Source organism: Leisingera sp. ANG1 (assembly GCF_000203975.2).
GTDB lineage: Bacteria > Pseudomonadota > Alphaproteobacteria > Rhodobacterales > Rhodobacteraceae > Leisingera.
This window is the reverse complement of record NZ_AFCF02000007.1, coordinates 1-57,671: the sequence shown is the minus strand read 5'-3', so window position 1 is coordinate 57,671 and position 57,671 is coordinate 1. Positions and strand designations below refer to the sequence as shown.

Below are 57,671 nucleotides of genomic sequence, written 5' to 3'. Positions count from 1 at the left end.
TGGATCTTGCCCATGATCGCGTCGCGGACCCACCAGGCCTGGGCGTCGAACATGTTGAAGGTGAACCACTGATCCTGCATGCCCAGATAGAACATCTTGGGGTTATGGGCAAAGACCACGCCTTTGTAGAGGTCGGCGGTGGCCAGGCGATTGGCGGTTTTCAGGCGCAGGTCGTCCGGCAGGAAGTTGAAGAAGTGCTTGTAGCCGGTGCAGAGGATGATCGCATCGACTTCCTTCTGGGTGCCGTCAACGAAGGTGGCAGTGTTGCCGGACACCGATTCCAGCGCCGGAACCTCGTCCCAGTTGTCCGGCCATTTGAAGCCCATCGGTGCTGAGCGGTAGGAGGTGGTGATCGACTTGGCGCCGTATTTCCAGCACTGGGAGCCGATGTCTTCGGCAGAATAGGAAGAGCCCAAAAGCAGGATGTCCTTGCCTGCAAATTCGCGGGCATCACGGAAGTCGTGGGCGTGCAGGACGCGGCCGTTGAAGGTGTCGAAACCAGGGTAGAACGGCACATTCGGGGTTGAGAAGTGGCCCGAGGCGCAGATCACGTGATCGAAGTCTTCCTTGTAGGTGCTGTCCTTGGCGTGGTCATGCACGGTGACGGTGAAATTGCCCTTGTCCTCGTTGTATTCGACCCAGCGGATCGGGGAGTTGAAGCGGATCCACTTGCGCACATCCGCCTTTTTCACCCGGCCTTCGATGTAGTCGAACAGCACGGCGCGCGGCGGGTAGGAGGCGATCTGTTTGCCGAAATGCTCTTCGAATGAATAGTCGGCAAACTCCAGGCCTTCCTTGGGCCCGTTGGACCACAGGTAGCGGTACATAGAGCAGTGCACCGGCTCGCCGTTTTCGTCCAGGCCGGTACGCCAAGTGTAGTTCCACAGGCCGCCCCAGTCGTCCTGCTTTTCAAAACAGACGATTTCCGGGATCTCCTCGCCCTTGTTGGCCGCGGACTGGAAGGCGCGCAGCTGGGCCAGGCCTGAAGGGCCGGCGCCGATGATGGCAATACGTTTCTTGGTCATCTGGTTCTCCCGTTGGTTCGGACCAATATCTTAATTTGGCTCATTTGGTCTGGTCCAATTAGGTCCAAACTTGCACCAATAAGTCAACATTTTTTCACATGCGGAATGTTTTTGGGGGCAATTGGACTGGAAACGCGTTGTTTTCTTGGTAGGATTTCAAATATGAAGACGACCAGTTTTGTGCACCAGTTGACCGCCCGCGCGGCGTTGCCGCGGCTGTCCGTGGGGATGGCAGAATCAGTGAATATCGGGTTCCTTGGCCCGCTTTCGGGTCCTGTGGAGAGCTGGGGGCTGCCCGGATTGAACGGCTGCCGGATCTGGGAGGACGGGCTGAACAAGGCCGGCGGGGTGCTGATCGGCGGCCGCCGCTATCCGATCCGGATCCACTCATACGATTGCGGCTACGACCCTGAACGCGCGCTGGAAGGTGCGGTTGAACTGGTTCAGCAGCACAACGTGAAGCTGATGCTGATGCTGGGCGGTGATACCTTCGCGCCGGTGCGCGACTTCCTGATGCGCAACAAGGTGCTGACGTCCACGCTGCTGCCCAGCGACCTGTCGCCGGACACGCCCTATTTGATTGCGCCAAGCGAGGCGCACCCGATTCAGAATGTGACCGGGGTGTCCTGGCTGGCGGAAAACCGGCCGGAGCTGAAAACGGTGGCCCTGTGCAGCCAGTTCGATCTTCTGGGGCTGCCTTCGCAAGCTGTATACCGGGCGGCGTTCAAGGCGGCGGACAAGGAGATCCTGCACGAGGTGCAGTATGATGCCGGTTCCAGTGATCCGGCGCCGGTGGTGGATCCGATGCTGGAAAGCGGCGCCGATATCCTGTGCTGGTGCTCGTCTTATGCGCCGATGGTGCACGCAATGACCGAATATGCCCATTCCAAAGGCTTCAAAGGGCAGATCATCAGTTGCACCATGGACGGTTATGACCGGCTGGTGGAGCGGACCTCGCCGGACTTCATGGAGGGGGTGGTGTTCCAGTTTCCGGATTTTGATGATCCGATGCTTCGGGAAAAGGCGTTTTTCTTCAACCGGCCGCATGTGTTCTATGAGGAGTACAACCGGCGTTTCCCGGGCAGCTGGTCTGCGGTGAGCTGGGAATATGTGGCGATCCTGGATATCTGGCACAGCGCGGTGGAGAAGGCGGGATCGGTCGCGCCGCCCTCGGTGCTGGCAGCAATGAAACAGCTGGGCCATGTCACCCACGCCTTTGGCCACGCGGAATGGTGGGGTGAAGAAATATTCGGTATTTCCAATGCCTTGGTGGGCGATTGGCCGGTGGTGACGATCCAGGACGGCAAGGCGCGGATTGCGGATTTCAAGTCGATCCCCGCCTGGCTGGCGCAGCATTCAGGTCTGCTGAAATCAGAGATGGAAGCGCTGGGGCAGCTATGGCACCAGCGGCTGGAAAGCGATGCGCCGGGCAGCGAGGTCAGCTCGCGTGCGGTGGAGGGCTGAGCGGGATCAGACCTCCTGCAGCAGCAGCTTCTGCTCGTCGATAAGGTGCAGCTTGATGAATTCCACCGCCGATTCCACATCGCGCGAGGCGATGGCGTTGAACAGCGTGTTGTAGCGCTTTTGGTAGTCCTGAATCCGCTGCGGCGTCAGGTGGCGGCGGCGCAGCGCAGTGCGGTAGGACAGGCGGCAGGCCTCGATCGTCAGCTCGTAGCAGGAGTGCAGCAGCGGGTTGCCGGTGCCCTCGGCGATTTTGCGGTAGAGATCCTCCTCCGCATCGATGAATTCACCTGGGTCAGTGCGCACGGCTTCGACACGGGACAGGATCTGATCCAGCTCCTCGATCTGGCGCGGGGTCATGTTGATCACTGCCAGCCGCACCAGTTCCGGCTCCAGAATGCCGCGCACCACAAGATGGTCGAGCGGTGAAACCTCGTTGGCCAGCGAGCTATAGGAGGTGGCTTCCGGCTTGGGGTCGGAGCGGTATTTCACAAAGCTGCCGGAGCCGGCCCGGCGGTGGATCACGTTCTGGGTGGCCAGAACATCCAGCGCCTCCCGCACGGTGTTGCGGGCGACGCCCAGTTCGGACGCCAGTGTGCGTTCCGAGGGCAGCCGGGTGTCCACCGGGTAGGTGCCGGATTTGATCCGGGCAAACAGCGTGTCGATCACCACCTGCACCGTGGCGCCGACGGAATGGGTGGTCAGAATTTGCGAAGTGGTTTCTTCCGCTGAGCTCATGGTCTGTCTTTTCCGGGCCGTGTGAGCGGGAAACCCTGCTCCTGAGTGCTGTGCGCTCGCTGCTTATGCCAGTGTGGGTGGCGGTGTTGCAGGTGTTTTCACAGCGGTGATTGGGTCTCAGATTAGCGGTTCCGCTGCTAGTCAGCAAGGACAGCTCTGCGAATTGGTTCTGTGTTGTGGTGTTTTCACAGGTTTAGACGGACGGCGCTATCTCTCTGTTTTTCTGCCATTTTTAGGTCGCAGAGCGAAGTCACTGTCTGGAGGGCCGCAAAATTGGTGCCTTTTTGGTCTGGAGGCCGCAAGCGCGAACCGGGCCTGTCTTCTGGCGGCGGTGGCCCTGTGTCCCTGCCGGCCTGATTTTCAGGTCACGCCGGATGCCGCCCTTCGGTAGGCGGGCGCAGCGCCGCGGCAACAAATTTCTTTCCTGTGGCGGTAAGGGGTTGGGAAAAATGAGTAATGGCAGTAAAATAATTTTCGCAGCATTCCTTGCGTTTGGGAAAGTTTTTACATATCGGCTGCTGCGCGCTTGTCAGAGGCCATCCATAAGGAAGATAACACAGTGGCTAAACTCAAAGATGATAGTGACGCAGTGGCAAATAACCTTTCCCAAGACCCGCACCGGGTCCGTGATGGTGCAGAAAAAGTTCTGGAAGTGGCGATTGGCCGCGAGGTGCGGTCGTTCCGGCGGCAGCAAGGGATCACAGTGGCGGATCTGGCCAATCTGACCGGGCTGTCAATCGGGATGCTGTCGAAGATCGAGAACGGCAACACCTCGCCGTCGCTTACCACTTTGCAGCTTCTGGCCAATGCGCTAAGCGTGCCGATCACGTCGTTTTTCCGGCGGTTTGAGGAAAGCCGCGAGGCGGTGCACACCAAGTCCGGTGAAGGCGCGGAGACCGAGCGCGCGGGCACACGGGCCGGGCATCAGTACCAGCTGCTGGGGCATCTGGGTGCCAATGCATCCGGTGTGATGGTGGAGCCTTACATGATCACTCTGACCGAGGAGTCGGATGTGTTCCCGACCTTCCAGCACGACGGGGTGGAGATGCTCTATATGCTGGAAGGCGAGGTCGACTACCGCCATGGCGACAAGGTGTTCCCGCTGAAGCCGGGCGACACGCTGTTCTTTGATGCGGATGCGCCGCACGGGCCGGAGCAGTTGGTCAAGCTGCCGGCCCGTTACCTGTCGATCATTTCCTACCCGCAATCGAGCTGACGCGCGGCGGCGGGGGTCTCCCGCCGGTTCCGCGGCATCAGAAGATGCCCCTGTACCGTTGGGCATGGCGCCGCGCGATGCGTGGCGCGGTTGCGTTCTGCTGCTGCCTTGCCGGTTGCCGCCCGCAGCGCGCAAGGCGCGCTGCCCGGCCCAACGCCGCGCGGGCGGCAGGCGGAGCCTGCGGCCTGATGCGGGGGCGGGAGAGCTTCGCGCCCGTCTGCACGTAAAAAGAAACTGCCGGAGCCAGAGGCAGCGGCAGTCAGTGAAGCGGGCCTAAGTGACAGGGGTAGGGACGGCCCGCAAGTCCGCTCGGGATCAGTCGTCGTCGGGCCAGATGCCGTCCGAGGTTGGGGTGCCGTCATCAAACTGCGAGAGCCATTCCACCATCAGCGGGCGGTTGTCGATGAAGCCCTTGTAGGTTGCCAGCTCCTCCGGCAGGTCGCGGATCACCCGGTGCAGGCGGCGCGCCCATTTCGGCACTGTTACCAGATCATTGAAGCTGATCAGGTAACAGCGGATCGGGAACACCAGCGCGTTGGAGCGCGGCAGGCGGAAGAAGGTCTGCAGCTCGACCCGCAGGTGCTGTTTCTCGCCGATGTTCTCCATCGTCAGCCCCTGCTTCATCACGCCCCATTTGTGGTAGTTCTCGGGGCTGGTGTCGAGCAACGGGTTGACGGTCATGGTCCAGTTCAGGCGGCGGGCGGGCTGGCCCTGCTGGATGTTCAGCAGGAACTTCAGCGCCCGCACGAAGATGCCCATCTCATGCGCCTTCGGCACCGGCGCGTGCCATTCAAAGAAGTTCATGCCGATATCGAAATCCAGCGACCAGTCGGCCTGGGTGGTGACCATGCCGGCATCCATCCACAGGTTGTCGTCGCGCTGGTCGAGCACCGCAAAGTCGCCCTGGGTCTGGCGGGTGATGTATTCCATCGGCCCGTAGGGCAGGGTGCTTTCATCGAGGAAGGTGAAGGTGTCGTCGATGCCCAGCGGCTTGTTCACCCAGCGCCAGCGGTTGCCGTCCTTGTGCAGTTCGAACAGGTCCGGATATTCAGCCGCCTTGGCCTCCATAATCAGTTCGACCAAGTCCCAGCCCGCGAGGGTCATATGCGGCAGCGACTGGCAGCGCAGCGGGTCGTTTGCCAGAACCCGGGCGCGGTCCTTCATTTCCGAGACATAGTGCTCGTCCACGTCGAAGGTGCGTTCGAACACCGAGCCGGGCCGGTAGGATTTATGCGGCTCCATGTTCACCGAATACATGTAGCTGTCTTCGTGGAACGGGAAGGGGAACCGTTTGATTGCCCAGTCCGAGTTCTTGAAGGTGAAATCGCCGTAGAAGGTTTCGTCGTTGAATTGAATGGTCATCTTTCTCTTCCTCAGCGGTCCAGAACCAGTGTCTTGCCTTCAAAGCGCGACACGCAGGGCATGATGTGCTTGCCGCCGGCCTTTTGCTCGTCGGTCAGCCAGTGGTCGTAGTGCAGGAACTTGCCGTCATAGCCGATGACATTGGTCTCGCACTGGCCGCAGGCGCCGCCGCGGCAGAGGTAGGGGGCGTCGATGCCCGCCGCTTCCAATGCTTCCAGCAGCGATTGATGCTCGCCGACCTGAACGATCTTGTTGGAGACCGCGCATTTGACCTCGAAGGGCTTGCCTGAGGCAGGCGCCAGGAATTCCTCGGAATGCACGGCCTCGCGCGGCCAGCCCATGTCCTCGGCGGTGGAGTGCACCCAATTGATCATGCCCTTGGGGCCGCAGACATAGACGTGCGTGCCCAAGGGCTGGTTGGCGAGCAGGGTCTTGAGGTCGATCGCCTCTTTCTGGTCGTCGTGGTAGATGTGCACCTTGCCTGGGTAGCGCTCCGACAGCTCCTTGGCGTAGGTGCCGAGCGAGGCGGTGCGGACCGAGTAATGCAGTTCGAAGTTGCCGCCCATCATCGACAGCTGGTGCATCTGGGCCATGAAAGGGGTGATGCCGATGCCGCCGGCCAGCATCAGGTGCTTTTTGGCGCGCAAATCCAGCGAGAACAGGTTCACCGGGTTGGAGATCACCATCTCCAAACCCTCTTTCACCTTGCTGTGCATAAATTTTGAGCCGCCGCGGCCCTGATCGTCGCGCCGCACCGAGATGGTGTAGGCGCCGCGGTCGGCCGGGTTGGACATCAGCGAATAGGCGTTCAGGCGGGTGATATCGCCGTCCTGCATCTCGACCACGGTATGCGCGCCGCCCGAGAAGGTGGGCAGGTCGCCGCCGCCGGTGCGGACGAATTTGAAACGGGTGACCAGGTCGTTGATCGGTTTGACCTCGGCCACGGTGACATTCAGTTTTGCGGTGCCAGCACTCATTTGAACAGCTCCACTTTCTCGGGGATGTTGCCCGGATCCTCGGCATCCACCCGCACACCCTGAAAGGCGGCGAGGCGGCGCGAATAGTGATCGCGCACGAACAGGCTGAGGCCGCAGTGACTGCATTCGAACGGGTCGGTGGTGACGTCCTCGGTGATGCCCTTGCAGTGCACGCATTGCATGCGCCGCGCGGTGGAGCCGCGGTGTTCAGTCTGGATGGCGGTGTGCGGAATGCCAGCGGCTGTGGCCTCGGCCATGGCCTGGCCCATCAGGCTTTCGGTGCCTGAGAGGTAGACCTGCGTGCCCATGTGGCAGTCCTGCAAGGCGCGGCGGATGCGGCTCTGTGCGGCTTCGTAAGACGGGCCTGCGTAATATTTGCCGGCCCCCAGTGCCTCCAGCTGGCTGCTGTATTTGGTGCCGGTCTTCTTGGGGATGTAGATGATATGGGCCTTGGCCCAGAAGTCCGCGTCTGCGGAATTGGCCAGATCCAGGATCGCCTCGGCGCCTTCGGCGTCGGCGATCATCAGGTGGCCGCTGCCGGAGCGGGCCTCAAGCTCGCCGTAAACCGGGCGGCTGGTGATGGAAGGGGGGAATTCGGTCTTAGACATGTGGGTCGCTTTTCCTGCAGTCCGGGTGAACGAAAGCGGGCGCCCCCGAACGGGGACGCCCGGGATCCGGATCAGCCCTTTGCGGTGCGGATCGATTTGTCCTTGTCGTAGAAGGGCATCTCTTCGGCGGTGGCGGCAATCTCTGTGCCGTCGCCGTTGCGGACAGTCAGCTTGGTGCCCGGCTTGGCGCAGGCGACCGGCATCCGGGCGATGCCCACGTTGTGGTTGTTCACCTCGGAGTACATGCCGTAGGTGACCACGCCGACCTTCTCGCCGTTCTGCAAGAGATCCGCGCCTTCGTCCGCGGGGGTCTTGCCCTCCAGCATGACGCCATAGATCTTGAAGCGTTCCTTGCCTTCGGCGGCATAATGGTTCTCGGCGCCGATGAAGCCGGTCTTGCCCGGGGAGACGGTAAACTCGAGGCCCAGTTCCCACAGCGTATCGCCGCAGGGCTCATCGTCGAACGGGTAGGTCTCGGAGTTGTCGCCCGGATAGAACAGAAGGTAGCTTTCGGTGCGCAGCAGGTCGAGGGTGGAGAATTGCACGGGAACGATGCCCATCCCCTTGCCCTTGTCCAGGATGCTGTCCCAGAGATGCACCGCGTCCTTGGCCTGGCAGAAGATTTCATAACCGCGCTCGCCGGTGTAGCCGGTACGCGAGATCATCACCGGGCAGCCGAACAGCTTGGTCTGGATGATGCCGAAATAGGCCAGATCGCGGATGCCGGGCACATATTCGGCTAGGAAGTCCACGGCGACGGGGCCTTGCAGCGACATGTCGTGCAGGTTGTCGTCGAACACAACCGAGCAATTCTTGCCGGCGGCAACGCTGCTGAGCTGTTCCATTCCGGTGCCGGTGCCGTGGACCACCATCCAGCTGTTCACTGACAGGCGGTAGATGATGCAGTCATCCACGAACTTGCCCTGTTCATTCAGGATCGAGGCATAAGTAGAGCGGCCCGGCATGATCTTTTCGACGTTGCGGGTGGTGACCCGGTCGATGACCTGGGCGGCGTGCTCGCCCACGACGTGGACTTTCTTGAGGCCGGACACGTCCATGAGGCCCGCCTTGGTGCGGACCGCCTCATAGTCGGCCTTGGCGCGTTCAGGTGTCTGGTCATAGAACCAGGCGGTTCCCATGCCGTTCCAATCTTCCAGCTCGCCGCCGATTTCCTTGTGGCGCTGCGCCAGTGCTGAAGTCCGCCAGATGATGGCCATTGTTTGCGTCTCCCTATTGGTGCGGACCAAAACTCTTGATTTGGTTCCTTTGGTCCGGTCCAGTTAGCCAAGGGAGGAGGGTTCATGTCAACGATTATTCCTATCAGGAAAAAGATTTCTCTTAAAAGGCGGTTTTTGAACGTGTTTGCGGCATGAATTGGCCTGAAGTGGTCATTTTGGTCTTCGGCTTGGGGTTGCGGCGGGCCTCTGGCAGCCCGCTGAGAGTGAGAATCGCTGTGCGGCTGCGCCGGAGATTCGCGTGATTCCGTCGCAAATTGGCGATGTTCCCTTGGATTGGATGGCCCTTCCTTCCGTGGTCTCCTGCCTGAAACTGTTGCGCCGCGGCAGATGTTTAGCCCTTGAAAGTCCAAGGCTTAGGGGTCGCATCGGGAGTGGTAAGTGCCGTTTCTGGGTTGTGATTATTTCCCCAAAGGTAACAATTTTTCACATGATTATTGACAGTCCGCCCTTCTGGGACACAGTATTTAGGAAAATAATTTTCCCAAGAGGCAAAAATGTCCGGGATACTGCCAACAGGAGGGCAAAACATTGGATGGAAATCTGAACGCGTTAACGACGGTGTTCACCGAGTTCTATTACTGGGTGACCGTTGTCTTCATGTTCCTCATTCACGTGGGGTTCTGCATGTATGAGGTCGGCGCCAGCCGTCACCGCAACCACATGCATACACTGATGAAGAACATCATGATCATTCCGCTGGTCACGGTGACCTTCTTTTTCTTCGGCTGGTGGATCTACTGGTCCTTCCCGAACTTCCCGTTCTTCGGCGGGCTGAATCATGATGCGGGGGCTGCGAACCTGCCGTGGTCGGAAAACATGGGCACCAACCTGTCGGACCGGATCACCGGTGTGTTCTGGGCAGCGTTCCTGCTGTTCTCCTGGACCGCGGCCTCGATCGTGTCCGGTGCGGTCATTGAGCGGATCCGCTCTTCCGCTCTGTGGGTGCATGCCGTCATGATCGGTTCGGTGTTCTGGATCATCGACGCGGCCTGGGGCTGGCACGCCGAGGGCTGGATGGTGAAGTACCTGGGCTACCATGATGCCTATGCCTCCGGCGTGATCCACGCGATTGCCGGCGGTTATGCGCTGGGTGTCATTATGGTGCTTGGCCCGCGTCTGGGCAAGTTTGCCGCCGATGGCACTCCGCGGGACATCCCGCCGCATAACCCCTGGATGCTGACCATCGGGATCTTCCTGATCTATTCGGGTTTCTGGGGTTTTTACGCAGCCTGCAACATCCCGGCGATCTCGCCTGAGGGCATTGGCGGCCTGCTGACTGGCGAGACCTGGACAGCCACCAATATCTACCTGGCGCCGACCTCGCTGTCCGCAATCACCTTCAACTTCCTGATGTCGCTGTCCGGCGGCCTGATGGCAGCCTATGTGGTGTCCAAGGGCGATGCATTCTGGACCTTCTCTGGCGGTCTGGCGGGCATCATCACCGCCTCTGCGGGCAACGACCTGTACCACCCGATCCAGGCGATGCTGGTCGGCGCGGTTGGTGTCGTCATTGTTTACAAGCTGCACTACTGGGTCGAGCGTACTTTCAAAATCGACGATGCGGTCGGTGCGGTTGCGGTGCACGGTTATTCCGGCATCGTGGGCCTGATCATCGCAGGCTTCCTGCTGTGGGGCGCGCCGAGCTCGCCGTATGAAGGCTATGCCACCGTCAACCCGGTTGGTCAGACCATCGGCGCGGTGATCATGTTCTTCGTGCTCGGTTTCCTGCCTGCCTTTGTGATCTCCAAGATGCAGGCCGCGGCCGGCGTGCTGCGGATCCCGCTGGAGGTCGAACTGCAAGGTCTCGATTACGCTGAACACCATGCCTACGAAGATGCCAAAGCCGAAATCATCGCTGCTGACAAGGCTGCGCTGAATGGCGGCACTGTCCCAGCTGAATAAGGAGAACTGGAATGTCTACGATCGGTTATGACAGCTGGGCGGTGGACCTGGCAGAGGTTGGAGCGGTCTATCCGTTCCAGGGATCAGAAGGCCTGATGGTTGTTCTGGGGGTAATCTTCTGGATCGGCTGGCACAGGATCCAGTTTGTCCGCGAAGGCGCCCATCTCGATAAGGCTAAAGAGATGGGAGACAAGGAGAAAATAAGCGCTCTGCTCGAAAAATACTGATGTGGAGACCTGCAAAGGCGCGCCAGGACGGCGCGCTTTTCTTCCTTCTAAGGAAAATAAGTTTCATAAGAGTTGAATGAGTGAACGCAAACTGCTAGCGTTGATTCGAGATGAAAAGCAGGAGGCGCACCCATGTGCGGGATTGTCGGTCTTTTTCTGAAAGACAAATCACTAGAGCCAAAACTGGGCGATATGCTCACCGATATGCTCATCACCATGACGGACCGCGGTCCCGACAGTGCGGGCATTGCAATCTACGGATCCGAGGCGGGCGGGCGTACCAAGCTGACCGTTCAGTCGGACGCACCTGACGAGGCCTTTGACGGGCTGGACGGGGCGCTGGCCGAGGCGCTGAGCACCGATGTGTCGATCCGGGTCATCGATACCCACGCGGTGCTGGATGTGCCCGCGGGCAAGAGCGAGGAGGCCCGCGCTGCGCTGGCTGAGCTGCGCCCCGGCATGCGTGTCATGAGCGCGGGCGACACCATCGAGATCTACAAGGAAGTGGGTCTGCCCGAGAAGGTTGCCGAGCGTTTCAACGTGCGCGGCATGAGCGGTACCCACGGTATCGGCCACACTCGTATGGCCACCGAATCCGCCGTGACCACTGAGGGCGCACACCCGTTCTCCACCGGCTCGGACCAGTGCCTGGTGCACAACGGCTCACTGTCGAACCACAACTCCCTGCGCCGCAAGCTGCAGCGCGACGGTGTGCGGATCGAAAGCCAGAACGACACCGAAGTGGGTGCGGCTTACCTGACCTGGAAGATGCAGCACGGCGCCACCCTTGGCGAAGCGCTGGAGGGCACGCTGGAGGACCTGGACGGTTTCTTCAACTTTGTCGTCGGCACCAAGGACGGTTTTGGCGTGGTCCGCGACCCGATCGCCTGCAAGCCGGCCGTGATGGCAGAGACCGACCAGTATGTGGCCTTCGGTTCCGAATACCGCGCGCTGGTGAACCTGCCGGGCATCGAAGACGCCCGCGTCTGGGAGCCTGAACCCGCAACCGTTTACTTCTGGAACCACTAAGATGCAGACATATGATCTTGAAGCAAATGGCCTGCGCGGTCTGAACTCGGCCCTGCAGGAACTGAACGGCAGCTCCAACAAGACTGCCTGGGAAATCGTCAACCCCAAGGGCAGCCATGCGATTGCCGTTGGTCTGAACTCGCCTGTCGAGGTGACCGTCAAGGGCTCCACCGGGTACTACTGCGCCGGCATGAACCAGCAGGCGACGGTCCGGGTCGAGGGCTCGGTCGGGCCCGGTGTGGCGGAAAACATGATGTCCGGCACCGTGATCGTCGAGGGTGACGCCAGCCAGTATGCCGGGGCCACCGGCCACGGCGGCCTCCTGGTGATCAAGGGTAATGCCTCGTCACGCTGCGGTATCTCAATGAAGGGCATCGACATCGTTGTGCACGGCAACATCGGTCATATGTGCGCCTTCATGGGGCAGGCCGGCAACTTGGTGGTGCTGGGCGATGCCGGCGATGCGCTGGGCGACAGCTGCTACGAGGCGCGTTTCTTTGTGCGCGGCTCGGTCAAGAGCCTGGGTGCGGACTGCATCGAAAAGGAAATGCGCCCCGAGCACATCGAGATCCTGAAGGATCTGCTGGCCCGTGCAGGCGCCGACGCCAAGCCGGAAGAGTTCAAGCGCTACGGCTCCGCCCGCAAGCTCTACAACTTCGACGTCGACAACGCGCAAGCGTACTAAGGACAGGGATCAAAAGACATGGATAGCAATAACATCCCCCGTACGGTCCCGATCCAGTCGGCGACCTTCTCCAACCCCATCAACGCGGAAATACGCCGCGCCTCGGCCACCGGGATCTATGACATCCGCGGCGGCGGCGCCAAGCGGAAGGTGCCGCATTTCGACGACCTGCTGTTCCTTGGCGCCTCGATCTCGCGCTACCCGCTGGAGGGCTACCGCGAGAAATGCGAGACCAAGGTGACGCTGGGCACCCGCTTCGCCAAGAAGCCGATTGAGCTGGATATCCCGATCACCATCGCCGGCATGAGCTTTGGCGCGCTGTCGGGTCCGGCGAAGGAGGCCCTGGGCCGCGGAGCATCGGCTGCGGGCACCTCGACCACCACAGGCGACGGCGGCATGACCCCGGAAGAGCGCGGTCATTCGACCAAGCTGGTCTACCAGTATCTGCCGTCCCGCTACGGCATGAACCCGGACGACCTGCGCAAGGCCGACGCGATTGAAGTTGTGGTCGGCCAAGGCGCCAAGCCGGGCGGCGGCGGTATGCTGCTGGGGCAGAAGATCTCTGACCGGGTTGCGGAAATGCGCACTCTGCCGAAAGGCATCGACCAGCGTTCCGCCTGCCGCCACCCGGACTGGACCGGCCCGGACGATCTGGAGATCAAGATCCTGGAGCTGCGCGAGATCACCGACTGGCAGGTGCCGATCTACATCAAGGTCGGTGGCACACGCCCCTATTACGACACTGCGCTGGCGGTGAAGGCCGGTGCTGACGTTGTGGTGCTGGACGGCATGCAGGGCGGCACCGCTGCCACCCAGGACGTGTTCATCGAACATGTCGGCCTGCCGACGCTCGCCTGTATCCGCCCTGCCGTGCAGGCGCTGCAGGATCTGGGCGTGCACCGCGAGGTTCAGCTGGTGGTCTCCGGCGGCATTCGCACCGGCGCTGATGTGGCCAAGGCGATGGCGTTGGGCGCCGACGCGGTCGCCATCGGCACCGCCGCACTGATCGCGCTGGGTGACAACGATCCGAAATGGGAAAGCGAGTACCAGAAGCTGGGCACCACCACTGGCGCCTATGACGACTGGCACGAGGGCAAGGACCCGGCCGGCATCACCACCCAGGACGCGGAACTGATGAAGCGCCTGGACCCGGTTGATGCGGGCCGCCGCCTGCGCAACTACCTCAAGGTGATGACGCTGGAGGCCCAGACCATTGCCCGCGCCTGCGGCCACAACCACCTGCATAACCTCGAGCCCGAGGATCTGTGCGCCCTGACCATGGAGGCCGCCGCGATGGCGCGGGTTCCGCTGGCCGGCACCGACTGGTACCCGGGCAAAGCAGGGTTCTGACGATTGGCGGGGCGCGGCGGGCAACGGTTCGCGCCCCATTTCCGAAATACGTTCAACAGGGAAAGGAAGTAGGACCATGACCACAGATCTGGCTGCTTTCGCAAAAGAAAAAGGCGTCAAATACTTCATGATCTCCTTCACCGACTTGTTCGGTGGCCAGCGCGCCAAACTGGTGCCGGCGCAGGCGATTGCGGATATGCAGGAAGACGGGGCCGGCTTTGCCGGTTTTGCCACCTGGCTTGACCTCACTCCGGCGCACCCGGACATGCTGGCGGTGCCGGATCCGGCCTCGGTTATCCAGCTGCCGTGGAAGCCGGAGGTCGCCTGGGTGGCGGCGGACTGCGTCATGGAGGGCGAAGACGTGGCCCAGGCGCCGCGCAACGTGCTGCGCCGCCTGATCAAGGAAGCTGCGGACGAAGGGCTGCATGTGAAGACCGGCATCGAGGCCGAGTTCTTCCTGCTGTCGCCGGACGGGGAGCAGATTTCCGACCCGTTCGATACGGCTGAAAAACCCTGCTACGACCAGCAGGCGGTGATGCGCCGCTATGATGTGGTGCGCGAGATCTGCGACTACATGCTGGAGCTGGGCTGGGGCCCGTACCAGAACGACCATGAGGACGCCAACGGCCAGTTCGAGATGAACTGGGAGTTCGACGACGCGCTGTCGACCGCCGACAAGCACAGCTTCTTCAAGTTCATGACCAAGTCGGTGGCGGAAAAGCACGGTTACCGGGCAACCTTCATGCCGAAACCGGTCGAGGGTCTCACCGGCAACGGCTGCCACGCCCATATCTCGGTCTGGGACGCGCCGGGCAAGGATTCCCGGGTCAACGTCTTTGCCGGTGAAAAAGGCACGGGCCAGATTGCCGAGCTGGGCCTGTCGGAGCAGGGCGGCTGGTTCCTGGGCGGCATCATGAAGCACGCATCAGCCCTGGCGGCGATCACCAACCCGACGGTGAACTCCTACAAGCGCATCAACGCGCCGCGCACGATGTCCGGGGCCACCTGGGCGCCGAACACCGTGACCTGGACCGGCAACAACCGCACCCACATGGTGCGCGTCCCCGGCCCCGGCCGGTTTGAGCTGCGCCTGCCGGACGGGGCGGTGAACCCCTACCTGCTGCAGGCGGTGATCATTGCGGCGGGCCTTTCCGGCGTCCGCTCCAAGGCCGATCCCGGCCCGCGCCACGACATCGACATGTATGCCGAGGGCCACAAGATCACCGATGCGCCGAAACTGCCGCTGAACATGCTGGATGCTCTGCGCTTCTACGACAAGGACGACGGTTTGAAGGCGATGATGGGTGAGGAGTTCTCTGCGGCCTACCTGAAGATGAAGCAGCAGGAGTGGAACTCCTTCGTCAATCACTTCTCCCACTGGGAGAAGGACAACACGCTGGACATCTAGGCACTGATTCCCCTGTCCGGCTTTCGGGCCGGACTTTGCACGGCCCGGGTTCTGCCCGGGCCCTTTTTGTTTGCGGCAGCGCCTGCCGCATATGCGCCGTTTTCACCCCGGGTGAAAAACCGCCTGTTTCCTATCGGCGGCGGAAATGCGGAAAATGCCCGCTTTTGCACTGAAAACCTGGCAGGAGGGTGTTGACGGTCAGGAAAATAAATTGAGTAATAGGAATATATCTTACCTCGCACTCAACAAGTGCCGCGGGGAGTGAACCGGAACGGATGGCAGCAGGGAGATGGCCATGAGCTACAAGAGTGACATCGAGATTGCGCGTGAGGCGCAGAAGAAGCCGATCCAGGAGATTGGCGCGAAGATCGGGATTTCCAGCGATGACCTGCTGCCCTACGGCCATGACAAGGCGAAGGTGAGCCAGGCGTTCATCGACTCTGTGCAGTCCAAGGAAGACGGCAAGCTGATCCTGGTGACCGCGATCAACCCGACGCCGGCGGGCGAAGGCAAGACCACCACCACCGTGGGCCTGGGCGACGGCCTGAACCGGATCGGCAAGAACGCGATGATCTGTATCCGCGAGGCTTCGCTGGGCCCGAACTTCGGCATGAAGGGCGGCGCTGCAGGCGGCGGCTATGCACAGGTCGTGCCGATGGAGGAAATGAACCTCCACTTCACCGGCGACTTCCACGCCATCACCTCGGCGCACTCGCTGCTCAGCGCGATGATCGACAACCACATCTACTGGGGCAACGAGTGCGACATCGACACCCGCCGCGTCGCATGGCGCCGTGTGGTCGACATGAACGACCGCGCCCTGCGCACCATCACCGCGTCTCTGGGCGGTGTGTCCAACGGCTTCCCGCGCGAAGCCGGCTTTGACATCACCGTGGCGTCGGAAGTGATGGCGATCCTGTGCCTCGCCAACGACCTCAAGGACCTGGAAAAGCGCCTGGGCGACATCATCGTGGCCTACCGCCGCGACAAGACCCCGGTCTACTGCCGCGACATCAAGGCAGAGGGCGCGATGACCGTGCTGCTGAAAGACGCGATGCAGCCGAACTTGGTGCAGACCCTGGAAAACAACCCGGCCTTCGTGCACGGCGGCCCGTTCGCCAACATCGCACACGGCTGCAACTCGGTGATCGCCACCAAGACCGCCTTGAAAGTCGCCGACTATGTCGTCACCGAAGCAGGCTTTGGCGCTGACCTGGGCGCCGAGAAGTTCATGAACATCAAGTGCCGCAAGGCAGGCATCGCGCCGTCGGCGGTGGTGCTGGTGGCCACCGTGCGCGCGATGAAGATGAACGGCGGCGTTGCCAAGGCAGACCTCGGTGCCGAGAACGTCGATGCGGTGAACTCCGGCTGCGCCAACCTCGGCCGCCACATCGAGAACGTCAAATCCTTCGGCGTGCCGGTTGTGGTTGCGATCAACCACTTCGTCACCGACACCGATGCCGAAGTTGACGCGGTCAAAGCCTACTGCGCCAGCCACGGCGTCGAAGCAGTGCTGTCGCGCCACTGGGAGCTGGGCTCCGAGGGCTCCGCGCCGCTGGCCGAGAAGGTTGTCGAGATCGTCGACGCCGGTTCCGCCAACTTCTCGCCGATCTACCCGGACGACATGCCGCTGTTCGAGAAGATCGAGACCATCGCCAAGCGCATCTACCGCGCCGACGAGGTGCTGGCGGACAACAAGATCCGCAACCAGCTGAAGGAATGGGAAGACGCGGGCTACGGCAACCTGCCGGTCTGCATGGCCAAGACCCAGTACTCCTTCTCGACCGACCCGAGCTTGCGCGGTGCGCCGGTGGGCCACTCGGTGCCGGTGCGCGAAGTGCGCCTGTCGGCCGGTGCGGGCTTCATCGTTGCGGTCTGCGGCGAGATCATGACCATGCCGGGCCTGCCGCGCAAACCGGCGGCGGAAACCATCCGCCTGAACGAGGACGGCCAGATCGAAGGCTTGTTCTAAGACAAGATATGCGACATTCAGCGGCCCGGGACATCCCGGGCCGCTGGAGTTTTGAGACATGAGCACAGAGACACCGCCGCAGGACTGCCAGTCGATGGCAGAGCTGCGGGCTGAGATCGACCGGATGGACCGGGAATTGGTGCGGATGCTGGCGCGGCGTGCCGCCTATATCGACCGGGCGATTCAGCTGAAGCAAGCCAACGGCTGGCCCGCGCGGATCCCGGACCGGGTTGAGGAAGTGGTCATGAATGCCCGCGCCGCGGCGGAGGCTCAGGGGCTGGACGCCGATCTGATCGAGCATCTGTGGCGGCAGCTGGTGGACTGGTCGATTGCCCGCGAGGCGCGGGTGATCCGGGAAGAGTAAGGCGGGCCGAATGCCTGCACAAAAAGGAAGAGAGCAATGGCAGCAACTCTGATTGACGGCAAGGCCTTTGCGGCCAAGGTGCGCGGCCAGGTGGCCGAACATGTGGCGCGGCTGAAGGAGCAAAACGGCATCACCCCGGGCCTGGCGGTGGTGCTGGTGGGCGAGGATCCGGCCTCCCAGGTCTATGTGCGCTCCAAGGGCAAGCAGACCGTCGAGGTCGGCATGAACTCCTATGAGCACAAGCTGGAGGCGGACACCTCCGAGGCCGATCTGCTGGCGCTGATCGACCAACTGAACAACGACCCGTCGGTGCATGGCATCCTGGTGCAGCTGCCGCTGCCCAAGCACCTGGACGAGGATCTGGTGATCAACTCGATCGCGCCGGAGAAGGACGTGGACGGCTTCCACATCTCCAACGTCGGCCTGCTGGGCACCGGCCAGAAATCGATGGTGCCCTGCACGCCCTTGGGTTGCCTGATGATGCTGCGCGACCACCACGGCAGCCTCTCGGGCATGGACGCGGTTGTCATTGGCCGCTCCAACATCGTCGGCAAGCCGATGGCGCAGCTGCTGCTGGGTGACAGCTGCACCGTGACCATCGCGCATTCGCGCACCAAGGACCTGCCGGACGTGGTGCGCCGCGCCGACATCGTGGTTGCTGCCGTGGGCCGCCCGGAAATGGTTCCGGGCGACTGGATCAAGGAAGGCGCCACCGTGATCGACGTGGGCATCAACCGGATCGAGCGCGACGGCAAGAACGTGCTGGTGGGCGACGTCGACTTCGCCTCCGCCGCCGAGCGCGCCGGCGCCATCACCCCGGTCCCCGGCGGCGTCGGCCCGATGACCATCGCCTGCCTGCTGGCCAACACCGTCACCGCCTGCTGCCGCGCCAATAACCTCGCCGAGCCCGAAGGCCTGACGGCGTAAGACGTTCGCAGAACAGCAACGGCTGAAAATGACACTCCCGCCGGATCGCCTCCGGCGGGAGTTCTTGTTCAATGAAGAGGGTGGGGGGCGTCAGAAGCCTAGGTAGGCGATGCCGCCGAAGGTGACGGCAACGCTGATCCATTGGGCGCGGGTCATGCTTTCGCGCAGAACCAGCCAGGCCAGGACCACGGTGACAAGCCCGAAAAGCGAGGCGCTGACGGAGGCGAACTCGGGCCGGGGAAGGGAGCCTGAGTAGATCACCAGGCCAAGTGCTGCGGCATCCAGCGCGCCCATCACGCAGAGAAGCGGCAGGACCTGGCGGGGCGGGAGCTGCAGCGCGCGCAACAGGATTGCGAGGGCCGCCGCCAGCAGGATTGCAGCCGCGCGGGTCAGGATCAGCACCGGCAGCTCAGCCCCGGCCTGGGTTGCGGCCTGGCCGGTTGCAAAGGTCAGCGCAAAGCCGGTTGCCGCCATCAGTCCCCATCCTGCGGTCCGCGGGTTTATCGCGCCGCCGTCGTCCTCGGCTGAAAACACCGCGATGCAGCCCACGCCGCCAACCACCGCGGCAACTGCCAGCCAATGGCCTAGTCCGACCGGCTGCCCCTGCAGCATTGCCATGCCAAGCGACAGCACCGGATAGGCGCCGATCAGCGGTGCCGCCAGCCGAACCGGCCCTAGCGCAAAGGCGCGGTACAGCGCGTAGGACGCAAGAGTGTAGATGGCGCCTGAGAGCCCGGCGAGCTTGGCTGCGGGCGGGGTCATTGCCGGCCAGTCCGCCAGGGCGAGACCAGCCGCAGCCATCAGAATCGCACCCGTGGCAAACACCGTCAGCATGGCTGGCAGAATACCGGTTTTCTTGGAGACAACCCGCACGCAGAGGTCATGTATGCCCCAGGCAAGCGCTGCAATCAGTCCCAGTACCAGCGAGTGCATGGCGGTTATCCTTTTGTTTGCGGCATTCACCCCCAGGAAAATGCCGCATCCCGGGCAATCGCCATTTTTCCGCAGAAAATCAACATGTTTGTTGATTAGAGTGCCGTATCGGAATATTCTTTTCAATAAATAAATATTCCGACCGTGCAAGAATTGGCCGGAGTCCAACAGGAGATGCGCGATGAATGACATGAGCTTCCCTGAGGTTGTCAAAGGGCCGCCGAAGCCCTCCGGATTGTATCAGCCGTCGGTGTTCTCATTGCCCAAGGGAACCGAACGTTATGCGGTCGAAGGCTGCGGCGCGATCCTGATCCGGGTGGAGACCGGCGACCGGGTGACGGTGACCAATGACGAGGGCGGCCAGCCCTGCGAGATCATCGCCGCCGAGGATAAGGGGCGCATCGATGCCAGGATCATCGGTGCAGCAGCGAACTGCGATGCCGGCGGCTTGAAGGCGCTGCTGACGACCTCGGATCAGTCCCTGCGCGGCCTGCGCATGGGTATGGAGGCGCGCGGCATTGATTTGGCGCAGGGCGGTGCGGTGCGGGTCTTCGACAGTGCGACACCGGCCAAGACCGAAGAGAGCTTCGCCGTGCAGCGCGACGGCGTGGTGATCATCGCGGCCCCCGGCGGCATCATGGACTTCGAAAAGCAGGACACTGCGACCTCATTGACCGTGTTGGTCAAACGTGCCGTGATTAAGCAGGTGGCCCGGTTTGAGTTGCCCGACCCGCTGGCGGAGCCGGTCAATGAGGTTCGGGTGCATAGCGCCACTGCCGAAAGCTATTTCGTGAAGGCCGGCGACTATATCCAGATCATTGATGTGGATGGCCGCCAGTGCACCGACTTCCAGTGCTTCGCCGCCCGCAAACTGGACAAGGGGATTGAGCATGCGCTGGATGTGACCACCACCCGCACGCTGATGGGCCATGCCTATCCGATGCCGGGGCTGCATGCGAAATACTATGACCAGGACATGCTGCCGCTGGTCGAGGTGGTGCAGGACACCGTGGGGCGCCACGATGCTTTTGCCCTCGCCTGTGCCGCGAAGTATTATGACGACATCGGCTATCCCGGCCATGTGAACTGCTCGGATAACTTCAACGGCGTGCTGGCGGGCCACGGGGTAACGCCGCGGGCTGGCTGGATGGCGATCAACTTCTTCTTCAACACCGGGCTGGACGATCACGGCGTGATGTATGCTGATGAGCCCTGGACCCGGCCCGGTGACTACGTGCTGCTGCGGGCGCTGACCGATCTGGTCTGTGTCAGCTCTGCCTGCCCGGATGACACCAGCGCCGCCAATGGCTGGAACCCCACCGACATTCACATCCGCACCTATAGCGGAACAGAGACTTTCAAGCGGGCGATTGCGTTCCGCGCGACCCCTGAATCGGAGCCCAAGATGACCAAGGAAACCGGTTTCCACGACCGCCTCAGCAAGCTGACCCGCAATTTCATCGAGTATAACGGGTTCTGGCTGGCCAATTGCTATGCCGAGTCCGGCCCGCTGGAGGAATACTGGGCCTGCCGCGAGAAATCGGTGGTGCTGGACCTCTCGGCCCTGCGCAAGTTCGAGATCACCGGACCGGATGCCGAGGCGCTGTGCCAGTACATCTTTACCCGCAACATCAAGAAGCTGGCGGTGGGGCAGGTGGTCTATACCGCGATGTGCTACCCGCATGGCGGCATGATCGATGACGGCACCGTGTTCCGCCTGGGCAAGGACAATTTCCGCTGGATCGGCGGCTCGGACTATGGCGGGGAGTGGATCCGCGAGCAGGCGGAGAAGCTGGGCCTGAACGTGCTGATCCGGTCCTCGACCGACATGCAGCACAATATCGCCGTGCAAGGCCCTGAAAGCCGCGATCTGCTGAAGAAGATCATCTGGACCATGCCCCATAATCCGACGCTGGAGGAACTGGGCTGGTTCCGCTTCACGCCCGCACGCATCGGGGATGACCAGGGCGTGCCGGTGGTGGTCTCGCGGACCGGCTACACCGGCGAGCTGGGATATGAGATCTTCTGCCACCCGAAACACGCCAGTGAGGTGTTTGACGCGGTCTGGGAGGCCGGGCAGGACCACGGCATCCGCCCGATGGGGCTGGAGGCGCTGGATATGGTGAGGATCGAGGCCGGTTTGATCTTTGCCGGTTACGACTTCAGCGATCAGACCGACCCGTTTGAGGCGGGCATCGGTTTCACGGTGCCGCTGAAATCGAAAGAGGATGATTTCATCGGCCGCGATGCGCTGATCCGGCGCAAGACCACGCCTGCCCGCAAGCTGGTCGGGCTGGACATTGACTCGGCAATCGACGTGGGTCATGGCGATTGCGTCCACATCGGCCGGGCGCAGATCGGCGAGGTGACCTCCTCCATGCGTTCGCCGCTTCTGGGCAAGAACATCGCGCTGGCACGGGTGGATGTGTCCTGTTCGGAGGCCGGAACCGAGGTGGAAATCGGTAAACTTGACGGGCATCAAAAACGTCTGCCCGCCAAGATTGTACCTTTTGCCCATTACGACCCCAAAAAGACCCGGCCTCAATCCTGAGGCCGGCCGCTGCGGGGCAGGGAGGTTAAATGGTTCAGAAGCTGATAGAACAGATCGGCGGCGAGGCGGTTCTGCGGACGCTGGTGGAACGGTTCTACGATATTGTCGAGGAAACCGAGACCGGTGCGCAGATCGTCAAACTGCACAAGCGGGGGCATGGCATGGACCATGCCCGGATCGAGCAGTTCAACTTCCTGTCCGGTTTTATGGGCGGACGCCGGTATTACGAGGAAAAACACGGGCATATGGACGTGAAACTGATGCACGCCCATGTGCCAATCACTGGAGAAGACGCCGAAAACTGGCTGAAATGTATGGACCAGGCGCTGGCGGAGCTCAAACTGGAAGGCCCCCATGTGGAGCGGTTGCGCCAGGTGTTCCGTCGGGTGGCCTTGATGCTGGTGAACGATCTGGCTGAGTGGGGCGAGAAGCGCGCTTTGGCTTGAGCGCGCCGCCTGTTGCCGCCGCGGGAGCCTCCGGCGGAAGTATTTCAGGAAAGATGAAAAGCGGGAGTGGCCTGGTGATCAGCCGGGCAGCCTCAGGAAAACTTGCACATCGGCCACGTTGGTGCCGGTGCCGCCGGTGATCAGCAGCGCGCCCGCGGATTTGAGCGCCGCGTAGCTGTCGTTGTTGGCCTGCAGTGCGTCCGGGTCCTGACCTGCTGCCCTGATGGCCTCCCAGGTGTCGGGAGTGGCGATGCCGCCTGCTGCATCCGTGGGGCCATCGCGCCCGTCAGTGCCGCCGGAGAGGAACAGCCAGTCGCCGCTGAGCCGTTCCGCGCCCAGTTTGGCGACGCGGAGGGCCAGTTCCTGGTTGCGCCCGCCAAGGCCGCTGCCGCGGAGCTGCACCGTGGTTTCACCTCCGAAGATCAGCGCAACAGGTTTGTCCTTGGGGGCGGTTTCTGCCGCTTTTACAACCGTTTCAGCGGCCTCTGCCACATCGCCCACCAGCCGGTGCGAGACCAGCTTGGGGGTCCAGTCTTCAGCGGCAACGGCCATCATTGCCTTGAGGCTGTGGCGGTTGGAACCGATCAATGTGTTGGTGGCCTGGGGCGGGGTTTCCTGGGCATTCTCGGCGGCGCTGAGGCGGGTCTTGACGGCCTCAGGCGCGCTGTCCCAGATGCCCGCGCGCTGCATAATCCCGCGCGCATCAGCGCGGGTGCCGATCGGTGCAACGGTAGGGCCTGAGGCGATGGCGCGCAGGTCGTCGCCGATCACGTCTGAGAGGATATAGGCCTGCACCTGGGCAGGTGCTGCATGGCGCAGCAGTCCGCCGCCCTTGGTGTCCGACAGCTGCTGGCGGATCAGATTCATCTCGTTGATTTCAAGGCCGGAGGCGAGCAGCAGCTTGTTCACCGCCGCCTTGTCCGCCAGTGTCAGGCCGGGGGCAGGGGCCACCATCAAGGCGGAGCCGCCGCCGGAAATCAGCGTAATCAGCCGGTCATTGGGGCTAAGGGAACGGGCCAGCTCAATGGCGGCCTGACCTGCAGCAGCGCTGGTTTCATCCGGCACCGGATGGGCGCCGCAGATCACCGTGGCGCCGGGAATTTCCGTGTAGTTTTCAGGGTTTGTGATCGCCAAAGCCTGGTCTGCATCCGGGATCAGCGCCAGCGCTTCGCGCATCATCGGGATGGCAGCCTTGCCGACAGCCAGCAGCACATTCCTGCCGCCTTCGGGCAAGGGGGAGAGCGGCGAGGTCGCTAGCTGGGCACGCAGGGCTTGCGCCGGGTCTGCCCGGTCGACGGCGGCCTGAAACAGGGCCTTGGCGGTGGTCAGCAATCCGGTCATCTGCGTCTCCCTGGCATAGCGCCGCTTAGCCGCCCCAGCCAAAGCCGGGGCGGCGTAAGGTCTTGAAACAGAACGGCGGCTTAGGTGCCGGCGATCTGCTTGGCTTTTTCCACCAGCACTTCTGCCTGACGGATCGAGGCGTAGTCAATCAGGCGGCCGTCCAGCGACACTGCGCCCTTACCGGCCGCTTCAGCTTCGGCCATCGCTTCCAGAATGCGGTGCGCCTTGGTGATTTCCGCGTCCGACGGCGACATCACCTCGTTGGCCAGTTCGATCTGGCTGGGGTGGATGGCCCATTTGCCCTCGCAGCCCAGAACCGCGGCGCGTTTGGCGGCGGCCTTGTAGCCTTCCTTGTCCTGGAAATCGCCGAACGGGCCGTCGATCGGACGCAAGCCGTTGGCGCGGGCGGCCACCACCATGCGGGCCAGCGCATAGTGCCACATGTCGCCCCAATGCACGTCGCGTGAGCCATCTGCGGCCGGGTCGGTCAGCACCGAGTAATCCGGGTTCACGCCGCCGATGATGGTGGTGCGGGCACGGGTCGAGGCGGCATAGTCGGCAACGCCGAAATGCAGCGATTCATTGCGCTTGGAGGCTGCGGCAATTTCACTCACGTTCTGCATGCCGAGCGCGGTCTCGATGATGTGCTCGAAGCCGATCCGCTTCTTGTAGCCCTTGGCGTCTTCGATCTGGGTGACCAGCATGTCGACGGCATAAACATCGGCTGCGGTGCCGACCTTGGGGACCATGATCAGGTCAAGGCGTTCGCCTGCCTGTTCAACCACATCGACGACATCGCGGTACATGTAGTGGGTGTCGAGGCCGTTGATTCGCACCGACATGGATTTGTTGCCCCAATCGATCTCGTTCAGGGCCTTGATGATGTTCTTGCGGGCCTGGTCTTTCTCGTCCGGCGCAACCGCGTCTTCGAGATCCAGAAAGATCACGTCGACATCGGATTTTGCTGCTTTTTCAAACATTTGGGGTTGAGAGCCGGGGATTGCCAGCTCGCTGCGGTTCAGGCGGCCAGGGGCCTGTTCGACGGTATGAAACGACATGGGTGCGCTCCTCATTCGCAATGGGGTTTCGTACTCTCCTCCCTAGGCATTCCCTATCAGGGTGTTTCCTGTCAAGAAAAAAGTTTTCATTTAAATACATTCGCGCGGGAGCGCGCCCGCGCGTCGCGCCCTCGCGTGCGCACGCGTATGCGCACACGCGTGCGAGCCGCGGCACGATGCGCCAGGATCATTCTTCCAGGCTGAAATCGCCCTTGGCGGCGCGGTTGGCGTAGTAGAACGCAATCGCCTGGGCGCGGTTCTTGACCGAGAGTTTTTCGTAGAGGTTCGACAGATGGAACTTCACCGTGTTGGTCGAAATCCCCAGCTCCTTGCTGAGCTCCTTGTTGGTGAGCCCCTTGGATAGCGCCTCAAGCATCGTGCGCTCGCGGCGGGACAGCTGCTCGATCGGATCGGTCTGGAGGCCCCGGACGTCGAGGAAGGGGAAAACCATCTTGCCCGCGGCCACGGCCAGGCAGGTGTCCAAGAGTCCGTCGACAGCGCTGGAGCGCGGCGCGAAGCCGGCGGCGCCTGCGCTCATCGCCTTGCGCGGAACGTCGCCGCTGTCGTCGGCATAGACCACCAGCCGTGGCGCGTTGGCCTGGTCGCGCAGCACTTCGATCAGCTTGGCGCCGCCGAGCGCGGGCAGGTTCCAGTCGATGATCCCAACCTGAACCGGCACCCGCATCACCGTTCCGAGGAAGCCTTCGGCGGTTGCGGAGGTGGCGACCAGCGAGAATCGCGGGTCTTTGTCGAAGATCTCGGACATGGCCGACAGCACCAGGGGATTTGCGTCAGCAAGCATGACCGATATCGGGGAAACTTTGTCGCTTATAGGAGCCATTTGGTGCCTTTTCGTTTCAAACTACCCAAATGGGTAGGGTGCATTTCGGTATGCAACGGTATTTTTACCAGTTCGGGTAGGTTTTTAGCCGCCCATTTAGATACCCAAAAGCAGGATATAGGAATGTTGCGGGTTTTGTCGACCTGGGTTTTCCTTAGGTTAACAGATGTTGCACGACAGGAAACAAACCTTCCCGCAGCGAAGATCGCGGCGCAGAAGGCCTGGGACCTCCGGCACATCGCCGAAACGACAACAGCGAGGCCTGACCCCGATGACTGAACCCACGATCTTCCCCAGCCTGGAAATCCCGGAAACCCTGGCCGCCGGCCCTGGCCCGGGCAATACCGATCCCCGCGTGCTGCAGGCTTTTGCCAACACCGGCCTGGCCGACCACATGCAGGCGGACGTGCTGCGCGGCATGATCGAGTGCAAGCAGATGCTGCGCGACCTGTGGGGCACCGCCAACACCTACACCTACGGCGTCGGCGGCACCGGCTTCTCCGGCCTGGACTGCATGCTGAATGCAATCCTGCCGGGCGATACCGTGGTTGCCTTCCAGAACGGCACCTTCTCGGGCATCGACGCGATGACCATCCGCATGAAGGCCGCCACCCGCGAGGAGCTGGCCGCTGACGCGATGAACCCGCAGCCGGCCTCCGTCACCGTGGTGGATGTGCCGCACGGCGAGTCGGTGTCGGGCAAACTAGTGGAGCAGGTGCTGGCTGAGAAGAAGCCCAAGTGGGCCTTCATGGCGCATTGGGAAACCGGCTCGGGCCGCATCAACGACCTCAAGGGTTTCTCGGATGCCTGTGTGAAGCACGGCGTGATGGGCCTGATCGACGCGGTGTCCTCGCTGGGCATCGAGGATTTCTCGATCGACGACTACCCGGGCGTTGCCGGCTGGGCGTCCTGCCCGCAGAAAGGCGTGCTGTGCCTGCCGCTGACCTATGCGCCAGTCTCCTTCACCGACCAATACATTCAGACCGTGCGCGAGAACGGCTGCCATTCGTATGTTCACAACCCGATCCTGGAAGCCCGCCACTGGGGCATCGTGGACGGCCAGGACGTTGCTGCCGGCACCTACCACCGCACTCATTCCGGTTATGCGGTTGCCGCCTTCCACGAGGCGCTGCGCATCACCTTGCAGCACGGCCGCGCCCAGAAAGCCCGCGACTATGCCTTCCACGAGAAAGCGCTGCGCGATGCCGTGACCGCGATGGGCTGCGACGTGACCTCGAACATGACCAGCCTGGTGGTTCTGAACCTGCCCGGCGATCTGGCAGGCCGCGAAAAGGAACTGGTGGGCAACTGCCGCGCCGTGGGTTTCGGCATCTGGCCGACCCTGTCGGAGCCGGTCCAGGTCCGCATCGGCATCCTGAACCAGATCACCCCGGCGGCCATCACCGACATCGTCAACCGCTTTGGCAAGGCGATGAACGACATGGGCGCCAAGGTTGACATGGAGGCGATCAACGCCCTGCTCGACAAGCATTACGCGCCGGAATTGGAACCGGCAGAGTAATAGAATTCCGACATCCATGAGGAGGAGAGGACCATGGATATCCACGAGTATCAGGCCAAGGAAGTTCTGAGCAACTTCGGCGTGACCGTACCGCCGGGTGCGCTGGCCTACAGCCCCGAGCAGGCGGCCTACCGCGCGCGGGAACTGGGCGGCGACCGCTGGATCGTCAAGGCCCAGGTTCACGCCGGCGGCCGCGGAAAGGCGGGCGGCGTCAAACTGTGCAACTCGGAAGCCGAGATCTATGAGGCAACCGAGAACCTGTTCGGCAAGAAACTGGTGACCCACCAGACCGGCCCCGAAGGCAAAGGCATCTACCGTGTCTATGTAGAAGGTGCGGTGCCGATCGCCCGCGAGATCTACCTGGGCTTTGTGCTGGACCGTTCCAGCCAGCGGGTGATGATCGTTGCCTCGTCCGAAGGCGGCATGGAGATTGAGGAGATCTCTGCCGAGCGGCCCGAGTCCATCGTGCGCTCGACCGTTGAGCCGGCCGTTGGCCTGCAGGACTTCCAGGCGCGGGAGATCGCATTTGCCCTGGGCATCGAGCCGGCGATGACGCAGCAAATGGTGCGCACGCTCAAGGGCTGCTACCAGGCGTTTTCCGAACTGGATGCCACCATGGTTGAGATCAACCCGCTGGTCGTCACTTCGGACAACAGGGTCATTGCGCTTGACGCCAAGATGACCTTTGACGACAACGCCCTGTTCCGCCACCCGCAGATCGCGGAGCTGCGCGACAAGTCCCAGGAAGACCCGCGCGAAAGCCGCGCGGCCGACCGCGGCCTGTCTTATGTCGGCCTCGAAGGCAACATCGGCTGCATCGTGAACGGTGCGGGCCTGGCGATGGCGACCATGGACACCATCAAGCTGGCCGGCGGCGAGCCTGCCAACTTCCTGGACATCGGCGGCGGCGCAACTCCGGAACGGGTGGCCAAGGCTTTCCGCCTGGTGATGTCCGACAGCAATGTGCAGGCGGTTCTGGTCAACATCTTTGCCGGCATCAACCGCTGCGACTGGGTCGCCGAAGGCGTCGTGCAGGCGCTGAAGGAAGTGCAGGTCGACGTGCCCGTTGTGGTCCGCCTTGCAGGCACCAACGTGGAGGAAGGCCAGAAAATCCTGGCGCAATCCGGCCTGCCGCTGATCCGCGCAACCTCGCTGATGGAAGCTGCTGAGCGGGCCGTCGGCGCTTGGAAAAACGACCTTGATCAAAACACTCGTGTGAGGGCCGTGAAATGAGCATCCTTCTTGATCGCGAAAGCCGTGTCATCGTCCAGGGCATCACCGGCAAGATCGCCCGGTTCCACACCAAGGACATGATCGAATACGGAACCAACGTTGTTGGCGGCGTGGTGCCGGGCAAGGGCGGCGAGACCGTCGAGGGTGTGCCGGTCTTCAACACCGTGAAAGAAGCGGTCGAAGCTACTGGCGCCAATGCCTCGCTAGTGTTTGTGCCGCCGCCGTTTGCAGCCGACTCCATCATGGAAGCGGCGGATGCGGGCATCAACTACTGTGTCTGCATCACCGACGGCATCCCGGCTCAGGACATGATCCGCGTGAAGCGCTACATGTACCGCTATCCCAAGGACAAGCGGATGATCCTGACCGGCCCCAACTGCGCGGGCACCATCTCGCCGGGCAAGGCACTGCTGGGCATCATGCCGGGCCACATCTACCTGCCGGGCACCGTGGGCATCATCGGCCGCTCGGGCACTCTGGGGTACGAGGCCGCAGCACAGCTGAAAGAGCTGGGCCTAGGGGTTTCCACCTCGGTCGGCATCGGCGGCGACCCGATCAACGGCTCCTCCTTCAAGGACATCCTTGAGTGGTTTGAGAAAGATCCGGAAACCGAGGTCATCGCGATGATCGGTGAAATCGGTGGCCCGCAGGAAGCGGAAGCGGCGGATTACATCAAGAACCACGTGACCAAACCGGTGGTGGCCTATGTCGCGGGTCTGACCGCACCCAAGGGGCGCACTATGGGCCACGCGGGCGCAATCATCTCGGCCTTCGGGGAATCCGCTTCCGAGAAGGTGGAGATCCTGTCGGCCGCGGGCGTGACCGTTGCCGAGAACCCCGCCGTGATCGGCGAAACCATCGCAAGCGTGATGAAAAAGAACGCCGCCTGATCCGGCAACGGAACAGGCGCAACGCTCCACCCTTGGCCCGGGGCAATGGCGGGGGTGGAGCGCATTAATAAAAGCACAAGCACGTCAGGGAGATGACATCATGGCAAAGCCCAAGGTTCTGGTGACCCGCCGCTGGCCCGCCGCCGTTGAGGCGCAGCTGGCTGAGGCGTTTGATGCTGTGCTGAACACCGGTGACAAGCCGCTGACCGAGGACGAGCTGCGCGCCGCAATGACGTCTTATGACGCTGTGTTGCCGACCGTTACCGACAAGATTTCGGCCAAGGCGTTCGATATCGCCAAGCCGCAGGCCCGGATCCTGGCCAACTACGGGGTCGGCTACTCCCACATTGATATGCATGGCGCAGCCGGTCACGGCATGACGGTGACCAACACGCCGGATGTGCTGAGCGAATGCACCGCCGACATCGCCATGACGCTGCTCTTGATGGTGGCCCGCCGTGCTGGCGAGGGCGAGCGCGAGCTGCGGGCTGGCGAATGGACCGGCTGGCGCCCGACCCATCTGGTTGGCACCAAAGTCTCCGGCAAGACGCTGGGTATCGTCGGCTTTGGCCGCATCGGCCAGGAGATGGCCCGCCGCGCCCACCACGGGTTTGGCATGAAGATCGTGGTGCAGAACCGCTCCCGTGTGTCGCCGGACGTACTGGCCCGTTTTAACGCCACTCAAGTCGACGGTCTTGAAGATCTAATGCCGAAATGCGATTTCGTCTCGCTGCACTGCCCGGGTGGGCCTGCCAACCGGCATCTGATCAACACCCGGATGCTGAACCTGATGAAACCGGATGCATTCCTTATTAATACGGCCCGCGGCGAGGTGATTGACGAGCTGGCCCTATCCCGTGCCCTGTGGTTCGAAACCATCGGCGGTGCCGGGCTGGACGTGTTCGATGGCGAGCCGCGCATCAACCCGGACCTGCTGGACTGCGACAACCTGGTAATGCTGCCGCATCTGGGCAGTGCGACCCGGGAGGCGCGCGAGGCGATGGGCTTCCGCGTACTTGATAATCTGACCGACTTCTTTGCAGGACGCGAGCCGCGCGACCGGGTGATGTAATGGCTGATCCTGCCGAAACTGCCCCCGCAGACTATGAAGACACTTCCTATGCCGCCGGGCTTCGCGCCGAATTGCACGCCTTGTGGCTGGATGTGCTGCGCCAGCGGGCGCCGGAAGTCGCGGCCAAGATCGCTTCTGAAACCGCTTGGGATCTTTCCAATGGGCAGCCCGCGACCGCCTACATGCAGGCCTTCAACATCTGGTTCCAGCTGCTGAAGATCGTCGAGGAAAACGCCGCCATGCGCGACCGCCGCATGGCGGAGACGCAGGACGGGCCGGAAGTGGTCGAGGGCAGCTTTGCCCGCGCGCTGGATATGGCCGGGGAGTTGGCGACACCGGAGCGGCTGCAGGAGGTCACCAGCCAGTTTTCCATCGGCCCAACCCTGACTGCGCACCCGACCGAAGCCAAGCGCGTCACCATCCTGGAAATCCACCGCCGCATCTACCGCGTGCTGGTGTCGCTGGAGGCCAAGCGCTGGACCCCGCGCGAGCGCGCTGATCTGCTGGAGGATCTGCGTTCCGAAATAGACTTGTTGTGGATGACGGGCGAGCTGCGCCGCGACCGGCCCAGCCTGCAGGACGAAATCCAATGGGGCCTGCAGTTCTTCCGCGACAGCCTGTATGAAGCGGTGCCGCAGCTGTTTGAACGCTATATTGCCGCCGCTGAACCGCGGTTGGGCGAAAGCGCCGATGCGCCCTGCCTCAAGTTCCATTCCTGGATCGGCGGCGACCGCGACGGCAACCCGAATGTGACGGTTGAGGCGACAGCGGCAGCGCTGACTGCGAACCGCGCAGCAATCCTGAAACGCTACCAGAAGGCGTTGACCACCGCAGCGGAACGGATCTCGATTTCGGCCGCCGTGTTTGCCTTACCGGACAAAGCCTCCGCCCGGCTGGCAAAGATCGTTGCGGCGGCGCCCGGTGCCGCTGCTCTGACTGCCCGCAATCCCGGTGAAGTCTTTCGCCAGGCGCTGACCGCGATCCTGGCGCGGATCAAGGCCACTGCGGCAGAGGAAACCGGCGCCTATAAACATCTGGGTGACTTTGTTGCCGACCTGACAGAAGTGGAAGAGGCGCTTGAGGAAATCGGCGCGCACCGCCTGGCGGCCCGCTATGTGCGGCCGATCCGCTGGCAGGCGGATGTCTTTGGCTTCCGCACGGTGACGCTGGATATCCGCCAGAACTCCACCGTGACCACGGAAACGCTGACCGAGATTTGGGCGCGTTCCGGCGACGTGCCGGAGTTCGGCGGCCCGGATTGGTCGGCGCGCCTGCGCAAGGAGCTGGGCAGCGCCTCGCTTCCTTACATGACCCCGGATGAGCTGAGCCCGCAAAGCGGTGAACTGCTGAAATTGCTGCGGCTGATGCGTGATGCAGGGGCGGGTGAGGACCCGCATGCGATGGGGCCTTTCATCCTGTCAATGACCCGTTCTACCGATGATCTGCTGGGGGTCTACCTGCTGGCGCGCTATGCGGGCTTCGGGGCTGAGAAGGCCGCGCTCAAGGTGGTGCCGCTGTTTGAAACCATAGGCGACCTGCGTGCCGCACCCGGCATCCTTGACGGCCTGCTGGAGGTCCCCTTTGCCCGCCGCTCGCTGAAGTCCGGCGACAACCGGATCGAGGTGATGCTGGGCTATTCCGACAGCAACAAGGACGGCGGTTTCCTCTGCTCCACCTGGGAGCTGGAGAAGGCGCAGCGGCTGATCACCCGCACCCTGGCGGCGCACCGGATGAAGCCGGTGTTCTTTCATGGCCGCGGCGGATCGGTCTCCCGCGGCGGCGCCCCTGCGGAGCGCGCCATTGCGGCCCAGCCTGCGGGCACCATCGCGGGCCGGATGCGGATCACAGAACAGGGAGAGGTTGTCAGCTCCAAATACGCCAACCGCGGCACCGCCCTGCACCAGCTGGAGCTGATGGCATCGTCCGTGCTGCGCCACTCTCTGCAAGAAGACACGCCGCTGGTAAACCCGGAATTCGATGACGCGTTTGAGGCGCTCGCGGGCATGTCCCAAGCGGCCTACTCCAACCTGCTGAACGTGCCGGGTTTCCTGGACTATTTCCAGCAGGCCAGCCCGGTTGAGGAACTGGCCATGCTCAAGATCGGCTCGCGCCCCGCGCGCCGCTTCGGGGCCGGGTCGCTGGACGACCTGCGGGCGATCCCCTGGGTTTTTGCCTGGTCGCAGAACCGCCACATGATCACCGGCTGGTACGGCTTCGGCTCTGCGGTTGCCAGCTTCCGCAAGTTCCGTGGTGCCCGCGGCGATGCAGTGCTGCAGGACATGTTCACTGGTTCGCCGCTGTTCCGCCTGGTGGTGGATGAGGTCGAAAAGACCCTGCTGCAAAGCGACATGGAGATCGCTGCCGATTACGCAACGCTGGTGCAGGACACTGAAATCCGCGACCGAATCTTCGGCTCCATCCGCAAGGAATACCAGCTTGCCTGCGAAGCAATTGCATTCCTGACCGGTGACAGCAGCCTGTCCCAGCGTTTCCCGCGCCTGCGCGCCCGCTTCGGCCGAGTGGAAAACATGCTGCGCGAAATTCACAAAACCCAGGTGCGCCTCTTGCGCGAAGAGCGTGCCCGGAAATCTTCAACAGTGCCGGTCCCGCTGATGCAGTCGATGAACTGCGTTGCGGCGGGCCTTGGCTGGACTGGATAGACAGGAGCCCCGAATGTCCAAAGATCTGTTTTTCACCCAAACGCTGTCTGAGCGCGATCCTGAACTGTTTGGCGCGATCACCGCTGAGCTGGGCCGCCAGCGCGACGAGATCGAGCTGATTGCGTCTGAGAACATCGTCTCCGCCGCGGTGATGGAAGCGCAAGGCTCGGTGCTGACCAACAAGTACGCCGAAGGCTACCCGGGGCGCCGCTACTATGGCGGCTGCCAGTATGTGGACGTTGCCGAAAACCTCGCGATCGACCGCGCCAAGGCGCTGTTCGGCTGCGAGTTCGCCAACGTGCAGCCGAACTCCGGCTCCCAGGCCAACCAGGGCGTGTTCCAGGCGCTGATCCAGCCCGGCGACACCATCCTCGGCATGGACCTGGCCTCCGGCGGCCACCTGACCCATGGCGCCGCGCCGAACCAGTCGGGCAAGTGGTTCAACGCGGTGCATTACGGCGTGCGCGAAAGCGACAACCTGATCGACTACGACCAGATCCAGGCGCTGGCCAACGAGCACCAGCCGAAACTGATCATCGCCGGCGGCTCCGCCATCCCGCGCCAGATCGACTTTGCCAAGTTCCGTGAAATCGCCGACAGCGTTGGCGCCTATTTCATGGTCGACATGGCCCATATCGCAGGCCTGATCGCGGCCGGTGAGCACCCCTCGCCGTTCCCGCACGCGCATGTCGCCACCACCACCACCCACAAGACCCTGCGCGGCCCCCGCGGCGGCATGATCGTGACCAACGACGAAGCCATCGCCAAGAAGGTGAACTCGGCGATCTTCCCGGGCATCCAGGGCGGCCCGCTGATGCATGTGATCGCAGGCAAGGCGGCGGCCTTCGGCGAGGCGCTGAAGCCGGAGTTCAAGGCCTACCAAAAGCAGGTCAAGGCGAACGCGGCAGCGCTGGCGGACCAGCTGATCCAGGGCGGCCTGGACATCGTCACCGGCGGCACCGACACCCATGTGATGCTGGTCGACCTGCGGCCCAAGGGCGTCACCGGCAACATCGCCGACAAGGCGCTGGGCCGTGCCCATATCACCACCAACAAGAACGGCATCCCGTTCGACCCGGAAAAGCCCACCGTGACCTCCGGCCTGCGCCTCGGCACGCCTGCCGGCACCACCCGCGGCTTCGGCGAGGCGGAGTTCCGCCAGATCGCCGACCTGATCATCGAAGTGATCGACGGGCTGGCGGCCAACGGTGAAGAGGGCAACGCGGATGTGGAAGCGGCGGTGCGCGCCAAGGTCGCGGACCTCTGCGCCAAGTTCCCGCTCTACCCGAACCTGTAAGCTCCGGCCTGCCAGACAACAAAAAACCGCCGCGGCCCCAAGGCCGCGGCGGTTTTCTTTTGGCGGGACGCAGAAAGCAGCGGTCCCGGAAACGTGCGCCAGCACCTGCCGGAAAGAGAAGTCTATCTGTTCCAGTGGTGGGGCTCTTGCAGGCCTGTGCAAAGCCCGGACCGCAGCAGGGTGTTGCCGTAAGGCCTTGAATTGCGCCGCAGGCCCGTGCCTAATTGCGCAGAAACGGCTGAAGTAAATGGAACAATCTCTTGTCGGACTCTCTCTCTCTGTCCCATCGTGAAATGGAGCTGGTGGACGCATTGCGCCGCCTGGGCGGCTCTGCGCGCAGTGCCGAACTGGCCAAGATGCTGGATGTGTCCGAAGAGACCGTTCGCCGCACGATAAAGGCGCTGAACAAAGCGGGGGCCGTACAGCGTGTGCACGGCGGCGCTTTTCTGGCCGGTCCGCAAAGCGCAACAAGCTTTGCGCGGCGGATTTCCGAGAACCAGAGGGAAAAAGCGCGGATTGCTGCGCTGGCTGCCGGATATGTGCGCGACGGGATGGCTTTGTTCCTTGATGTAGGCTCCACCACAGCTTTTGTGGCGGAGGAATTGCGGCAGAAGTCGGGTTTGACCGTGGTTACAAACTCAATTGGCGCTGCACAGACCCTGGCAAACCACAATGGCAACCGGGTGCATTTTCTGGGTGGCGAAATGCAGAGCAACGAGCGCGGCACTTTCGGTTTCGTTGCCGAACAGCAGCTGCGGCGGTTCGTGCTTGACCTAGCGATCCTGTCTGCGGACGCGCTCTCGGCCAAACAAGGCGTGCTTTATCACAGCGCTGAAGAGGCCCAGCTGGCGTGCGTGGCTGCTGACTGCGCCCAGAAGGTTGCGGTTGCCATGGCGCATCCGAAGTTTGCTGAAACGGCTCCCCACTGCGGGCCGGAACCGCGCAGGCTCACGGTCTTGTTCACCGATCAGGACCCAGGCAAGAAGCTGTCTGCTGCCCTGGCGGACTGGGGGGTGAAGACGGAGGTCGCCCAATCCGCCAAGGGGAACTGATCCTGGAACGCCGCTCTGGGAACTCAGAAGAAAAATTCAGGGGCCGGAGCGGCGGGAATATCAGTTGCTGTCTAGGCTGGGCGGCACTAAGGCCGTGTCAGCAGCGGAATCGCGTCTGCAGGAGGCCTTGAGCGGACATATACATGGCAATACTGACTTTTCTGATCAGCCTTGCGGGTGCGACGATGCTGCTGCTTTATGCGGTTCGGATGGTGCGGACCGGGATTGAGCGCAGCTACGGTGCCTCGTTCCAGCGGCTGCTGACTGGGCGCCAAAGCCATTTGCAGGCGGGGCTGATGGGGCTGATCCTGGCGATTGTGCTGCAAAGCTCGGCGGCGGTGGCGCTCTTGACCTCCGGCTTTGCCGCCAGCGGCTATCTCGCCTTCCCCGCCGGGCTGGCGATTGTGCTGGGCGGCGATCTCGGCTCGGCGCTGATCATCCAGATCCTGTCGTTCAAGCTCGACTGGCTGGTGCCGGTGCTTTTGGCGGTCGGCGGCTACCTGTTCGTCAAGACCGAGGCCAAGAAGGCGCGCCAGCTGGGGCGGATCCTGATGGGTGTCGCCTTCATCCTGATTTCGCTGCGCTTTCTGCGCGAGGCAATGGACCCGATCCGCGACAGCGCCTTTCTGCCTGCGGTGGCGGGCTACCTGGCGCGCGACTATATCACCGCCTTCCTGGTCGGCGGCGCGCTGGCCTTTGTGATGCATTCCTCCGTCGCGGCGATCCTGATGTGCGTCACCTTGGTGCAGATCGGGGCCATCCCCTTTGCCGCCGGGCTGTCGCTGGTGCTGGGGGCCAATTTCGGCTCTGCCTTCATTCCGGTCTGGCTCAGCCGCGGCATGGCGTTGAAGGCGCGGCGCATTCCCTATGCCAACCTGGCCTTGCGCGGCACCTGGGCAGTGATTTGCCTGTTCGGCGCCAATCTGGCGCTGCGCCAGGGCTGGCTGGGTGACCCGCAGGGCGGCCAGATGCTGGTCAATGCGCATCTCGCCTTCAACGCATCGCTCTTGCTGCTGGCGCTGCCGGTCTGCACCCCGCTGGAGGGGCTGTTTATGCGCAGTTTTCCCGAGCCCGCACAGGCCGGAACCGCAGCGCCGGGGCGGGCGGCCAGCGCGCTGGAGCAGGGCAGCTACGGCTCTCCGGCCCAGGCGGTGGCCAACCTCAAGCGCGAATTGCTGCGGATGGCCGACCAAGTCGGCGCCATGTTCCGCCCGGTGCTGGAGCTGTATCAGGGCGGCAGCAAGGAGCAGATCAGGGCGGTGCAGCGGATGGATGATGAGGTCAACGCCTGCCTCTCCGGCATCCGCCGCTATGTGGCCGCAATCCCGGAAGAGGCGTTCAGCAAGGCGGAGCTGAAGACCGCCCGCAGCCTGATGGAATACGCCATCCGGCTGGAGACCGCGGGCGACGTGGTGGCGCGGCGCCTGACGGTGCTGGCAGGCGAAATGAACAAGAAGGGCCTCAGCTTTTCAAAGGACGGCTGGCTGGAAATCACCCGCATGCATGAGGCGATCCAGGCCAATCTGCAGCTGGCCTCCAATGTGCTGATCTCCGACGATCTGGAGAGCGCCCGGCTCTTGAGCCTGGAGAAGACCGAGCTGAAACGGATGGAGCATGACAGCCGCAAGCGCCACCTGAGCCGATTGCAAAACGGCGGGCGGGAGAGTTTCGAGACCTCCGACATCCACCTGGAGACGCTGCGGGCCCTGCGCGAGTTCAACAGCCACATCGCCGCCGTCGCCACCCCCGTGCTCTACCGCAACGGACAGCTGCTGGAGACACGCCTGATCGAGGAAATGCCTGAAGGCGCAGGAGAGGAAAATTCCGCCGACGGGTTCTTGCCGAAAGACTGAACAGGATATGACGCTTCCCGTAATTGCCATCATTCTATCTGCTGCCCTGCTGCATGCGCTGTGGAATGCTATCGTAAAGACGGCCGCCGACCGCACTACCACCCTTGGTCTCGTGGCGTTCGGCCAGGTGATTCCAAGTGCAGTGATGATTGCAGTTCTGCCGCTGCCTTCGGCAGAGAGTTTTCCTTATATTCTGGCGTCGACCGTCGTGCATTTCGGCTACTACTACATGCTGGGCCGCGCCTATCAGCACGGTGACCTCAGCGTGGTGTACCCGATTGCCCGGGGTATCGTGCCAGCCCTTGTGGGCCTATGGGCGATGGCCTTCGCGGGGGAAATGCTGCCGTTGCAGGCCTGGGCAGGAATTGCAGTGATTGCCTTCGGTATCCAGCTCAGCAGTTGGAAGGCACTGCGTTCGGGGGTTGGGCGTGCGGCTTTTGGCTTTGCGGCGGGCACTGGCTTTTGCATTTCGATCTATTCTGTCGTCGACGGGTTGGGCGTGCGCCTTTCAGGCAATACGCTCAGCTATTGGGCCTGGGGTGCTTTCCTGCACATCTTTATTGCCGGTTTTGTCGCATTCCGCAGGCGGCGCAGCCTTGCTGCGCTGCCAGGGAAAGTCTGGGTTTTGGGCATTGCGGGCGGGCTGGTGTCGATGACGGCCTACGGGCTGGTGCTTTACGCCAAGAACTTTGCACCGCTGGGGGCGGTATCCGCACTGCGGGAAACTTCGGTGATTTTTGCGGCTTTGATCGGCTTTGTGTTTCTCAAGGAAGGCTACTGGATGCGGCGGCTGGGCGCGGCGGTGCTGATGGCAGCTGGTGTAGGGCTGATCGGAGCAGCTGTATAAAAGAGAGGCAGAAGGGCCGTCAGCAGTTGTGTTCAGGCACTGGCACGAGGCTCTTGCTGAGCTGGCCGCTCCGTCAGAAACGCCGCCAGTGTTTGCAGCAGCACGGCCTTTTTCACGGGTTTGGCCAGAAATTTGTCCATCCCCGCATCCAGGCAAGCTTGCTGATCGCTTGCAAACGCGTTGGCTGTCAGGGCCACGATGGCAGGCTGAGGGATGGCTAAGCTGCGGATTTCCCGGGTTGCGCCGATTCCGTCCAGCACCGGCATGGACATGTCCATCAGGATGATATCCGGTTGCAGCTGTTTGCACAGGTCCACCGCTGTGCGGCCGTTCGCGGCTTCGGCCAGCTCCACCGGCTGGCCGCGCAGGTATTTGCGGATTAGCAGCCTGTTAGTCTGATTGTCTTCGGCCAAGAGTACCTTGCAGGGGGCAAGCTGCGGGGCGCTTTCCAGGGGGAAAGCGTCCGTTTGGCCTGATGCTTCGCCTGACGGGGCCAATTGCAGCTCCAGGCGGAAGCAAGAACCCTGGCCAAGTTCAGACAATACTGAGATGCCGCCGCCCATCCGCTTTGCAAGCATACTGGAAATGGTCAAACCCAGTCCGGTGCCGCCAAATGCCTTAGTTGTTGCCGCATCAGCTTGAGTGAACCGGTCAAAGATGTGGCGCGCCTGGTTCTCGGAGATCCCGATGCCGCTGTCCTCCACTTCAATAACCAGACGGTACAGATCACCTGGCGCGTGTGAGATCCGGACGGCGATTTTGCCCTCTGCAGTGAATTTCACGGCGTTGCCAATCAGGTTGACCAGGATCTGGCGCATCCGCCCGTCATCCCCGTGCATTCGTTCCGGCAACCCGTCTGCGTAGCTGATTTCCAGCGGCAGGCCTTTTTCCTGCGCTTTCGGACGGAACAGATTTGCAGCACTGCTGACGCAATCGCGCAGATTGAAGTCTTCACTGGTGATAGAAAATTTGCCCGCTTCCAGCCGCGACAGGTCGAGGATGTCGTTGATGATCTTCAGCAGCGCCTGGGCCGAGCTGCGGATGGTCTCCACGTTTTGCTGTTCGTCTGGCGGCAGTTCCGCCTCTGCCAGGAGGTCAGCCATACCAATGATGCCATTCATCGGTGTGCGGATCTCATGGCTCATGTTGGCCAGAAACTCAGATTTGGCGCGGTCGGCTTGTTCCGCGGCTAGTTTGGCTTCGGCCAGCTCGCGTTCACGTTGTTTGCTGCCTGTGATGTCCCGTTCGATACCAATGATCAGATCCACGGATCCGTCCGCGTTCGTGACCGGCACGATGTTGGTGTCAAACCAGACCTCGTCACCAGCCTTCGTGTAATTGAGAACCTCGTTGTGGTAGCGGATGCCAAGGTCCTTGTGCCGGTTCATTTCCTGAATCACCTTGGCGTCGGTGTTCGGTCCGTCCAGAAGTTCCGAAGGCGTGCGGCCGATAGCGTCATCGGCCAAATAGCCGGTTGCCCGCGTAAATGCATCGTTAACCCAGAGAATCCGCCTTTCTGCGTCTGTAAGGATAATGCTGTCGGACGCGTGTTTGGCCACCAGCGACAGGCGGTGCAGTTCCGCCTGCTGTTTTTGCAGTTCAGCATGCGCCTGTTCCAAGGCCTGTTTGCCTTGTTTCAGCTCGCTGTTCCTTTCGGACAGGGTCTGGTTGGCGCAGATCAGTTCCTCGCGCAGGCGGACATCCTCGGACACATTCCAATTTACACCGATCATCCAGTTCCGGCCGCGCGCGTCGGTGAACGGGCTGGCCAGTGCCCGGATGTGCTTGAGCGTGCCGTTGTCCAGGACGATTCGGAAATCAGACGCAAAGCTCGTGTTATTCTGTTCAGCCGTTTCGAGGGCGTCGAGAACCCTGCCGCGGTCGTCAGGATGCAGTTTTTCGGCCCAGGCCGCCGCGCTCGGCGGGCCCTGTTCTTCGGGCACATCGTACAGCTCATGCATCCGGCTGTCCCAGCTGGCCTGGCGGGTCGTGCCGTCGTACTCCCAGATCCCGACCTTGGATGTTTTGACCGCAATTTCCAACCGCCGTGAGACGGCCTCCAGTTCAGCCTCTCTGTAGCGCAGTTTGCCGATCACAGCTTGCCGTGCTGCGGACAGCCTGCCGGCCAGAAAGGTTGGGAACACGATCAGAGTGCCGGCCGCCAGCAGGGCAAGCCGCAGCTGCCACAGGTTGTCAGGGTTTTCTTGCCACCCGCCTCGCGGACGGGCCGCCAGCTGCCAGGAACCAGCGGGGAGGCTGATGTCCATAACCACCGGGTGGTCTGAAAGAATGCCAGTTGAACCAAAGAATTGCCGGCCAGCCGCCCCGGTGCCGTCGCGCCCGGTCAACGCAATGTCCAAGCCGCCGCCGCTGTTTAACTCCGTTGCTGCATAAAGAGTCTCTGTTTCAACGACTGCTGACAGGATACCCCAGAATGTCCGCTTCGTCCCGGTGCCGGTGAAAATCGGCAGGCGGTAGATGAATCCGGTGCCGCCCTGAACAAGGTCAACCGGTCCTGCCAGCACCATCTCGCCGCTGTCACGCACCCGGTGTGCGGCGGCGCGCTGGGCATCGTTCCTGTTGTAGTCTAATCCAAGGGCCGCTTCGTTGCCCCGCATTGGATGAACCAGAGAAACCACTAGCCCTGGAGCCGCCGCGATATGCCGGATGGCGGTCTTTCCCTCCAGAACCTGAGCAGCAATCCGGCTGAACCGCTCCTGTCCCATGTCCGGTTCGGTGGCCAGCATGGCCGATAGGCCGCGCAGCCGCTGGTAGTCGCCGTTCAGCTGCCCTTCGAGGCGGGACTTGACCATCCCTGCCGCCTGCTGGGTATCAGCGCGCTGGGACTGGTAATGGATCGTGGCGTTCTGTCTTTCGGCATAAAGCCCCGCAGCGCAGACCACGGCCAAAGCAAGCAGCGCAGGCAGGTAAGTCCTGTTGCTAAGGGCGCGCAGCCAGCTTGCGGGGAAGTTTGACACGGCCATCCAGCCACCTTTGCTTTTTCAGAAACACTGTTGGCAATTGCGGCCTTTGATTGAGCCAAGTGTTCGGTTCTGTCCCATTTTCCTTTTAAAGTCTGAAAATCCGGTTTTCACAACATCATTGCGGCTGGCGGCCGCGCAGGTGTGGCACATGCGGCAGCCGAATTGCATCGGCCGCCCGGCAGGATCAGAAATCCTGCCATTTCGCCAAGGCGGCTGATCCGTCCGAGACCGGCATGGCAGCCGGCGCCTGCGGCACTTCATCCCAGCCGGTTCCATGCGCCGTGGGAAGTTCTGGCTCTGGGGCCTGACGGGGTGCGGGCATGTCCAGCCCGACGTTGAATTGCGCCACCAGTCCGGCCAGATTTGAGGCATCGCCGTTCAGCAGCTGGCCCGCCGCTGTCATCTGCTCGACCATGGCGGCGTTTTGCTGGGTGACCTGATCCAGCTGCATCACCCCGGTATTGATCTCGCCAATGCCGGTGGACTGTTCGGCCGCACCTTCGGCAATGTCCGACACCAGCCCCGAAATATGCGACACCTGCGACACGATGCTGTGCAGTGCTTCGCCTGCTTTTCCAACAAGGTCCACGCCCTTTTCGACCTGCTCGCCTGAATTGGAGATCAGCGCCTTGATTTCCATCGCCGCATCCGAGGAGCGCTGCGCCAGCGCCCTCACTTCGGAGGCGACGACGGCAAATCCGCGCCCCGCGTCACCTGCGCGGGCGGCCTCGACACCCGCATTCAAGGCCAGGAGGTTGGTCTGGAAGGCAATGTCGTCAATCACCCCGATGATCTGCGAAATATGGCGCGCGGATTCCTCAATGCCGTTCATAGCGGATACCGCGTTCTGTACGACTTCGCCGCTGGTTTTCGCTTCGTCCCGGGCCTCGTTCATTGCGGCTTCCACTTCGCGCGCGCCATTGGCGGCTGCCTTGACGCTGGCGGTCATCTGATCGAGAGCTGCGGCTGTCTGTTCCAAAGTTGCAGCCTGGCTTTCGGTGCGCTGCGACAGGTCGTCGGATGCCTGGCTGATTTCCGAGGTGCCGTTGCGGATGCTGGTGGTGGCCTCCACCACCTCGCGGACGGTTGCATTCAGGGTGTTGACCGTCTGGTTGAAGTCCAGCCGCAGGCCTTTGTAGGCCTCGGGGAAAGGGGTGTCGATCGTGGTTGAAAAATTGCCCTGGGCCAGATGGGTCAGGCCAGTGCGCAATTCGTTCACCACAAGGTCCTGCTCGCGCTGCGCTTCCGCCCGTTCCTCTTCGGCAAGCTGGGCATTTTGCAGATCGGATTTGAAGCCTTCCAGAATACCGGCGATATTGCCAAATTCGTCGCCGGTTCCCAGCCCGGCAACAGGATGATCATAGTCCTTGGCAGCAATGTGTTCGACGCTGTCCGACAGGCCGGATACCTTGCGTGCAATGCCGCGGGCCGCAATCCAAGAGAGCAGCGCCACTGCGAGGGCAACGCCAACGGCCTGCAGCATGGAGGCATTGACCAGGCTTTTCTCGGCGGCTAGGGCCTCAGCGCTGTCGACTTCCAGCACAATTCCCCAGGTGCGGTCGTCCAGCCCGACGCTGGCAGCCATTGCCTCAACCGCCTGGCCGGCAAGCCCGGGGGTTCCGGAGAAGCTGCTTTCCCCGCCGCTGAGCGCTGCGGTGATCTGCTGCAGCTCGGGCAGCTTTGTCAGGACTTGATGGCCGTCTTCACGGTCCGACGCGGTAAGGGCGATGCCGTCGCCGCGCACTAGGTAAGCCTGCCCGGTTTCTCCGAGCAGCGCTGAATGGGACAGGATGCCGGAGATACCGTTTACCGGCACCCGCAGAACCAGCGCCCCCATGATCGCGCCTTTCTTGAAGACGGGCGAAGAGATAAACATTGCCGCCGCCCCGCCATCCGGCTCATAGGCAGCCATTTCTGACAGGAAGACATTGCCTTGTTCCATTTCCAGGGCGGTGCGGAAGGCCTGGCCCAGTCCGCTGTCCTTATACGGTCCGTCCAGATAGTTCAGCGCGAAGTCTTCATTCTTGTGGACCGAGTAGACCATGTTGCCCTGCACATCCAAAAGATAGGCATCCAGAAAACCCTGCTCTTCAAGGAAGGTCACAAAACCGGCGTGGTTCATCTTATGGCGGATGGACCATGCGGATTTGTCTTTGGCGTCCAGCAGTTTGTAGCGTTCGCCTGCCGGGTTTGGGTTACCATCGGCATAGGATGCGCGCAGATAGCTGCTGGGATCGTCGCCAAGCGAGTAGAAACCGTTGGAGAAGTCGCGCAAAGCGGTTTCAACTGCCTTGCTGGCGACCAGCGTCCGGGTCTGGGACCGCAACCCCGCAACCCAATTCTCCAGCGCTTCCTTGCGCTCTTCCAGAAGCGTGGCATAGGCCGCCTCGCGGTTGGATTTCAGCGCCTGCCCGGCCTCCCAGGCAAAGAAAAAGCCTGAAGCAAGCGTCAGAAAGATTGTCGGCGCGGCAATTGAAAGCGGCAGCTTGCGGCCCAGCCGCATGTTGTTCCAGAATTTAAACAGTCGAGTCATTACGGCGAAGTTCCCATCAACATTTCAGTCTGCCGGACTGCCTGAAAGCGGCCATTGGCGGTGCCAGCAGTGAGGTGCTGGGCAGGAGAACACTCCGAGGGATTCATTTCAGGGCCGTTAAAATGCGCGCTGCCTCCTGTTTTGGGGGCGAAAAGGCAGTGTGGAGCCACAATTTTTTTGACTCACTTTTACCGGAATGCTGTCCGGGCGGAGCGAATCATGTGCAGCTGGTCAGGGAAATGATGCCCGGAGGGCTTTGGGTCAGCAGTTGAACGTTGCTGCAGGTCATTCCGCTCCCTCTCCGCAGGTCCGAAAATAAAGAGTCATGATGCCCGGCGGGTTTACCATTCATTACCGGGATACGTGTACTAAAGACCGCAGCTGCGCTGCCTTTTCCTGAATTGTTTTGCCCGTTTGGGAGCGTCGGCCCCTGGCCAAGAAACGAGATTGAAACATGCCTATACCTGATTGGCTCTCCGGCCTTCTTGCGACTTTGAAAGGCACTGGGGGCCACGATAAGCTTGCCGGTTCTACCGGTGATGACATCATCGAAGCGGGCCTGGGCAACGACACTGTTGCGGGTGAGGAAGGCAGCGACGTCATTGATGGTGGTGAAGGCGACGACGTTATCTATGGCGACATGGGGGACGGTTTCGACCAGGGTGCGGATGCCAGCCCGCTCGAACTGAAGATCAACAACATCCAGACTATATCGCATGACGGCTGGACGGGGTCTGCAGGTGATTATGCTGTCTTCAGCGATGTCGCAACGCTGGAGGATGGCACCAAGGTCTGGGGCAAGCTGGTCCTGGTTGAGAAATCGAACGCGAATATGTCGGTGCAGTTCGGCTACACCGACGGCGCCGAAATCTTGTTGGAAGGCGATCAGGCAGGCGATCAGGCGACGTTCCGGCTGGAATTCTTCGATCCGGCAACGGGTGAGCCGGTTTACCTGAATTCCACAGCCACTTTCAACGATATCGACGACAACAGCGGCTACGGTGATGCCGAGGCGGTCATCATCGATGGCAACAGCTTCACCTCTTTTGGGGTCTCATCGGAGTCCAACCTCAATGTTTCGACTGACGGTAGTTTAATAACGGCCGCCGGGACGCAGCTGAACGCATATACGGATCAGAGTGCCTGGTTTTCTGCCGGGTTCGAGGATCAGTCGTCAATTGAGTTCACTCTTCAAACCCGTGACGGTCTGGCGGGTTTCACCCTGTCCGGGGACGTCATCGACGATGCCGTTGTCACTCCTATCGAGCAGGGTGCCGACACCGTGCTGGGCGGCGCCGGCAATGACATCGTTTTTGGGCAAGGCGGCAATGACTCGCTGCTGGGGGAGGAGGGTGACGACAGCCTGGACGGCGGTGACGGCGACGATGTTCTGGAAGGCGGAGAGGGGGCGGATACGCTGATCGGCGGGGCCGGGGGCGATACGCTGTCCGGCGGCGACGGCAACGACTATATCGAAGGCGGCGAAGGCAATGACTTCCTGAGCACCGGGCTGGGCAATGACACCCTGATCGGTGGCGAAGGCGACGATACCCTGCAGAACTCGGCTGGCGATGACAGCCTTGTTGGCGGCACCGGCAACGACAGCATTGTTGCAACCGATGGCAACGACACGCTGGAAGGCGGCGATGGCAACGACACGTTGTACGGCGGCAATGATAACGATGTGATGGCAGGCGGCGCCGATGCGGACCTGATGTACGGCGAGGCCGGCAGCGACAGTATGGACGGTGGCGACGGCGACGATGTGATGGACGGCGGGTCAGGAGCGGATACCCTGATCGGCGGCCTTGGCGCCGACACGATCTCCGGCGGCGACGGTGACGACTATATCGAGGGCGGCGACGGCGATGACAGCCTCACCACTGGCTTGGGCAACGACACGCTGATTGGCGGTGCAGGCAACGATACGCTCAGAAACTCGGCCGGGGATGACAGCCTTGTTGGCGGCACCGGCGACGACAGTATCGTAGCGACTGACGGCAACGACACGCTGGAAGGCGGCGACGGCGCCGATACCATGTACGGCGGTAACGATGACGACCTGCTGATTGGCGGCAGCGGCGCCGACGTGATGCATGGCGAGGCCGATGCCGATACTTTTGAGATGTCGGACGGGTTCGGCAATGACACCCTGACCGGCGGCGAGGCCGGGAACGACTATGATACCGTCGACGTTTCAGGCGTCACGACAGGCGTCACGGTCACCTATACCGGGGACGAAGCCGGCACCATTACCGACGGCACCGACACGATCACCTTCTCCGAGGTCGAGGCGCTCAACCTGACGGATCAGGCGGATGTCGTGGACGCTTCTGCCGACAGCGCCGGCACCGTGATTGACGCAGGTGCCGGTGACGACACAGTGACATTCGGTGCCGGTGATGACTCGATCATCAGCGGCACCGGCTATGACGAACTGATCCTGAGCGGCGGCGGCGGCACCGATACGATCACCGATTTCAGCATCGCCGATGACGACAGCGACGGCTTCTACAATGACCAACTGGACGTCTCGGACCTGACAGGCGGCACCGGGCCTGCCGGTGCGGTGCGCGCCTGGGATATTTCTGTCAGCGATGACGGATTCGGCAATGCCCTGCTCACCTTCCCGAGCGGTGAAAAGCTGGTCCTTCAGGGGGTCACTCCGGCGCAGATGTCCACTGCGCCGCAGATGTATTCCGCCGGCATCCCTTGTTTTACACCGGAAGTCATGTTGGCCACCCGGCGCGGGGCGGTGCCGGCCGGGCAGATCCGCGTGGGGGATTTATTGCAGACCGCTGACAATGGCTATCAGCCGGTGATCTGGACCGGCAGCCGTACTCTGAGCCCTGAAGATCTGGCCCGGCGTCCGCAACTGCGCCCTTACAGAGTACACCCGGGCGGCTTACTGTCCCCGGAACGGCCGATGCTGCTGTCGCCGCAGCACCGTCTGCTGGTTGGGCGCAAGGCCTTTGCGGGGGACCGCCAGTTCGAAGAGAGCTTCATGACGGCCAAACTGCTGGCGGAGATCGACCCGAACTGCACCCAACTGAGCGAAATGAACGGCCCGGTCACCTATGTCCATCTCATGACAGAGCAGCACGAAGTAATTTTCGCTGAAGGCGCTGCAACCGAGACCTTCTGGCCCGGCCCCGAAGCTGTTCGCGGACTGACCGATGACGGCAGGCAGGAGCTGTTTGACCTGTTTCCCGAATTGACGGCCGCAAATTACCTGTCCGGCAAACCGGGCAGGGCTCAGGTGCGCGCAGCCTATGGAGGGCTCGCCCGCTACGCCATCAAACGGCGCGATTTGCAGAACCTCGTTTTGGGCTGAGCTTCTTTGCCCGCAGGCAGCCCCTGCCTTGTGGTGGCGTCCTGCACTTCTGGCCAAACGGCATCAGAACTGAGTTCCGCAACTTCAACGCTGCTCCTTCACCTCGGCCGCGCCCAGCCTTTCCCAGACCTGCTGCAATATCCGGCGGGGTATTGCAGTCTGGAGAATTTGGTTGGATATGTTGCGGGTCATTTGAATTGGATTTTCGGAATTGCGCCCGGTCCCCCGGCAGGGGGAGTTATTGCAACGGAGTGTTCGCCGGGCAGGCGCGGTATGCGCCGGATATTCTAATCCGCAGCATTTTTGCCGTTTCCGGCAGCATTTATTGGAGTTGTTCGTTGGATCATTCAGTCGGCCCTTCCACATATTCACATCCGTCTGCCGAACTGGCCAGGGAAAAGCTGCATAGCCTGGAACTGGCGATGCAGCGGGCACACGAAGGCTTGATCCGCTGGCAGGCAGAGAACTTTGAACAGCTGAGCAGCGCGACGCTGTCGGGGGCTGAAATCACCCTTTTGCTGCTGATTGGTGATGGCGGCCGGGCCAAGTCAATCAAGGAAATGGCCCGGATCACCAATCGCGTGGATATTCCCAACATCCAGTATTCCTTGCGCAAGCTGGCCTCTGCCGGGCTTACGCAAAAGAAAGGGGCCGGCCGTTCCGGTGTGTCCTACAGCCTTACGGAAGAGGGCTGCCGGACAGTCGCAGAGATGCGGATGGCCCGGGATGAAAGGCTGGGGCGGGCGCTTGCGGACCGCCCGGGGATCGCGGTGCAGTTGGAAAATGCCCTGGCAGTTCTGGAGGAACTGACAGGGCTGTACGGATCCGCGCCGGGAGCTGCAGGATCCGGCAGTCAGGACTGAGCCGGCAACTGTTCCATTGTACAGACCGGCGGCAGCGGCTTAAGGTTCCAACATGATCGAGCTCAAGGACCTTATGCTGCTGACGGCGCTGGCGCGGCACAAGCATTTCGCCAAGGCAGCCGCTGATTGCGGCATGTCGCAGCCGGCCTTTTCGATGCGGATCAGAAACTTGGAAGAGCGGCTGGGTCTTTCCATTGTGCGCCGGGCCAACCGTTTTCAGGGGCTGACGGAGGAAGGCATGATGATCGTGCGCCGGGCGCGGTCGATCCTGGATGATGCCAAGGCGCTGGAACAGGAGATCGCTGCTACCCGCGGCGAGGTGAGCGGCACACTGGTTCTGGGAGTGGTGCCGACCGCCACTGCCTGGGCGGCGCAGCTGGTGGATCAGGTGCATCAGGCCTATCCGCGGATTCTGGCACAGGTGGAGGTCACCACCTCGCTGGCTATTCAGCAGCGTCTGTATGATGGTACAATTGACGCCGGAATTACCTATGCTGATGGTATTGGGCGCGAACTGGTGACGGTTCAGCCTCTGTACGAGGAAAGTTATGTGCTGCTGGCGCCGGAAGACATGGTGGCGGAGCGTGGCGATACGATCAGTTGGGCTGAGGCCGCGGAACTGCCGCTGAGCCTTTTGGACCAGCAGATGCAGAACCGGCGGATTCTGGACCGGATCTTTGCCGATCTGGGGCTGAAGCCGGAGATCGTGTCCGAATCCAACGGCTTCATGGCGTCGATGGTGCTGGCGCGGGAAGGTTCGGCTGCGACCATCCTGCCGCGGGCGCTGATGCAGGCGCTGGGCGAGCTTGGTGGCACCCGGGTTCTGGCGCTGGTGGAGCCGGAGCAGGCGCGCCCGATTTGCATTGCGACTCTGGACCGGACCCCGGAACTCACAACTGTGCGCGCTTTGAAAGAGGTAGTTGCGACGTTTGTAGACGATAGGATGCCGCAAATGGCGTCATAAGATTTTCTGATCGTGCAATCCAATTTCCAGATTTGACGATATTCATTCTTGATGGCATTGGCTGAATGAAAGACGTGCTGACTGGAGGATCCCATGGCACCATTGGATGATAGCAAGGGCGTATGGAAGTCCGGCAAAGGCAAGGGCCGCAAAACGCCCAAAGGCCGCCAGGTTGACGACATCGCGCTGAGCGAGGTTCAGGAACTGCTGGGGGACCGCCCGCGCAACCGTGACCTCCTGATTGAGTTCCTGCACCTGATTCAGGACAAATACGGCTGCCTCAGCGCCGCGCATATCCGGGCGCTGGCCGAGGAGATGCGCACCGGCCAGGCGGAGATCTATGAGGTTGCGACCTTCTACGCCCATTTCGACGTGGTGAAGGAAGGCGAGACCCCACCGCCCGCTCTGACCATCCGGGTCTGCGATTCGCTGTCCTGCGAACTGGCAGGCGCCCAGCAACTTCAAAAAGCTCTGCAAGACGGTCTGGACGCCTCCCAGGTCCGCGTGCTGCGCGCACCCTGCATGGGCCGCTGCGATACAGCGCCGGTACTGGAAATCGGCCACAACCACATCGACCACGCCACCGTCGAGAAGGTGGAAGCGGCAATTGCGGCAGATGACACCCACGCCCATATCCCCGAGTATGAAACCTTCGCCGCCTATGAAGCCGAAGGCGGCTATGCCACGCTGAAAGACCTGCGCGCCAATGGCGACTGGGAGGCGGTTCAGGCCAAGGTCAAAGAAGCGGGCCTGCGCGGACTTGGCGGCGCTGGCTTCCCGTCCGGCACCAAATGGGGCTTTGTCCGTGCCAACGAAGGCCCGCGTTACCTCGCCGTGAACGGTGACGAAGGCGAACCCGGCACCTTCAAGGACCGTTACTATCTAGAGCGCACCCCGCATGTCTTCCTGGAAGGCATGCTGATGGCCGCTTGGGCGGTCGAGGCCGAGAAAGCCTTCATCTACATGCGTGACGAATATCCGGCGGTGCTGGAGATCCTGCGCCGCGAGATCAAGGCGCTGGAAGAGGCCGGCATCGTCGAAGAAGGCTACATCGACCTGCGCCGCGGGGCAGGAGCCTATATCTGCGGTGAAGAAAGCGCGATGATCGAGTCGATCGAAGGCAAGCGCGGCGAGCCGCGCCACCGTCCGCCGTTTGTGGCGCAGGTGGGTGTCTTCGGGCGTCCAACCCTCGTCCACAACGTCGAAACCCTGTACTGGGTCTGCAAGATCAACCGCGAAGGCCCGGAATGCCTGAATTCGGTTGAGAAGAACGGCCGCAAGGGCCTGCGCAGCTACTCGGTCTCCGGCCGGGTGAAAAACCCGGGCGTGCATCTGCTGCCCTCCGGTTCCACCATCACCGACATCATCGAAGCCTGCGGCGGTATGCTGGACGGCCACGCCTTCAAGGCTTACCAGCCTGGCGGCCCGTCCTCTGGCCTGCTGCCTGCGTCGATGCATGACGTGCCGCTGGATTTCGACACGCTGCAGCCGCATGGCACCTTCATCGGTTCCGCCGCCGTGGTTGTCCTGTCCGACCAGGACTCGGCCCGCGACGCGGCGCTGAACATGCTGCGCTTCTTCGAAGACGAAAGCTGCGGCCAGTGCACCCCCTGCCGGGTGGGCTGCGAAAAAGCCGTCAAGCTGATGAGCGAGAAGAAGTGGGATCAGGGCCTCTTGGAAGAGCTGAGCACCGCGATGGTCGATGCCTCGATCTGCGGCCTGGGTCAGGCTGCGCCGAACCCGATCCGCCTGACCATGAAACATTTTCCGGATGAGGTCTGAGCCATGAGCGATAAAGTCACATTCACACTCGATGGCGAACAGGTTACGGCTGAGAAGGGCCTGACCATCTGGGAAGTCGCCAACGGCCGCGGGCTGAAGATCCCGCATCTGTGCCACAAGCCGCAGCCGGGCTACCGTCCGGACGGCAACTGTCGTGCCTGCATGGTCGAGATCGAAGGCGAGCGCACGCTGGCGGCCTCCTGTATCCGCGAACCCGCGGAAGGCATGGTTGTCACCACCAACAATGCGCGCGCCGAAAACGCCCGCAAGATGGTGATGGAACTGCTGGTGGCTGACCAGCCCAAGAAGGAAGAGGCGCATGACAAGTCCTCCCACATGTGGGACATGGCTGAGCTGAATGGCGTCACCGAGAGCCGTTTCCCCAAGCTGGAAGAAGGCCGCATTCCGCTGCTGGACGACAGCCACGTTGCCATGAAGGTGAATCTGGACGCCTGTATCTCCTGCGGTCTGTGCGTGCGCGCCTGCCGTGAAGTGCAGGTGAACGATGTGATCGGCATGGCCGGCCGGGGCCACGACGCTTATCCGACCTTCGATATTGCTGACCCGATGGGCCAATCGACTTGTGTGGCTTGCGGCGAATGTGTGCAGGCCTGCCCGACCGGCGCGCTGATGCCCGCCACCGTGCTGGATGAAAACCAGGTTGGCGACAGCAAGGACTACGATTCTGAGACCGAAAGTGTCTGCCCGTTCTGCGGCGTCGGCTGCAAGGTCTCGCTCAAGGTCAAGGATGGCAAGGTCAAGCATGTCGAGGGCATCAACGGCCCGGCAAACGAAGGCCGCCTGTGCGTCAAGGGCCGCTTCGGCTTTGACTACATCCACCATCCGCACCGCCTGACCAAGCCGCTGGTCCGCCGCGACGACGCGCCCGCCAAAGGCCTGAACGTCGATCCGGGCAACCTGTCGACCCATTTCCGCGAAGCAACCTGGGAAGAGGCGATGGATCTGGCTTCCAAGGGCCTGATCAAGCTGCGCGACGAAAACCCGAAATCGGTGGCTGGCTTCGGCTCGGCGAAATGCACTAATGAGGAGGCCTACCTCTTCCAGAAGTTCATCCGCCAGGGCTTCAAGCACAACAACGTCGACCACTGCACCCGTCTGTGCCACGCGTCCTCTGTTGCGGCGCTGATCGAAAACGTCGGCTCCGGTGCTGTGACCGCAACCTTCAACGAGATCGAAAACGCGGATGTGGCGATCGTGATCGGCTCCAACCCGATCGAGAACCACCCGGTGGCGGCGACCTACTTCAAGCAGTTCACCAAGCGCGGCGGCAAGCTCATTGTGATGGATCCGCGCGGCGTCGGCCTGCGCCGGTTTGCCACCGAAATGGTGCAGTTCCGCCCCGGCGCGGACGTGTCGATGCTGAACGCAATCATGAGCGTGATTGTCGAGGAAGGCCTGTACGACCAGGAATACATCGACAAATACACCGAGAACTGGGAAGCGGAAAAACAGCATCTTGCGCAATTCACGCCTGAGAAGATGTCGGAAATCTGCGGCGTCTCCCCTGAGCAGCTGCGCAGCGTTGCCCGCACATTTGCGGGCGGCAAGGCCGGCCTGATCTTCTGGGGCATGGGTGTGTCCCAGCACATTCACGGCACCGACAACTCGCGCTGCCTGATCTCGCTGGCGCTGATGACCGGCAATGTGGGCAAGCCGGGCGCCGGCCTGCACCCGCTGCGCGGCCAGAACAACGTGCAGGGCGCATCTGACGCGGGCCTCATTCCGATGTTCCTGCCGGATTACCAGACCGTGACCTCGGATGATGTCCGCAAGAGCTTCACCGATGTCTGGGGCGGCGGCGACTTCTCGAACGAGAAGGGCCTCACCGTGACAGAGATCGTCGATCAGGCCTATGCCGGCAACATCAAGGGCATGTACATCCAGGGTGAAAACCCGGCGATGTCCGACCCGGATGCCGATCACGCCCGCGATGCCTTTGCCAAGCTGGAGCTGATGATCGTTCAGGACATCTTCCTGACCGAGACGGCGAACTATGCCGACATCATCCTGCCGGCCTCGGCGCTCTATGAGAAGAACGGTACCGTGTCGAACACCAACCGCCAGGTGCAGCGGGTGCGCCCCGCGGTGGCTCCTCCGGGTGAAGCGCGTGAGGATTGGCAGGTCACTGTCGAACTGGCGCAGCGCATCGGCCTGCCGTGGGACTACAAGGATGTCAGCGAAGTCTTTGCGGAGATGAAGCTGAACATGAAGTCGCTGAACAACATCACTTGGGAGCGTCTGGAAACCGAGACCATCACCTATCCGTCTCTGCATGAGACCGACCCCGGTCAGGCGATTGTGTTCGGTGACGGCTTCCCGCGCCCCGAGGGTCGCGCCCGCTTTACCCCTGCATCGGTGATCCCGCCGGATGAAGCGCCGGATGCGGAGTATCCGATGATCATGACCACCGGCCGTCAGCTGGAGCACTGGCACACCGGGTCAATGACCCGCCGGTCCAAAGTTCTGGATGCGGTGGAGCCGGAAGCGAACTGCTCGCTCAACCCGCGCACGCTCAAGCTGATGGGCATCGAGCCGGGCGAGATGATCCGCCTGTCGACCCGCCGTGGCTCGATCGAGATCATGGCACGTGCCGACAGGGCAATTGCCGAGGACATGGTGTTTGTACCCTTTGCCTATGTGGAGGCGGCGGCCAACATCCTGACCAACCCGGCGCTGGACCCCTACGGCAAGATCCCCGAGTTCAAGTTCTCGGCGGTGAAGGTCGAGAAGATCGAAGGGCAGATTGCAGCCGAATAGGCCGTCAGTTATGCCTGATGAAACAAGGCGGGCGCGGAACCAAGGGTTCCGCGCCCGTTTCATTTGGTGGCGCCGGGCGGGCGCCCGGCGCGTCAGCGTGCATCATTACCGGAGGCCGTAAGGGCGGCACGTGGAGAGGAGAAATTTCGCTTCGGGCATTGCCCGAAGCGACCCGCGCCGCGCCTTTCAGGCGCGGCGCCCGGTCCAACTGGCGGGCGGGCATTTGTGATGCCAGCCTGGCAGGCGGGAGTGCGCCTTTCAAAGAAAGTACAGCGGTCTGCCCCTATCGGTGCCGGGCCAGGAACCGGTCAAGTTCCCGCTGTTCAGGGCGGGTGCCGGTGAACACCTTGATCCAGCCGGGCATCAGCGAAATCCGGTATTCCGTGCTTTCGTGCACCTGCATAGAGATATAGCCGATCTGGGTGTAGATCATCGCCCGCGCGCGGATCAGCGCGTCCGCCTCCGGATAGCCGAAGCGCAAGAACATATCTGTCATGGCCCGTTCGCGGCGGGCGTCGGCAAGGTCCAGCCTTTCCTGCAGGCGGCTGTCATTTCGTGCCCAGTTGCGGATGGCCAGATCCAGCCTGGAATCAAACAGCTCCGGGTCGATCCAGCAGTCGAACAGGTTGAACATCGCCTCGGCGATGCTCTCGGCATAGGCTTCGGTGCGGGCCACCAGATTGCCTGTGTTCCTTTCCTCCCAGCGCTGCACCATCGCTTCCAGCAGTTCCTCGCGGTCCTTGAAGTGCCAGTAGAAACTGGTGCGCGATACGCCAAGCCGCTTGGCCAGCGGCATCACCTTCACCGCTTCCACACCGCTTTCCGTCAGAACTTCATAGGCGGCTGCCAGCCAGTCTTCTTCGCTCAGCCGCGGGCGGGAAATGTCCTGTGTGTCCATGCGCCAGCCATAGCAGCGGGCCGGGGCAGGCGCAACTTTTCTTGACAGGTGTGAAAGTTTTATCGACATATGTGTCAAGATGGACGAAAAAACCGCCGCCAAGCCAAGACATCATGCCAGGAGACGCCCATGTCCAAGGATCCGCTGCTGCAGCCCTATCAGCTGAAGCATCTGACGCTTCGCAACCGGATCATGACCACCAGCCACGAGCCCGCCTATCCGGAGGACGGCATGCCCAAGGAACGTTATGCCGCCTATCACGCGGAGCGGGCCAAGGCGGGCGTGGCGCTGACCATGACCGCAGGATCGGCCGCGGTCAGCCGCGACAGCCCGCCGGTGTTCAACAATATCCTCGCCTACAAGGATGAGGTGGTTCCCTGGATCCGCAACCTCACGGATCAATTGCACGAACACGGCGCGGCGGTTATGATCCAGCTTACCCACCTAGGCCGCCGCACCGGCTGGAACAAGGGCGACTGGCTGCCGTCCGTCAGCTCCTCGCGCCACCGGGAGCCAGCGCACCGGTCTTTCCCGAAACTGGCTGAGGACTGGGACATCACCCGCATCATCTCCGACTTCGCCGACGCAGCGGAGCGGATGAAGGAGGGTGGCATGGACGGGATCGAACTGCAGGTCTATGGTCATTTGCTGGATCAATTCTGGTCGCCGCTGACCAATGACCTGGACGGGCCTTACGGCGGGCAGACGCTGGACAGCCGGATGAAGTTTCCGATGGACGTGCTGCAGGCAGTGCGGGACCGGGTGGGGGCTGAGTTCATCGTCGGCCTTCGCTACACCGCGGACGAGGCGGAAATGGGCGGGATCACCCCGGAGGAGGGGCTGGAAATCTCTAAGCGTCTTGCCGCCAGCGGCATGGTGGACTTCCTCAACGTGATCCGTGGGCGCATCCATACCGACCCGGCGATGACGGATGTGATCCCGGTGCAGGGCATGAAGTCGGCGCCGCACCTTGATTTTGCCGGAGAGGTGAAGAAGGCAACAGGCATGCCGACCTTTCACGCCGCACGCATCCCCGATGTGGCAACGGCTCGCCATGCGGTTGCCAGCGGTCTGCTGGATATGGTGGGCATGACCCGCGCCCATATGGCCGACCCGCATATCGTGAAGAAGATCATGGAAGGGCGGGAAGACGATATCCGCCCCTGCGTCGGCGCCACCTATTGCCTGGACCGGATCTATCAGGCGGGGGAGGCGCTGTGCATCCACAATGCGGCCACCGGGCGCGAACTCACGATGCCGCACCAGATCACCCCGGCTGAGACCCGCAAGAAAGTGGTGATTGTGGGTGCCGGGCCGGGCGGCCTGGAAGCCGCGCGTGTGGCGGCCGAACGCGGCCATGACGTCACCGTATTCGAAGCCGCGGCAGAGCCGGGCGGCCAGGTCCGGCTGACCGTGCAGAACCCGCGCCGGGCGGAGATGATCGGCATAATCGACTGGCGCATGGCGCAATGCGCAGCCCGGGGCGTGGCGTTCCGCTTCAACACTTGGGCCGAAGCAGAGGATGTGCAGGCGCTGGATCCGGATGTTGTGATCGTGGCGACCGGCGGAATGCCCTGCATGATGCTGCATGAAACCGGCGGCGATCTGCCCCATGCGGTGTCCAGCTGGGACGTCATCTCCGGCGATGTGAAGCCTGCCGGGCACGTGCTGATCTATGACGAAAGCGGCGACCATCCGGGCCTGATGGCAGCTGAATCTGCGGCAAATGCGGGCGCCAAAGTGGAGGTGATGACCCCCGACCGGACCTTTGCCCCTGACATCATGGGCATGAACCTGGTGCCATACATGCGGGCGCTGCAGGACAAGGATGTGACCTTCACAGTTGCCCGCCGCCTGCAGGGGCTGGCGCGCAGCGGCAACAGGCTGACGGCGTCCATCGGCACGGACTACAGCGGCCATACCTATCAGGCGGAGTATGATCAGGTGGTCTTGAACTATGGCACGCTTCCGCTCGATGATCTCTACTTTGCGCTCAAGGACGCATCGGCCAACCGGGGCGAGGTGGACCAAAGTGCCCTGATCAGCGGCCTCCCCCAATCAATTCGCACTAATTCTGCAGGCCGGCTCCAGCTGTTCCGCATCGGCGATGCAGTTTCTGCACGCAACACTCACGCGGCGATCTATGATGCGCTGCGGCTGATGAAGGAGATCTGATATGCGTCTGGGAGTCCTGGGGTGTGGCACCATCGCCTCCGCTGTGGTTCGGGGGCTGGCGGGCAAGGGCCACCAGATCACCGTCTCGGAACGCAGCGCAAGCCACTCTTTGGCGCTTGCCGAGGCCTTTGAGGATGTGGCCGTGGGCGGAAATCAGGCCGTGATCGATGCAAGCGACGTGGTCTTCCTGGGCCTGATGGCGGAGATTGCGGAGGCCGTTCTGGGCGGCCTGACCTTCCGGGCGGATCAGCAAGTGGTCTCGTTCATGGCGGGCGCGGAGCTGGAGCAGGTTGCGGACTGGGCTGCACCGGCAACGGCGGCAGCGGTCATGATGCCGTTTCCCGGCATCGCACAGGGCGGCTCTCCAATCATGGCCCTCGGGGATACCGCCCTGCTTGGCCGGATTTTCGAGCCGGACAACCGGGTCTTTGCGCTTCAAGACGGAGCGGAGCTGAAGTCCTATCTGGCGGCCCAGGCAGTGCTCTCGCCGGCTGCGCGCCTGGTGGGGGATGCTGCGGACTGGCTTGGGCAGCGGGTATCGGACCCCGCGCAAGGGGAGGCTTTTTTGCGGATGCTGGTGTCCACCAGCCTGCAGGCGTCAGGATGCGCGGATCTGATCGAAGCGCTGAATACGCCGGGCGGGTATAATCAGCGGCTGCGGTTGCACATGGAAGAAGCGGGCATGCGCACTTCTCTTGCGGAGGGGCTGGGTGAGCTCAAAAGCTAACCTCCCTGTTCGAAAGTTCTGAGTGCCCCGCAGTTGTGCGGCGCCGGTCTGAGCTTGATGCTTCGCCCGGGGCTTTGCCTCACTGTTCGGGTTGTTCTGACAGGAAGTAGGCTCCTGTGAGAATCCGTTGGGGGGATTCTGTTTGTTTTCATTGGTTCCTGGTTTTGGTTTTGTGGATATGTTTGTTGAGTCTGTGGGTAAGTGGTTTCTGGCGGGGTTTTGGTGTGATTTGGTTGGTCCTGGGTTTGAGCGGGCTTTGGGTTTTTGGTCAGTGTTGCTGACTTTGTTGTTGTGTAAGTTGTTGATATTGTTTGATTTGTGATTTTTCTTTTTGGAAAGTTCTGTTTTTTGCGTTTTTTGGGTTGCGGGTGTTCGGGGGTATCCGTAAAAGCCCCCTCACCGGCGGCGCTGAGGCGCAGCTGAGACACACCGGACGGGGCGGCGGCGACGCTGAGTTGGACGGGAGACGGACCGGAGAGACGGTTGGACGCTCAGGAGAGACTGGGTCATTTTGGAGATTTTGCAGGCGGGCGCGCTGAGGGATTGGC

At 62.2% G+C, this 57,671-nt stretch carries 42 protein-coding genes (1 of these 42 running past the window's edge); 29 read left to right on the top strand and 13 right to left on the bottom strand.

The features are described 5' to 3' along the window. A protein-coding gene (locus GC1_RS12055) for an NAD(P)-binding domain-containing protein (RefSeq protein ID WP_019294533.1) crosses the window boundary here: on the bottom strand, positions 1-1,025 show its 5' portion. Its footprint begins 322 nt before the window's first position; only the first 1,025 of its 1,347 coding nucleotides appear in the window; the start codon lies at positions 1,023-1,025; its stop codon lies off the left edge, out of view. A gap of 162 nt (positions 1,026-1,187) precedes the next feature. Between GC1_RS12055 and GC1_RS12050 the strand changes: the two genes are divergently transcribed. Continuing rightward, positions 1,188-2,489 carry an ABC transporter substrate-binding protein gene (locus GC1_RS12050; protein ID WP_019294532.1) on the top strand — a complete coding sequence of 434 codons (1,302 nt, stop codon included), beginning with the start codon at positions 1,188-1,190 and terminating at the stop codon, positions 2,487-2,489. Positions 2,490-2,495: 6 nt separating this feature from the next. Here the strand turns inward: GC1_RS12050 and GC1_RS12045 are convergent, their stop codons facing one another. After that, positions 2,496-3,224 carry a FadR/GntR family transcriptional regulator gene (locus GC1_RS12045; protein ID WP_019294531.1) on the bottom strand — a complete coding sequence of 243 codons (729 nt, stop codon included), beginning with the start codon at positions 3,222-3,224 and terminating at the stop codon, positions 2,496-2,498. A gap of 559 nt (positions 3,225-3,783) precedes the next feature. Here GC1_RS12045 and GC1_RS12040 point away from each other — a divergent pair. Further along, on the top strand, positions 3,784-4,440 hold the full coding sequence (locus tag GC1_RS12040) for a helix-turn-helix domain-containing protein (RefSeq protein WP_052254252.1): 657 nt from the start codon (positions 3,784-3,786) through the stop codon (positions 4,438-4,440). A gap of 315 nt (positions 4,441-4,755) precedes the next feature. Here GC1_RS12040 and GC1_RS12035 read toward each other — a convergent pair whose 3' ends face one another. The 4 genes from GC1_RS12035 to GC1_RS12020 all read right to left on the bottom strand — a co-directional run bounded on the left by GC1_RS12035 (position 4,756) and on the right by GC1_RS12020 (position 8,604). Beyond that, on the bottom strand, positions 4,756-5,802 hold the full coding sequence (locus tag GC1_RS12035) for a heme-dependent oxidative N-demethylase family protein (RefSeq protein ID WP_019294529.1): 1,047 nt from the start codon (positions 5,800-5,802) through the stop codon (positions 4,756-4,758). Positions 5,803-5,813: 11 nt separating this feature from the next. Beyond that, complete coding sequence (locus GC1_RS12030) at positions 5,814-6,779, bottom strand: PDR/VanB family oxidoreductase (protein ID WP_019294528.1); 966 nt, start codon at positions 6,777-6,779, stop codon at positions 5,814-5,816. Continuing rightward, complete coding sequence (locus tag GC1_RS12025) at positions 6,776-7,387, bottom strand: dimethylamine monooxygenase subunit DmmA family protein (protein WP_019294527.1); 612 nt, start codon at positions 7,385-7,387, stop codon at positions 6,776-6,778. Before GC1_RS12025 ends, GC1_RS12030 begins: the two co-directional genes overlap by 4 nt. A 71-nt stretch (positions 7,388-7,458) precedes the next feature. Continuing rightward, complete coding sequence (locus GC1_RS12020) at positions 7,459-8,604, bottom strand: aminomethyltransferase family protein (protein ID WP_019294526.1); 1,146 nt, start codon at positions 8,602-8,604, stop codon at positions 7,459-7,461. A gap of 549 nt (positions 8,605-9,153) precedes the next feature. Between GC1_RS12020 and GC1_RS12015 the strand changes: the two genes are divergently transcribed. The 9 genes from GC1_RS12015 (at position 9,154) to folD (ending at position 18,489) form a co-directional block, all read left to right on the top strand. Next, positions 9,154-10,527: an ammonium transporter gene (locus GC1_RS12015; RefSeq protein ID WP_029204636.1), complete on the top strand. Its 1,374-nt coding sequence runs from the start codon at positions 9,154-9,156 to the stop codon at positions 10,525-10,527. A gap of 11 nt (positions 10,528-10,538) precedes the next feature. After that, positions 10,539-10,754 carry a hypothetical protein gene (locus GC1_RS12010; RefSeq protein WP_019294524.1) on the top strand — a complete coding sequence of 72 codons (216 nt, stop codon included), beginning with the start codon at positions 10,539-10,541 and terminating at the stop codon, positions 10,752-10,754. Positions 10,755-10,886: 132 nt separating this feature from the next. Beyond that, entirely contained in the window at positions 10,887-11,783 is an 897-nt protein-coding gene (locus GC1_RS12005) for a class II glutamine amidotransferase (RefSeq protein WP_019294523.1), read from the top strand. 1 nt (position 11,784) lies between these two features. Further along, on the top strand, positions 11,785-12,468 hold the full coding sequence (locus tag GC1_RS12000; protein WP_019294522.1) for a GXGXG domain-containing protein: 684 nt from the start codon (positions 11,785-11,787) through the stop codon (positions 12,466-12,468). A gap of 18 nt (positions 12,469-12,486) precedes the next feature. Beyond that, entirely contained in the window at positions 12,487-13,818 is a 1,332-nt protein-coding gene (locus GC1_RS11995) for an FMN-binding glutamate synthase family protein (protein ID WP_019294521.1), read from the top strand. 76 nt (positions 13,819-13,894) lie between these two features. Continuing rightward, positions 13,895-15,226 carry a type III glutamate--ammonia ligase gene (gene glnT, locus GC1_RS11990; RefSeq protein WP_019294520.1) on the top strand — a complete coding sequence of 444 codons (1,332 nt, stop codon included), beginning with the start codon at positions 13,895-13,897 and terminating at the stop codon, positions 15,224-15,226. A gap of 295 nt (positions 15,227-15,521) precedes the next feature. After that, positions 15,522-17,198, top strand: coding sequence for a formate--tetrahydrofolate ligase (locus GC1_RS11985; protein WP_029204691.1), 1,677 nt, complete (start codon positions 15,522-15,524; stop codon positions 17,196-17,198). 58 nt (positions 17,199-17,256) lie between these two features. Continuing rightward, positions 17,257-17,562: a chorismate mutase gene (locus GC1_RS11980; RefSeq protein WP_019294976.1), complete on the top strand. Its 306-nt coding sequence runs from the start codon at positions 17,257-17,259 to the stop codon at positions 17,560-17,562. Between the two features lie 36 nt (positions 17,563-17,598). Further along, positions 17,599-18,489 (top strand): bifunctional methylenetetrahydrofolate dehydrogenase/methenyltetrahydrofolate cyclohydrolase FolD, encoded by an 891-nt coding sequence (folD, locus tag GC1_RS11975; RefSeq protein ID WP_019294977.1) that lies wholly within the window; start codon positions 17,599-17,601, stop codon positions 18,487-18,489. A 90-nt stretch (positions 18,490-18,579) separates the two neighbouring features. On the opposite strand, the gene GC1_RS11970 is transcribed toward folD, so the two are convergent. Further along, entirely contained in the window at positions 18,580-19,422 is an 843-nt protein-coding gene (locus tag GC1_RS11970) for an EamA family transporter (protein ID WP_019296933.1), read from the bottom strand. A 181-nt stretch (positions 19,423-19,603) separates the two neighbouring features. Between GC1_RS11970 and tdm the strand changes: the two genes are divergently transcribed. Next, entirely contained in the window at positions 19,604-21,973 is a 2,370-nt protein-coding gene (gene tdm / locus GC1_RS11965) for a trimethylamine-oxide aldolase Tdm (protein WP_019296931.1), read from the top strand. Positions 21,974-22,002: 29 nt separating this feature from the next. Continuing rightward, positions 22,003-22,419 carry a group II truncated hemoglobin gene (locus GC1_RS11960; RefSeq protein WP_019296930.1) on the top strand — a complete coding sequence of 139 codons (417 nt, stop codon included), beginning with the start codon at positions 22,003-22,005 and terminating at the stop codon, positions 22,417-22,419. 78 nt (positions 22,420-22,497) lie between these two features. Here the strand turns inward: GC1_RS11960 and GC1_RS11955 are convergent, their stop codons facing one another. The 3 genes from GC1_RS11955 to GC1_RS11945 form a co-directional block, all read right to left on the bottom strand. Next, a complete protein-coding gene (locus tag GC1_RS11955) occupies positions 22,498-23,760 on the bottom strand; it encodes a glycerate kinase type-2 family protein (RefSeq protein ID WP_019296929.1) in 1,263 nt (420 codons plus the stop codon). Positions 23,761-23,840: 80 nt separating this feature from the next. Further along, positions 23,841-24,818 (bottom strand): HpcH/HpaI aldolase/citrate lyase family protein, encoded by a 978-nt coding sequence (locus GC1_RS11950; RefSeq protein WP_019296928.1) that lies wholly within the window; start codon positions 24,816-24,818, stop codon positions 23,841-23,843. Between the two features lie 187 nt (positions 24,819-25,005). After that, positions 25,006-25,620, bottom strand: a complete 615-nt coding sequence (locus GC1_RS11945; RefSeq protein WP_019296927.1) for a response regulator transcription factor — start codon at positions 25,618-25,620, stop codon at positions 25,006-25,008. A 310-nt stretch (positions 25,621-25,930) separates the two neighbouring features. Between GC1_RS11945 and GC1_RS11940 the strand changes: the two genes are divergently transcribed. The 9 genes from GC1_RS11940 to GC1_RS11900 all read left to right on the top strand — a co-directional run bounded on the left by GC1_RS11940 (position 25,931) and on the right by GC1_RS11900 (position 38,085). Next, positions 25,931-27,181, top strand: coding sequence for an aminotransferase class V-fold PLP-dependent enzyme (locus GC1_RS11940; RefSeq protein WP_019296925.1), 1,251 nt, complete (start codon positions 25,931-25,933; stop codon positions 27,179-27,181). A gap of 33 nt (positions 27,182-27,214) precedes the next feature. Beyond that, on the top strand, positions 27,215-28,414 hold the full coding sequence (locus GC1_RS11935) for a malate--CoA ligase subunit beta (RefSeq protein WP_019296924.1): 1,200 nt from the start codon (positions 27,215-27,217) through the stop codon (positions 28,412-28,414). Continuing rightward, on the top strand, positions 28,411-29,304 hold the full coding sequence (gene sucD, locus GC1_RS11930; RefSeq protein ID WP_019296923.1) for a succinate--CoA ligase subunit alpha: 894 nt from the start codon (positions 28,411-28,413) through the stop codon (positions 29,302-29,304). The genes GC1_RS11935 and sucD overlap by 4 nt, the downstream gene beginning before the upstream one ends. A gap of 100 nt (positions 29,305-29,404) precedes the next feature. After that, positions 29,405-30,376: a 2-hydroxyacid dehydrogenase gene (locus tag GC1_RS11925; RefSeq protein WP_019296922.1), complete on the top strand. Its 972-nt coding sequence runs from the start codon at positions 29,405-29,407 to the stop codon at positions 30,374-30,376. Next, entirely contained in the window at positions 30,376-33,036 is a 2,661-nt protein-coding gene (locus tag GC1_RS11920; RefSeq protein ID WP_019296921.1) for a phosphoenolpyruvate carboxylase, read from the top strand. Before GC1_RS11925 ends, GC1_RS11920 begins: the two co-directional genes overlap by 1 nt. Before the next feature lie 13 nt (positions 33,037-33,049). Next, positions 33,050-34,333 (top strand): serine hydroxymethyltransferase, encoded by a 1,284-nt coding sequence (gene glyA / locus GC1_RS11915; RefSeq protein ID WP_039138034.1) that lies wholly within the window; start codon positions 33,050-33,052, stop codon positions 34,331-34,333. 260 nt (positions 34,334-34,593) lie between these two features. Further along, positions 34,594-35,385, top strand: a complete 792-nt coding sequence (locus GC1_RS11910; protein ID WP_019298671.1) for a DeoR family transcriptional regulator — start codon at positions 34,594-34,596, stop codon at positions 35,383-35,385. A gap of 143 nt (positions 35,386-35,528) precedes the next feature. After that, positions 35,529-37,238, top strand: coding sequence for a Na/Pi cotransporter family protein (locus GC1_RS11905; RefSeq protein WP_052265111.1), 1,710 nt, complete (start codon positions 35,529-35,531; stop codon positions 37,236-37,238). A gap of 7 nt (positions 37,239-37,245) precedes the next feature. Then, positions 37,246-38,085, top strand: a complete 840-nt coding sequence (locus GC1_RS11900; protein WP_019297396.1) for a DMT family transporter — start codon at positions 37,246-37,248, stop codon at positions 38,083-38,085. A 32-nt stretch (positions 38,086-38,117) separates the two neighbouring features. Here GC1_RS11900 and GC1_RS11895 read toward each other — a convergent pair whose 3' ends face one another. Together GC1_RS11895 and GC1_RS11890 are read right to left on the bottom strand one after the other, a co-directional pair. Beyond that, entirely contained in the window at positions 38,118-41,069 is a 2,952-nt protein-coding gene (locus GC1_RS11895) for an ATP-binding protein (protein WP_019297397.1), read from the bottom strand. A 184-nt stretch (positions 41,070-41,253) separates the two neighbouring features. After that, complete coding sequence (locus tag GC1_RS11890) at positions 41,254-43,602, bottom strand: methyl-accepting chemotaxis protein (protein WP_082008962.1); 2,349 nt, start codon at positions 43,600-43,602, stop codon at positions 41,254-41,256. A 454-nt stretch (positions 43,603-44,056) separates the two neighbouring features. Between GC1_RS11890 and GC1_RS11885 the strand changes: the two genes are divergently transcribed. The 5 genes from GC1_RS11885 (at position 44,057) to fdhF (ending at position 53,323) form a co-directional block, all read left to right on the top strand. After that, complete coding sequence (locus tag GC1_RS11885) at positions 44,057-46,936, top strand: Hint domain-containing protein (protein ID WP_019297399.1); 2,880 nt, start codon at positions 44,057-44,059, stop codon at positions 46,934-46,936. A 152-nt stretch (positions 46,937-47,088) separates the two neighbouring features. Continuing rightward, positions 47,089-47,799: a winged helix DNA-binding protein gene (locus tag GC1_RS22850; protein ID WP_237754590.1), complete on the top strand. Its 711-nt coding sequence runs from the start codon at positions 47,089-47,091 to the stop codon at positions 47,797-47,799. A 52-nt stretch (positions 47,800-47,851) separates the two neighbouring features. Then, complete coding sequence (locus GC1_RS11875) at positions 47,852-48,763, top strand: LysR family transcriptional regulator (RefSeq protein WP_019297401.1); 912 nt, start codon at positions 47,852-47,854, stop codon at positions 48,761-48,763. A 93-nt stretch (positions 48,764-48,856) separates the two neighbouring features. Continuing rightward, positions 48,857-50,545 (top strand): NAD(P)H-dependent oxidoreductase subunit E, encoded by a 1,689-nt coding sequence (locus GC1_RS11870; RefSeq protein ID WP_019297402.1) that lies wholly within the window; start codon positions 48,857-48,859, stop codon positions 50,543-50,545. Positions 50,546-50,548: 3 nt separating this feature from the next. Continuing rightward, the gene (gene fdhF / locus GC1_RS11865) at positions 50,549-53,323 is read left to right on the top strand and encodes a formate dehydrogenase subunit alpha (RefSeq protein WP_019297403.1); all 2,775 of its coding nucleotides are present in this window, start codon (positions 50,549-50,551) and stop codon (positions 53,321-53,323) included. Positions 53,324-53,606: 283 nt separating this feature from the next. Here fdhF and GC1_RS11860 read toward each other — a convergent pair whose 3' ends face one another. Then, positions 53,607-54,221, bottom strand: a complete 615-nt coding sequence (locus GC1_RS11860; protein WP_019297404.1) for a TetR/AcrR family transcriptional regulator — start codon at positions 54,219-54,221, stop codon at positions 53,607-53,609. A gap of 129 nt (positions 54,222-54,350) precedes the next feature. Here GC1_RS11860 and GC1_RS11855 point away from each other — a divergent pair, with 129 nt between their 5' ends. Continuing rightward, entirely contained in the window at positions 54,351-56,396 is a 2,046-nt protein-coding gene (locus GC1_RS11855; RefSeq protein ID WP_019297405.1) for an NADH:flavin oxidoreductase, read from the top strand. Position 56,397: 1 nt separating this feature from the next. Further along, positions 56,398-57,123: an NAD(P)-binding domain-containing protein gene (locus tag GC1_RS11850; RefSeq protein ID WP_019297406.1), complete on the top strand. Its 726-nt coding sequence runs from the start codon at positions 56,398-56,400 to the stop codon at positions 57,121-57,123. Positions 57,124-57,671 lie beyond the last annotated feature (548 nt).

Coding starts and splice junctions, on each gene's coding strand:
- GC1_RS11925 (WP_019296922.1), top strand. CDS start 29,405: ATGGCAAAGCCCAAGGTTCTGGTGACCCGCCGCTGGCCCGCCGCCGTT.
- GC1_RS11870 (WP_019297402.1), top strand. CDS start 48,857: ATGGCACCATTGGATGATAGCAAGGGCGTATGGAAGTCCGGCAAAGGC.
- glyA (WP_039138034.1), top strand. CDS start 33,050: ATGTCCAAAGATCTGTTTTTCACCCAAACGCTGTCTGAGCGCGATCCT.
- GC1_RS11905 (WP_052265111.1), top strand. CDS start 35,529: ATGGCAATACTGACTTTTCTGATCAGCCTTGCGGGTGCGACGATGCTG.
- GC1_RS11895 (WP_019297397.1), bottom strand. CDS start 41,069: ATGGCCGTGTCAAACTTCCCCGCAAGCTGGCTGCGCGCCCTTAGCAAC.
- GC1_RS12010 (WP_019294524.1), top strand. CDS start 10,539: ATGTCTACGATCGGTTATGACAGCTGGGCGGTGGACCTGGCAGAGGTT.
- GC1_RS11970 (WP_019296933.1), bottom strand. CDS start 19,422: ATGCACTCGCTGGTACTGGGACTGATTGCAGCGCTTGCCTGGGGCATA.
- GC1_RS12020 (WP_019294526.1), bottom strand. CDS start 8,604: ATGGCCATCATCTGGCGGACTTCAGCACTGGCGCAGCGCCACAAGGAA.
- GC1_RS12035 (WP_019294529.1), bottom strand. CDS start 5,802: ATGACCATTCAATTCAACGACGAAACCTTCTACGGCGATTTCACCTTC.
- tdm (WP_019296931.1), top strand. CDS start 19,604: ATGAATGACATGAGCTTCCCTGAGGTTGTCAAAGGGCCGCCGAAGCCC.
- GC1_RS11955 (WP_019296929.1), bottom strand. CDS start 23,760: ATGACCGGATTGCTGACCACCGCCAAGGCCCTGTTTCAGGCCGCCGTC.
- GC1_RS11855 (WP_019297405.1), top strand. CDS start 54,351: ATGTCCAAGGATCCGCTGCTGCAGCCCTATCAGCTGAAGCATCTGACG.
- GC1_RS11850 (WP_019297406.1), top strand. CDS start 56,398: ATGCGTCTGGGAGTCCTGGGGTGTGGCACCATCGCCTCCGCTGTGGTT.
- GC1_RS12045 (WP_019294531.1), bottom strand. CDS start 3,224: ATGAGCTCAGCGGAAGAAACCACTTCGCAAATTCTGACCACCCATTCC.
- GC1_RS12050 (WP_019294532.1), top strand. CDS start 1,188: ATGAAGACGACCAGTTTTGTGCACCAGTTGACCGCCCGCGCGGCGTTG.
- GC1_RS12000 (WP_019294522.1), top strand. CDS start 11,785: ATGCAGACATATGATCTTGAAGCAAATGGCCTGCGCGGTCTGAACTCG.
- GC1_RS11945 (WP_019296927.1), bottom strand. CDS start 25,620: ATGCTTGCTGACGCAAATCCCCTGGTGCTGTCGGCCATGTCCGAGATC.
- GC1_RS11995 (WP_019294521.1), top strand. CDS start 12,487: ATGGATAGCAATAACATCCCCCGTACGGTCCCGATCCAGTCGGCGACC.
- GC1_RS11935 (WP_019296924.1), top strand. CDS start 27,215: ATGGATATCCACGAGTATCAGGCCAAGGAAGTTCTGAGCAACTTCGGC.
- glnT (WP_019294520.1), top strand. CDS start 13,895: ATGACCACAGATCTGGCTGCTTTCGCAAAAGAAAAAGGCGTCAAATAC.
- GC1_RS12030 (WP_019294528.1), bottom strand. CDS start 6,779: ATGAGTGCTGGCACCGCAAAACTGAATGTCACCGTGGCCGAGGTCAAA.
- GC1_RS11900 (WP_019297396.1), top strand. CDS start 37,246: ATGACGCTTCCCGTAATTGCCATCATTCTATCTGCTGCCCTGCTGCAT.
- sucD (WP_019296923.1), top strand. CDS start 28,411: ATGAGCATCCTTCTTGATCGCGAAAGCCGTGTCATCGTCCAGGGCATC.
- GC1_RS11985 (WP_029204691.1), top strand. CDS start 15,522: ATGAGCTACAAGAGTGACATCGAGATTGCGCGTGAGGCGCAGAAGAAG.
- GC1_RS11950 (WP_019296928.1), bottom strand. CDS start 24,818: ATGTCGTTTCATACCGTCGAACAGGCCCCTGGCCGCCTGAACCGCAGC.
- fdhF (WP_019297403.1), top strand. CDS start 50,549: ATGAGCGATAAAGTCACATTCACACTCGATGGCGAACAGGTTACGGCT.
- GC1_RS11920 (WP_019296921.1), top strand. CDS start 30,376: ATGGCTGATCCTGCCGAAACTGCCCCCGCAGACTATGAAGACACTTCC.
- GC1_RS11875 (WP_019297401.1), top strand. CDS start 47,852: ATGATCGAGCTCAAGGACCTTATGCTGCTGACGGCGCTGGCGCGGCAC.
- GC1_RS11940 (WP_019296925.1), top strand. CDS start 25,931: ATGACTGAACCCACGATCTTCCCCAGCCTGGAAATCCCGGAAACCCTG.
- folD (WP_019294977.1), top strand. CDS start 17,599: ATGGCAGCAACTCTGATTGACGGCAAGGCCTTTGCGGCCAAGGTGCGC.
- GC1_RS11980 (WP_019294976.1), top strand. CDS start 17,257: ATGAGCACAGAGACACCGCCGCAGGACTGCCAGTCGATGGCAGAGCTG.
- GC1_RS11885 (WP_019297399.1), top strand. CDS start 44,057: ATGCCTATACCTGATTGGCTCTCCGGCCTTCTTGCGACTTTGAAAGGC.
- GC1_RS11890 (WP_082008962.1), bottom strand. CDS start 43,602: ATGACTCGACTGTTTAAATTCTGGAACAACATGCGGCTGGGCCGCAAG.
- GC1_RS11960 (WP_019296930.1), top strand. CDS start 22,003: ATGGTTCAGAAGCTGATAGAACAGATCGGCGGCGAGGCGGTTCTGCGG.
- GC1_RS11860 (WP_019297404.1), bottom strand. CDS start 54,221: ATGGACACACAGGACATTTCCCGCCCGCGGCTGAGCGAAGAAGACTGG.
- GC1_RS12025 (WP_019294527.1), bottom strand. CDS start 7,387: ATGTCTAAGACCGAATTCCCCCCTTCCATCACCAGCCGCCCGGTTTAC.
- GC1_RS12005 (WP_019294523.1), top strand. CDS start 10,887: ATGTGCGGGATTGTCGGTCTTTTTCTGAAAGACAAATCACTAGAGCCA.